Here is a 56,649-nt window from a genome sequence, read left to right as displayed (position 1 = left end):
ACATAACTCTTGATATCATCGAACTATTGCTTACTGCACAGGTATACAACAAATATCCTGAACTGGATGTAAACGACCTCCCTAAGCAAGTACGTAAATTCTACTGGAACAGGGAACAAAGAACGGTTCCAAAACCTATCAGGGTAAAAACTACAGACATAGAAAAATTATTTGACATTGACAGTGTAGATAGCAAGTTGAAAATGCTTCCTTTTGTCGCAATAGATGACATGGATTTCTCTGTCAGGATAACAGCTCTTGAAGTAGGAGCAGACTGGTTCCAGAAAAGAGATGGCTCGATGGATAAAATAGCGCACAACCCGGTACTTGCCTATCATTATGAGAAAAAGCAAGCAGAAGGTGCAGACTACAGCAGCGCAAAATCCAAGGTAAGGCCAAAAGAAGTTGACAGGGAATGGATTGAGTCCCTTATTGAGGAAATCTCTAAAGAAGAGGGTGGGGGAGAGATGCTCAAGCTCGCCCAGATAAGTGCTCCTGAGGATATCAGGCAGACACTCAGAGAATTCATTCTTACGACCGAACAGGAAGAAGAAGTCAAGAAAATAGTCAAGGCTATTCAGTACAGGGATTACCTGAAGCGCATTGGACTCTATGATGTGGGAAAAATATTGATGGTTGGCCCTCCTGGTACCGGGAAAACATCACTTGCGAAGGCCATGTCAGAACATCTTGCCATCCCCTTTGTAGAAGTGAAACTGTCCATGATAACTGACCAGTATCTTGGTGAGACCGCAAAGAACATTGACCGTGTATTCGCTCTCGCAAAAAAGTTGAATCCGTGCATACTTTTCATTGACGAGTTCGATTTCGTAGCAAAGACCCGCTCCTCAGATGAGCATGCTGCACTTAAAAGAGCAGTCAATACTCTGCTCAAGGCTATAGATGACATAAGCCTCACAAATGATGGAGTCCTGCTGTTGGCGGCTACCAATCACCCAAAAATGCTGGATTCAGCTGCGTGGAGACGTTTTGATGATATAATGAAATTCCCTCTCCCTGATACGGATATGCGCAAGAAGATACTTGACATTGTTACAAAAGAGATTGAAGGGGATTTCGACACATCCGAGATCGCCTCCCTTACACATGGCTACAGTGGTTCCGATCTTCGAATGGTCATCCGAGAAGGAGTGCTTACTGCACTTGTAACAGAGAGAACCGAGCTTACACAAAAAGACATGCTCAATGCAATCGCAGCATTCGATGAGAGAACGGTCATCAAAACCAATGAATATGAAGATTGAGCAAATGCAGGACAATTCATGAAGATAACACTTCTTGGAACAGGAGATGCCACCGGCACCCCTGTTATTGGTTGCAATTGTCCTACATGCCAGGATGCACATAACGGCGGTAAAAGCCAGAGAACCAGATTTGCAATCCTTGTAGAATCATCGGAGGGAACGGTACTGATAGACACCGGTCCAGATCTTCGATACCAGCTGCTTAAAACCGGGACAAAACACATTGACGGAGTAATCTGGACACATGGTCATTATGACCATTTTGCAGGTTTTGCCGAATTTCACAGGGTTCAGTACAATGTGGATGTTTACGGACTAACTGAAACACTGGAATATATTCTTGATTATCTGCAGTTCCTCCGGCCTAAAAAGCATGAAAGGAACATGTATGAACCTTTTGAGCTCATTGGCCTGGAATTCACTCTTTTTGAGGTAATACACCCACCCGTTAAGAGATCTATCGGTGTTATGATACGAGATGGCAATACAAAAGTGGTTATCACAGGAGATACACAAAGGGATATTCCTAAAAAGAGTATTGATACTATCATGGAACCTGATCTGTTAATTGCTGATGCTATTGTTCCGCCTACTGTAGAGGTCAAAAAGCACATGAATACGGCAGAAGCTATGGACCTTGCTCAGGAAATTAAAGCCAAAAAAGTCGTATTCACACACCTTAGCCATTTCTTTAAGCCCCATGACGAGGCAGTCAAAGAATATCCACTTGGATATGATGGCATGGTTTTTGAATACCTTTGATTCAATCTTTTCCTTTATTTTTGGGAACGACTACCTGTTTCTCGATATCACTTCGAATTTTTTCCAGTGTTCTCTTTTGAAGCCTATACCTGAAAAAGACAAAAAATGCAATCATACCAAGAATAGCCGCAGCAACGCTGAGACCTGTTGGTGCTGATGTTGTGTAGAATTTAGCTGTGATGAGTTTTGGAACCGGCTCTATTTCTGCCTGTTCTTCCGCAGAATATCTGCCAAGCATGCTCAGGAAACCATTTGTTTCCAGTTCATTGTGCCACACAAGGTTTTCACGATTAGATGCATCAAGATATAAAGCATCTGGAGAGGGCTTGGGCTTGCCTATAAGAGGATTACCAGTGGTATACCCCTCTGGCAAAACAAAACGAACTACAGACGGAGGTGTTGTGATGTATATGAAATCCTGGCCCAGTGGTGTTGACATTGTATAAGCCACAAATCCGGTTATTGGTGCTTCAAATGTAATGAACACATGCTTTTGTCCACGAATAACATCTTCTGAAATTGTATAATTAATCTCAGAAGCTCCTTCCATCAGTGAAAAATCAGTAAACTTTTCCGGTGTTGCATTGGTTTTGTTGGAAAGGTCCCCTAGTACAACAATATTACTTACAACTTCATCGTCTGAAGTGCTCAAATCTTCCAGAGGGATTATATCAATAACAGATTCGTTCTCAACTATTGAAACTACCTTTGCAGACCCGTTCTTTGAAAGATAGAATGTGTGAGTCGGAGTTAAATTTCCTTCATCATAACTATCATTCAGGAAAACCTCAAACTCGTATGCAGATAACTCCGGCTGAGTACCTTCATCTTTTACCGGTACAAGATCATCAATGCAGCCACTTGCAAAGATCACAAGACCGAAAAGGCACAATACCAGGATCAAGTATTTTTTCATTGTTACACCAATTGATGATTTATTTTATGAACCTATCGCTACACATTCTGTTACCATTGAATAAATACATTCATGGCGCTCTGTGATTTGACATATGTCGCGTTTTAACTTAACAGTTATTCAGACTATCAGTTTCTTCTTCATGAGATTTATCGAAAGTATCAGCAGAATTACACTTGCAAACAGGATCCACACAATATCAAACAATAAGGATGAACTCAATATCCCGAATGACAGGGATCTTATGACATTTACCATGTGAGTTAGTGGTAAAAAGGCAACTGCAAAATATTGCACCGGTGCCGGAAGAGCACTTAGAGGGAAGAAAGTTCCACTGAAAAGGAACATTGGGGTTATGAACAAAAGTATCGGATAGCTAAGAGACATTATATTGGGAGTTATCGCAGTAAAACACATGCCAATAGCTGCAAATAGAAGTCCGCAAAGAAATGCGAACGGAATTATGAGAAGTGAGTATTTCAGATCGATAAGACCAAAAAGAGCTATCACAGGTATCATTACAGTTGCGTTTATCGTGCTTCTGGTGGCTCCCCAGAGAAGCTCACCTGCTATCACATCCTCAATCGTCAGGGGTGTTGCAATGATAGCATCGAATGTTTTCTGGTAGTACATCCTGACATATGAACTGTAACTGCACTCGAAAAATGCTGCATACATAACTGAAACAGCTATGAGTGCAGGAGCGATGAATTTGGCATACGGGACACCATCAATACTCTCAATGAATTTACCGAGGCCAAAACCCAGTGCTATCAGATACATTATAGGTTCAAGGAAAGGAGGAAGGAAATTCAGTTTTAAATCTTTCATGAAGACATCTTTGTTCCGCTGCCAGACCTTATATGATCTGGAACTTATACTTGGAATTGCGAAATAATCGGCCATCTTCATTCCCGAAGCCTCCTGCCTGTAAGTTTAAGGAAGACATCTTCAAGTGTCGCCGGCCTTGCGCTTATCTTGGAGAGGGAACATTCCATAAGGAGAAATTCAGATAGCTCCATGGCATTGTCAGGATAAATGTGAACAATATCACCGATAACTTCGTAGCTTGCTTCCTTTTTCTCAAGACATTCCAGAAGTTGAGGGTTGTGTTCTGCCTCAATTATGTCCGAACCTATAAACTCCTCAATTACTCCACGAGGGCTGCCTTCTACCAGTATTTTACCATTGTCCATTACTACCAGCCTGTCGCAAAGTTTTTCCACCTCATCGAGGTAGTGTGATGTGAGAACAATAGTAACTCCCTGTTTTTTGAGCCCGCGGAGCTTGTCCCATATGAGATGCCGAGCCTGTGGATCGAGTCCAACGGTTGGTTCATCAAGTATCAAAAGTCTGGGTTGATTTATTAGTGCTCTTGCCAGGACAAGCCTGCGTTTCATACCGCCTGACAGGCTTTCTGTCATAACATCCCTCTTTTCCTGGAGATGCACAAAATCCAGTAACTCCTCAACCCTTTTTTCTGCTTCTTCACGTGGAATATCAAAGTATCTTGAATAAACCAGCAGGTTCTCATAGACTGTAAAATCCCCGTCGAGATTATTCTCCTGAGGAACGACTCCCATAAATGATTTTATTTCCCTCTGGTGAGTTGCAACATTCATCCCAAGAACCTCGAGCTTACCTGCGGTTACCGGAGAAACACATTGAATCATGCGCATGGTAGTGGTCTTGCCCGCTCCGTTCGGCCCGAGAAAGCCGAACATCTCACCTTCATCAATATTAAAACTTATACTGTTTACAGCTGCAAGGTCTTTGAATGATTTTTGCAGGTCTTTTGCTACAATTATCGGAGCTATTTGTTACCACCTTTAAAAGAGTTGTAATGACTCTGTATTAATTATTTCGATTGGAACCTTTTTGTAAGGTCATATATGTATTCAAACCATTTTTTAACAATAAAGGACATAGGTTTGATAGAATAAGAGGATTGAAAATGACTGAAATGAAGAACCTGATAGCAACAGCAAAAGAGAAGGGATCTTTTTCGACCCTCCTGAAAGCCGCAGAGAAACTCAAGCTCACAAATAAGTACAGCAACGAAGGACCATTCACCATTTTTGCACCGGTGGAAACAGCTTTCGGACCAATACCAGATGAAGTCGTAGATGAATCATTTGATGACCATGGCTACCTGCTTGGCATTATCAACTATCACATCGTGGAAGGAAAATATACTACAGAAGACCTTGCAGGACTTACAGAACTTGAAACCGTAAGTGGAAACAAACTGAAGATCACTGCCACGGATAGCATAAAAGTCGATACTGCGAATATAATCGAGGCTAATATTGAATGCAGTAATGGGATGATCCACGCAATTGACGAAATTCTGGTTCCATAAAACTTTCAGAACCAGCCTTTTTTAAAAAAATAATTCGTAGGACTGTGGAGATTAAAAACCCAGATGACGCTTCTGGAGCGCGAGAAAAGGCATGACACTACGTGTAATACCTCATAAATCAACAGTAGAAAATGGTGGGATCGCGGAGATTTGAACTCCAGTCGCTAGACCCCCAGCCTAACAGGATGGACCAGGCTACCCTACGATCCCGCAGGATTGTATGTACATATACATTACAGTATTTTAGCTTTTCCGAGGCTGTGAGCTCAACCAGATGTCGTAGGCTTCCACTACTTCTTCACCCTCGACAAATACAAGGTTGTTGTTACTTCCATACTCTTTTGCATCATCTTTCTCAAGGGCTCTTCCGGTCTTATCATCAAGCATCTCACAGACTACCATTGCAGGTGTTATGCCTGCTATTTTTGCAAGAGCAATGGATAATTCGGTCTGGCCCATGCGCTCATGGACAAGTCCCTTTGCAGCACGTAAGGTTGCAACATGTCCGGGAGTCCTGAATTCATTTCCAAAATGGATATCTTCATTCCTGAGTGTTTTTTCAACAACCTCATCCAGTTTATTAATGGTCAGTGCCCGGTCATTGTCCGGAATACCGGTGCGTGTGTCCCTGTGATTCACCCAGATGGAGAATGATGAGCGTGAATCATATTTGAGGTCACCACCTTTTTCCACGATCCTGTCCAGGGCAGTACTGCACTGGTTTGCCTCTCTTATGATATCTGCCATGAATGGAAGACCTAATTTCTCGGAAGCATCGGAATCAAGGGCAACGCAAATAAGGCCGCCTGCATCCCTGCGCATCCACCTGACATCATCAGGCTTAACAGCCGCTGCCGGGATTGTGAAGTCAGTCTCAGCCTCCCGTCCTTCCAGGTCAAAAAGCAATATCATCTCGCCATTCTGAAGAGCAGTGATAGCTCTTCTTATATTTTCGCTGTATCCGTTTGAGCCTGAATCCATATTATCACTCATCACTTGCATTTTTGAAGATTCTTCACAACTATCTTTACTTCGTCGCCGTCGCTTATTCCAAGCATTTCTCTCAATTTGACAGGTGCGATTATTTCAAGGAGGTCGGCCGGATAGTGTGTCCTGTCAGGAACTATGACCGCACCTTTTATTCCTTCTATTTCTACCGGGTAGCACCTGACGCCTCCAAAACTTCGTTCCCCGTCATTAAAACCATGTATCACAAGTGGCTGGATATTAATATCCATACTATCGCGCATCTGCACACTCTGGTCTGCAAGCCTCACGTTAAGAGTTCCCGGAAATGGCTTGAAATCAAGCTTGTCCCTGAATTGGGACATATAACCTTCCTTTGCAATGTAGTATTGTCCCTCTCCCAGGCCCGTAATGATATTTCCGTAGAGCTCCAGGTCAGCATGTTCCCTGCAGAATATCTGCTGGTAATCTGCATACTCTTTTTTAAGAATCTCGACTCCTGTATCTGTAAGCTGGACCATCTGCCCGCCTGCAACGAGCTGCCTTCCGATGTAGCCATCTTCTTCGAGCTGCTTCAGGACTCGTGCAGCGGTCTTGGAACTTGCGGATATATGGTACATAAACTCACTGGAAGATATCTTTACAGGTTTTTCGATAGCATCAAGCAATGCAAGTCTTTTCAGGGATGTTATTGTATACATTGATCGACCACACAAATCTCAAATTTGAGCAGAATCTCATTTATGAGATGTGTCTAGATAAAGTTTTTGATTTGAAAAACTTGTACTTTTTGGAAAGAACTCCTACATGAAACTTAATAAGAATGATAACTAATAGAGTTATGAATATGAGTTTTGACAAAATAACAGAGAATCAAATCAACAAGTACAAACAGACAATTGTTCCAATACTTATCAAGAATGACGTTGATAAAGCTGGCATCTTCGGTTCATTTGCCAGGAACGAGGCAAGAGAAGATAGTGATATCGATATTCTTGTTCGTTTTAAAGACAGAAAAAGCCTTTTTGATCTCGCAAGGTTAGAACTGGAACTTGAAAAGAAATCAAACAGGAAAATCGAAGTTGTCACCTATGATTCCATAAGCCCGCTTATCAAAGAACGAATCCTCAAAGAAGAAGTGAAGATACTATGAAAGACCCTGAAGTCTTTTTGATGCACATAGTGGATTCTATCGACAAGATAGAGGACTTCACTAATAGCAGAACTAAAGAAGATTTTCTGGAAGATATTCAACTTCAGGATGCAACTATCAGAAGAATAGAGATTATAGGCGAAGCATCAAAAAACATCCCTGAAGACTTTAAAGTACAGTATCCTGATGTACCGTGGAGTGAAATGGCAAGAACCAGAGACAAGCTTATCCACGGATATTTTGGTGTTGATCTCCAACTCACGTGGGACATAGTCCAGCATGATCTGCCTGAGCTAAAAGAAAAAATGCATCAAATCCTTGAAGAACTTAAATGAAGCAGTTTTTCAATAGGGCACTGTCAAAAAGATTACTTCGATACTGTTTTATTTATTGAAACTGTTTATTTTTATGTGGGCATGCTACCTAATAAACTGAAAGAGAAATGTAATGAATTAGCAGATTTCTTTGACCGACCTGCATGGATAAACAGGACACTGTTCTATCTTTCGATATTCGCTAGCATAGCCTTAGTATTCACATTCATTTTCGGCATATTCGAGTTCATTTTTCCTGATTTCACCTTTCCAAACAACAACATCAACTTCGATAACGAGCGTTATCTCCTCAGCGCCCTAGTCCAGAGTCTCGCAGCCGTCATCGCATTGGTGATCACACTAAGCCTTGTAGCCGTGCAGCTTGCAGCCCAATCCTATTCCGCAAGGGTCATCGATGTTTACAAAAGAAAACCCGATATGTGGATACTTCTGAGCATCTACATTATTACCATCTTCTACGGACTGGGACTGATTAAGATCATCGGGCTTGGTGTTTTGAGTAATTATACGGAGGGCGCCATTTTCACTGCTTATTTTATGGGGTTCTTTGCTTTCATTTGTCTGGTGCCGTATATGTTGAAGACTCTTGATTTGTTGAAGCCTTCGACTGTGATTAAATTGTTGGCGGCGGATATTACAAAGAATAAAATTCTCAAATCTTTGGAAGAGGATGGGAAAATTGAAGAGAATGATCCAATTCAGCCTATTGTTGACATTATAAACTCCTCTTTAGAAAAAAAGGATAACGAAACCGTAAGAAATGGGCTAAAATCAATAAAAGAAAATACGTAACTATTCAGCCTGATAAAAACACTATCAATAGCAATCTTGACAAAAAGTTGAGACCTACATTTTATTAGGATCATTAATTTTGATTGTTGCCATTGATTGCTTTTTTGATTCTTAGGTTGTTAGTGAGCAAACATCTCCGTTTTGATTAAATCAGTATCAATAGGCTAATTGTGGTAGGCTGAATAGTTACCCATTTTCTTGCGAAACTAATCTTTGATGAACAACTAATAAACGTCTCAGCAATCAGATTTTTCATATGGTCAAGATCTTTCACAAAATTACAAGAAATTATTCTTTTGACGCTCTTCCAGATGAATTCTATTGGATTCAAGTCTGGCGAATATGGAGGTAAATAGACCAATTCGATGTCATTTGCCTGTGCAAAATCCAATGTATCTTTTGCTCGATGTGATCTAAAATTGTCGAGAATGATTACAATTCTTTTTCCTATGTTACTGTTTTTTACAGTTGACAGAAATGAACATACATCTTCTTTGGTTGAATGTTCCTTAAAATTTATAACTGAATTACCATTCAATGCATAAAACCCGAAGGAGTTTGCTTTTAGCCTGGTTGTGTTTTTGAAGATAACAGGTTTATTGAAAGACCATAAACGAACTGTATTTGATGTTGTTTGTGGAGATGATTCATCAAGAAAGCCGATAACGCAACCATCATCGATTAATGGTAAGTTTTTTTTAAACGGTCTTCTGCGTCTTCTGGTCTTCGATGATCATGTGTATAGGGTTTGCCATGATGCATGCCAAACTTTTTCAAGATGACTAATATTTGCTTAATGGTGTATTGAACTTTAAACTCATTATATATGAGTTCCTGAACTGCTTTTGTTGACCAGTCATCACGCTCATGTAACATGGTCTTTAGTTTTTCTTTTTGGTCATTAGTGAGTTTTGAAGGGCAACCTCCTGAAAACCTGGGTTTCAAACCTTTATATCCGTCTTGATTCCACCGTTCTTGCCATTGATATGCAACGGGTTTTGATATCCCTACAAGTTTAGCCGCTTCATTAACTGAAGCACCTTCATAACGGTGTTTAACAAAATACAAACGTTGTAGAACTCTTGTATCTTTCTCTAACGACTTAATATGTTTAAGCAATTCCTCTAATGAAAGATGATGCTCTATCAGAATTTGTTCTGGTTTAGCCATGAAAAATAGTTGTATCTCTTAAGTAATAAATGTTTAGTTAATAACTATAATCTACTAAATGCAACTATTATAGTATTAGACACTTTAGAAACGATGGGAGAAAAAGCTATTAACAAAAAGCAAAAAATCATATCGGAAATAATAATACATGCAGTTAATGAAATTCAAAAAGAAGCAAAAATATTAAAAATAGAAGATATAATAAAGAAATCATATCTAACTCACACAAATTTAAAAACTAAATATAGTGAAATATTTAGTGAAGAAGAGAACTAAACCTCAATCTTCATCCACAAAAATCCGTGCCACCAAACCTAAATGATCCTCGTGGAATGGGTCAAGCTCTTTTCTTTGCAGTACCTGGAATTCAATATCAAAGTCGCTTTCAAGTTTTCAAAACTCTTCCTTGAACATCTTTTTTGAAATGGCAACTATGCCCACATCATATTTGGTTTACTAATTGTAATAAACATGTGTTTATTTGGTTTACCAAACCAAATGTATATAAACAACCACCTCCAAACAAAAAGTATGGACAAAGATAAACTAAAAATTCTGTTGAAAGAACAGAACGATCAGATCAAAGATGTGAAAGAACTGGTTAAAAGAGAGTTGTTGGATGAGGTTAAAGGTAAGAAGTCAGATCTTATCGTTATAGTGGCAGGACTTCGTAAAGTTAGGAAATCAACGCTTATGGAAGAGGTTAGGAAGGAGAATCTTCATGAGAGTTATTTTGTGAACTTTGACGATGAGAGGTTATTTGATTTTACAATTGAAGATTTCCAGATGATGCAGGAGATTCTTCTCGAGCTTTATGGTGAAAGAAATACTTACTTTTTTGGTAACTATTCAGCCTGATAAAAACACTATCAATAGCAATCTTGACAAAAAGTTGAGACCTACATTTTATTAGGATCATTAATTTTGATTGTTGCCATTGATTGCTTTTTTGATTCTTAGGTTGTTAGTGAGCAAACATCTCCGTTTTGATTAAATCAGTATCAATAGGCTAATTGTGGTAGGCTGAATAGTTACCTTTTTTGATGAGATACAGAATATACCGGGTTGGGAGAGATTTGTCAGACGGCTGCATGACGGTGGAAAAAAGATATATGTCACAGGTTCAAATGCAAGTATGCTGAGTCGGGAAATGGGAACTCATCTGACTGGCAGGCATCTTAGCTATTCATTGTATCCTTATTCGTTCAAGGAATTTCTCGATTTCAAAAAATATGAGCTGCCTTCGTCAAACGTACTTACAACCGTTGAAAAGAGTACGATCAAGAAACACTTCAATGAGTATATTGAAACTGGAGGAATACCGGAATTTGTGAAAAACCGGGATGAGCTCTATATCAAGACACTGTATGAGAACATAATCTACAGAGATATAGTTGCAAGATACAATCTCAAAGATGAAAAGGCATTGAAAACAACAGCTTACTTTGCAGCATCTAATATCGCAAAGGAGATCAGTTACAACAATATCAAAAAGCTCACTGGACTTTCCAGTGCAACAACAGTAAAGGAATACTTCGAGTACCTCGAGAACAGCTATCTCGCTTTTCTTGTACCAAAATTCTCTGCTTCCCTTAAAAAACAGGTTTACTCCAGCAAAAAAGTCTACTTCGTGGATACTGCCATAGCAAAGATACTGGGATTCAGGACATCCGAAGACTACGGAAGAATCCTTGAGAACATTGTGTTCATGGAACTCAAAAGAAGAAACGAAGAAGTCTACTATCACAGAGATAAAAAAGAATGTGATTTTGTCATAAGGGACGGCTACAACATAAGAGAAGCAATCCAGGTCACGCAGAGCCTTGAAAATCCAGATACCAGAAAAAGAGAGATTGAAGGACTGTTGGAAGCCTTAAAAGCCTACAAATTAAAAGAAGGCCTCATCCTCACCGATGACAGCGAAGATGAGATTAAAATGAATGGCAGAAAAATAATTGTGACGCCCATCTGGAAATGGATGCTGGAATGAAACATATTTAAAATTGCCGTTATTGCTTATGTGTTACAGATTATTGCTGATAATGGAATGTGCCGCCTGCGGCGTATGGCTGCACAGGCACTAAATCCAAAAAACCTTATTTACATACAGCTTACTTCAATCTTCATCCACAAACATCTGAGCCACTAAACCCAAATGGTCCTCATGGAACGGCTCAAGTTCTTTTCTCTGCAGCACCTCAAATTCCACGTCAAAGTCGGTCTCTAATTTGCGAACCTCGTCCTTGAATATCTTTTTGGGACTGGCTACGGTGTCGATACTCCTTGACTTGATGGAAAGCATCAAATGACCATTCTCTTCAAGGAAATATTTCGAGTTGATAGCTGCGATCTCTGCCTGGTTGGGCTGGGCAACATCTTGGAAGATAACATCCACTTTTTCAACAATGTGTGCATATGATTGGGGTTTGTTGGCGTCCGCAAGTATAGGGATGATGTTTGGGCGCTGGTCACAGAGCTGGATAAGATCACGCATGGTACGGGGAGAAAATTCGACTGCGTAGACCAGGCCGTCCCGGAGTATATCCGAAACATGACTCACGGTTGTACCCGAGGCTGCACCAAGATATAATACAGTGGAATCGTATGTAAGAGGAATCTCAAATTTCTTCAATGCCATAGCTCCAAGCTTACTACGGCTTGGGTCCCAGAGACGGTACTCTTCACCCTCCTCTTCTATGAGACGCTCGCCGTAAACACTGATACCCGGCATGAGATTTCTGGTAGCAAGTACCTTCCTGTCGTCGATATCCAATTCATAGATACCGCGATATAACTCTTTAACTGACATCAGCGCTTACCGCCTTTCCTCTTGCATCTATGTGTTTTTTTACCGCCCTTGCCCTTTGACTGGGGCTTTGGTTCCCTCTTTGGCGGATTTGGATTAGTATTCCTGATATGTTCCAGTTTCTTCTCAAGTTCTTCCTTGATGGAAGGATCCTTTTCACCGGTATAAAAGTCAGTCCTCGCAGCCAGGCTTATCTTCGAGGCAAAAGCTCTTGCAAGTTTACCTCTCTGCCACCAGGGTGCGTTTTTGATGATGATGTTATTGAATATGATACCGTGTTTGGGCGACGGCGTGTTTGAACGTAAATGCTTAAACAGTGCCCTGTTAGCACCTATTACCTGCACGGTACTGGAAGGAAAACTTGCAAGTCTCTGCAGGCTTCCTGCAATGCTTATGAGCCTGGCTCCCAGAAGACCCCCGGCAATGTCTGTAAGGTTTGGTGCCAGGGAGCCCATACCTGTTACAATATAACTTTCAATCTGCCTGCGGGTATCATACAGACTGCATAGGTTTGAAGCAAAAGCTCTCAACAGTTCCTCATCTGCAAAAGAGAGTTCTGCTCCCATTGACTTTGATGCCTTTTCAAATAGCGCATGGTCTTCAGGCACATTAGCACGTGAACCAAAGGCCAGCACAAATCTTGCCAGTGGCTCTCCGGTAAGCCCCAGTTCCGGGAAATAGACACCATACCATTCCAGCAGGCGCTCACTGAGCTCATTTACATTCTTATCAATATCATCAAGCGCCTCAACTGCATGCACGATACGTACATCATCGGTATCTGTACTGGATATCTGGCTTTTAGCTGCCCTGATACAGACATCCCTCAGCAGGATGTCATAATCCTCATCCAGTTCTACAAAACCAGACTCCAGAGCAGCCTTACGGAGATCAGGACGCTTAAGCGGAACATCCTGCACATTCTCCTGTGACTCGAAGACAAGTTCAGCCAGCTTTTCCGGATCCTTATCAAACAGCTTACAATCCTCTACCTCACCCTCAGTATCCAGCTGAAGTTTTCCAAACCATGTAGTGAATTCCATATCACACCCTCCTTATATCTGCACCTGAATTGTTTGCCTTTGTTACTATGACCCTGCCACCGATAGTCCTGTCAAGATGATCCTGTACGTCTTCCATAACATAAGCAGCATCCTCCTTATTGTCCACAATTCCATAGACTGCAGGCCCGAAGGAACTCATACCCGCTCCATATGCACCGGATTCCTGCATCAGTGCCATCACATCCCTCACAGCCTGATGCTGCAGCTTCACTTCATGTCTCTTAAAACCCAGACTTTGTATGTGATTAACGGCATGGCCAAATGACTCAATATCATTTTCAATTATTGAAGGCATCATTTTCATAAGAATAATATGAGAAACTTCCTGAACCTCATTCAGAGGTATGGGACATACCTTGCGGAAAATGTCAACCTCTTTTGCATCATGGGCACCCTGGGTATCAGGAAGAGCAAGAACAATATTCCAATCCGGAAAATCATGTCGGAAAATTACCGGTGCCGGATCAGCTCTGCTTGCTGAAGAAGGAGAGAAAGAGCCCTTATCGGAAAATCGGTGCCCTCCATCAACAATAAAACCACCTGATTCAAAGGATGCTACACCAATTCCCGAAGTACCACCACGTCCCACTGCAATGGCGAGATCACGCACACTCATCCCGAGATCATACAACTCATTAACAGCAGCAGCCGCAGATAACGCTGCCTGTGTACCAGAACCAAAACCGACATGTGCCAGCATATCTTCTTCAATCTTAAGATTAATACCCTCACCTTCAGGAAGGACTTGCCTCACAGCATTCTCCATCCTTTCCCCGAGGAACGAATCACCCACCACTTCAATCGTATCGGACTTCTCTGCACTGATCACAACATGGGGTGATGCCAGAGAAATACCTGTGCCACCATCCACTCTGCCAAGACTGGCATTCATATCAATAAGAGTGAGATGGAGCCTTGATGGGGACTTAATAGTAATCATGTCATGAAGTATCAGTGACACATACTATTAAAGATTAACACTTGACTTTTTAGAATACCTGTTAATAAAAAACTGCCATGAAAAACGCAGCACATTCCTATCCAGAACAAAGAACAGGATCACAAGAATAAAACGATACAACCGAATCCTCACAGATCCTTTCATGTCAAAGTCCAGCCTGCTGTCAATAAAATCCGGCTCCAGTTGCATTTTCAGATTATCAGAGTGACAGGCAAAATAACCCTTCAACGCATGGACATAACCACATGCAATTCCTGTATATGCAGGATCAGGAAAACCAAACACCATATTGACCCTTGCATATGGTATCCTGATGGCATGGATTGTTCCCTGCAACAACCTGATTGCAGGTGACCTCAGTTGCCTGAAAGCCTGTAATATCTCTGAAAAAGATATGTCCTTTGATTTTTTGGACTTAGAAGGTTCTTTTTTGCCACCCTTAACTTCCCTCTTGACTGTTTTCTTATCCAACCCTTTACCCTCAGGAACATCAACCCCAGAAATTGAAGAATATTGATCACCTTTTGAACCAAATTCGTTTTCTTTGTCGTCTGTCGGACTGATGCAATAGGAAAACAGTAGCCAGTGCACGGAGACCCTGTGTTCTATATCACTGCCGGAGCCCTGTGCTTCAAAAACAATATCAATAGCAGTAAAGAGAATAAGTAAAAATACAAGTACAACAAGCACGATAAGAAGCAGTATCACCATTAAGACAGATAACATGGCTGCTCCCCGCCAGGACAATAAATAAAAATAGAAAGATCAGTCTTCAGAAGACTCATCTGTCCCTTCGCAGGGTTCTGAATCATCCTGACAGCTCTCATCTTTCTTTGATTTTTTCTTCATAGACCTGACCTTCTCGATCAGTCCCGGAACAGACTCAAGTATCTTGCCAAAATCGGTATGACCGGATAAAGACAGCAGGCGTGTGCCCTCTGGTGAAACTACAATGAATGCTACAGGTTCAATCTTTGCACCTGCACCGCCTCCTCCACCAAATCCTTCTTCCTTATCAGTTCTTTTGCCTTCACCGCCACCACTTCCAAAACCAAAGGAAACTTTGGTGACAGGAATAATAGTCGTATCTCCGAAAGTAGTAGGATCTCCGATAACGGTTTTTGTGTTCACAAGTCTTTCCAGTTCTGCGGATACTTCTTTCATCAGATCTTCAAGTGCCATGTTAAAACCCCTTTAATAATAATGGACTTTCATTAGTAATATCACTTACCAGTTAAAAAAGAATATTCAAAACATAAAGAAGCATGCTCTATAAAATATCGGAACTATGTAAAAACCATAGCCATAGAAATCATTGGGATTCTGTGTTATCCTGGAAAAAATTCATAAGAGAATATTTTACCCTATCCGGTTCGACATCAACAAACTCTTCTCTCTCTTCCGGAGGAAAAGCTTCGAATACTGAAAATTTGCCAAACTTATCGGGTGCATCTGTAAGAAAGCGACCATCAAGCAAAATCCTTACACCATAGTCCATAGGAGAGCGTACAACCCTTCCCATTGCCTGCCGTATCTTTCGGACTGTCGGCACCTGCACGGCATACTCCCAGCCGGCACCATATCCAAAAGTATGGTCGTAGGCAGACTCAACCGCATTCATCCGGTCATTGAGAGCCGGGTATCCGACACCTACGATGATAACAGTCCTGCCTCTTCCGTCACGGTAATCGATTCCCTCACTAAGAGTACCCCATAGATAGGATATCAGCACCGCTTTACCGCCTTCTTCACCTATGCGGAAGAAATCCTCCCTTACTTCCTGGGAAGACACGCCCACCTCATCAAGGAAAACAGGGATATTGAAATTCGCATCTAGTTTACCATAATAACGCTTTGCTTCGAAATAACTCTGGAAGAAGATGATAACATTTCCCTGGGTGTTCTCCACAGCATCAAACAAGACCTCTTCTACAGCCTGTAATGTCTGGGGATCATCTCTGGTCTTTGCAAACAAAGGCGGAACTGAAACTGATAGTGTCAGACGTTTGTCTTCGGGGAATGATGTTGCATAAGCAATCTCGCAAGTAGGTCTGCCAATTCCCAGAGTTGATTTTATCATATCAAAAGGCCTCAAGGTTGCCGACATGAGTATGGCCGAGAAAACAGAATCGAAAAGTGGCTCAGTGACGTTTTTCGGGATGCATGTAAACAGCTCCAGACGGCCGTATATCTCATTGTCCATGTCCCGTCTTACGTTCAGGATAGGATAATAATTCGGGTTGTTCGAGAGCACAAGGTAAGAAGAAAGAAAATCTGCAGCATACCGAATATGGGAACGCTTCAGTATCTTGCTCAGGCCCTTCTTGTACTGTTCACGATAATTGTCATCAAGCATCGAACCAAAAGCACTTGCCTCGGAGAGTGTCGTTTGTATTCCTTCTTCATCCCCGAATCCGGCTTCCTTTGCAAGTCTCAGGAACTTACCGGCAATCATATCATTACGTTCATAAGGATCACTTATGCGCATGTCGTACCAGTTCTTTCCAACCCTTTCACGTTCACCGAACTTAAAACGGGAATTATATGTATCCTGCATCAGGTTCAGGAGTATCTTGAAGAGATTATGCGAACCGCCATCAGGCATCTGATCCAGATTGGCTTCTATCTCGGAGATTGCTTTTTCGATAGTATGTTCTGTAATTGTAAGCGAAGAGTGTGACCTTGCCGCAGATTCTATATTGTGGGCCTCGTCGAAAATAGTAATGACATCCTGAGGTTCCTTTTCCAGCCAGTTCAGAACTGTCGAAAAGATGTCACTATTAAGTACATGGTGATAATTGCATATGACAAAGTCAGCATGTTTAAGTTCACGTTTAAGCAGCTCGTAGCCGCACATACCCTTCTGGAAAGCATAGTCATTGACTTCTTCAGGTGTGCGCACATCCGCAAAGAGCCACTGTCTGAAAGACTCACTGTCGCTACGCAGGACCTCATATAGATAACTGCAGGAACGATTCCTGACATCCTTGATTTTCTCTTCCGCAACATCCAGTTCCTTTGCTAGAGCATCACGCAAAGCAATCAGTGCGGGATCACGGGAACGTTTGTAATTTTCATTTGCAGACTTCATTTCCTGCTTTTTCAGAGCAATTTCGCGTTCAAGCTCAAGCATCTCAAAAGTGTTTTCTCTTTTCAGGGAACATTCGTCATAGTCAACCCCATTAGGACACATGGTAGTTTTACCCTTGACAACAGCAACTTTTACATCATTGGATTGCTTGATCTCACGAGCTTCATTAATAAACTGCACCATCTGCTGGTGCACATTTGTAGCAATGATAACGGTTTTCTGAAGCTGCTTTCCCACATGCAAGGAGGGAGCAAGTGCACTGAGAGTCTTACCCGTGCCACATGCACCCTCAAAAAGGATGATATCCTGATTCATCAGTGCAGCATGTATCTTATCCATGGCATCCTGCTGATTGGGATAGCAGGCAGTCTTAGGGAAGTACCTCATGTAACCGCTTTTAGCACTCATTGCACTACCCCTATGAGCTCACATTACTTAAACGGTTTTGATACTATGGAGCATCAATCTACCGGAGTGACCACACATTCAAATTCCGAGATAATACACTGGGACTCCTTGTCGAATATCTTGATAGTGACCATGCTGTCCTCCTTCAACCCATAATGATTTGCAGTATTTGGCACCCCATTTATGTCCACTGATACTGTAGAAAATATGCTACCGTTGATAGCATCATCACCATTCAGAATCAATTTCTCACCTGCAGACCAAGCACCATCTGAAATATCCGGATTCCTTGAAGCATATACGGATTTCTTTCCTTCAAACAGAAGAGAAGCATAATTTATGGAAACTTCACCATAATGCCGTGTCCCATGTGGGACAACACCCTCATAACTACTCCCCTCACCGGATATTATGATCTTAGTGGAACCAATCTGCAAAGGATCACCAACCATATGTTCCAGATATAGGAAGTTCTCTTTGTATTGTACATAAGTAGGATAATTTCGAACACCACCTTCCACATATTCCACCTCAATTAAAGCCATAGGAGCTTTGCTTAAGGACAATGCAGCATCCCCGCCATACACTGAAGAGACTGTGATGCCTGCCAATAGTATTGTCAGAAAAAGCATCAGTATAACTCCTATCACAGGCGACACACCTTCCGTATGCCATCTGAAAATCAAAATTTGTTTTTCCATGGGCGTAATTTTGATACTGACTATATAAATTAATCTTAATTGCCCTAATATATTCATCACCAGTATAATACAACACAAATTAAAAATACCAGCGTCCATAGGCATATTAAAGAACCAATGAATGAAGTAATAAGAGCACGAGCTCCTCGATTTAAGGTTGATAACGATAGCTTTTTATCCCACTTGTGTTATGATAGGGTGTAGAAGCCTACTATTATATAGTATGTATCTATAAAAACGAATACGCATTGTTATGCAATGCAAAGGAGCGTAAAACAAATGGTAGCAATTATTACTGTCAGCGAATGTGTCGGTTGTGGAGCATGCATAGATGAGTGTCCAGCAGACGCAATCGTCTTGAACGGCGACAACATTGCAGTCGTAGATGCAGACGAGTGTCTGGACTGTGGTGCATGTGTCGATGTGTGCCCAACAGACGCAATAGCTATGGAATAAGCGATTAGCTTATTCCGAAATATCCTATTTTTTATTCTTTTTTTATTCCAGAGGGAGACTCATGCCAGAAGTAATCAAAGCAGGTATTTTGGGGGCAACAGGTGCTGTCGGTCAGAGATTCATCCAGGCACTTGAAAACCACCCTTGGTTCGAAATAACAGCACTTGCAGCATCAGAAAGAAGCGCAGGCAAGACATACGAAAAAGCAGCAAACTGGAGACTTGAAAGCAAACTTCCGGACTCTGTCAAGGACATGAAAGTTGTGCCGGTAGACGCAAAGAAAGTTGATGCTGATGTTGTATTCTCAGCACTGCCATCCGACTACGCAGAAACAGTTGAGGCTGAGTTTGCAAAGGAAGGATTCGCTGTTGCAAGTAATGCATCTGCATACAGGATGGAAAAAGATGTTCCTCTTGTGATTCCGGAAGTCAATGCAGACCACCTTGGACTCATTGATGTACAGCAGGATAAACGCGGATGGGATGGTTACATTGTAACAAACCCAAACTGTTCTACAATTGTCATGGTCCCAACACTCAAACCACTTATGCAGTTCGGGCTTGAATCCGTCACAGTTGCCACCATGCAGGCAATATCCGGTGCAGGGTATGATGGAATCGCTTCAATGGCAATACTTGATAACGTTGTTCCATACATTGGCGGTGAAGAAGAGAAAGTGGAAACCGAACCACTTAAACTCCTCGGAGAATTTGACGGTGCAGAAATAATAGATGCGGACATCAAGGTAAGTGCCTCCTGTAACAGAGTACCTGTAATGGATGGACACACCGAGAACATATGGGCAAAGATGACACAGAACCCAACTCCAGAGCAGGTAAAGGAAGCATTCACCAATTTCAATCCCGGACTTGGAGACCTTCCAACTGAACCTAATCCAGTCATTACCGTAAGAGATGAACCGGACAGGCCACAGCCACGCCTTGACAGAAATATGGGCAATGGAATGGGAATCTCAGTAGGCCGCATAAGAGAAGGCATACGCTACACCGTTATGGGACATAACACCATTCGTGGAGCAGCCGGAGCCAGCGTGCTCAATGCCGAATTACTTCACAAATTGGGAAAACTGTAAACAGGCGATATAATGCTAACTGGCAGTACGATAAGAACGATATTCATGGCAATACTGTTACTCAGTTGTACTGTCACAAGCACATATGCATCAATGTTCGAACTGGAAATTGTGCCCCTTACCATAATAAAGGAAGACCCCACAGCCTATGATAGTACGATGGCTTATCGCAAGATAAGCGTCATAGGAAATATTTCAGAATTGACTAAGCAATCTGCAACCCTTACTGATGAATCGGATTCATTGAGGATCGACATATCGAAAATTGAACTTTTTGATGGGTTCAATGTGAGTGATCAAACCATGGTCACCGGGGAATTCAGATATGAACCGATAAGAGAAAGCACTTTAATACCCACATATGTACTCCATTATCCAATTGAGGATATGGGACTTGTTAATATTAGTAGCATTTCCATTGAACCAGCTGCCCATAATGGACGATACATGACCGTTGTTGGGAATGTATCAAGTCGTGAAATGAGTATGGGGAGATATATCGTCAACATTGTGGACAAAGAAGATAACGCCTTAAAAATTTATTATTATGGATCTACTGACCTCGGAATAGGAGACGACATTAAAGTCTTCGGACTTTACAACGGCAATGCGCTTCATAGTGAAAGTATGACCCTGAACAAGTCACCATTGTCAATATCAACACTTGTCCCCGGCTTTTCTTCAATTATGGGAGCTATTGCAATCTTATCCATAGCGTTACTTTTAAAATCAAAACAGAACGACTAGAGAGATTATTATGTTGGTCGTTTTATCAGTAGGCGGATCTATTCTAGCAAAGGAACTGAAGCCGGAAAGTTTTCTGGCTTATGCAGATGCACTTAAAGAAATTTCAAAAGAGCATGATTTAGTCGTTGTCACCGGTGGGGGGGTTGCTGCACGGGATTATATCAATGTAGCACGTAGCACAGGTTCAAATGAAGTAGAATGTGATTACATTGGAATCGACATAACGCGGCTGAACGCAAAACTATTGATATCTGCGCTTGGTGATGCCGCATATCCAAGAACACCACATGACTATATACAGGCTGAAGATGCATTGTCTTCCGGTAAGATAGTTGTAATGGGAGGAGTTATCCCCGGCCAGACAACAGATGCTGTTTCAGCAATACTTGCCGAATACCTGAAAGCGGACCTGCTTGTAATTGCTACTGCTGTAGACGGCGTATATACTGCAGATCCGAGACAGCATCCTGATGCGGTGAAGTATGAGACCATGACACCTAAGGAGCTTGTCAAGACTGTGATGGTCACGGAAATGAAAGCCGGCTCCAAATCACCGGTAGATCCTCTGGCTGCAAAAATAATCGAACGTTGCAACCTTGAGACAATTGTCATGGATGGCAGTGATGCCCAAAATGTCCTGAATGTGATCATGCAGGAAAGTGAGAATAACGAAGATAAAAAAGAAGTTTATCTTGGAACCAGAATAATTGGTTAAATTTTATTGAAAATACAATTTGTGGCTTTTTACATATAAGCCACAAGATATTCTGACGATTCTTTGGGTGTTTCCTGACAGGAAGCAACCTCTTTTAGTTTCTGATTGGACGTTTTGAGAGATTCAAGGGTCTGCTCGAACTTTTGCATTTGCTCTTTTGCTTTTTGAACCTTCGCATTTTCAACTGCAAGTTTTTCCATCAGGGCATTACGCTGATCATCAGGAATTTCAGCGTTATTAATCTGTGTTTGATAATTTAAAGAGATTTTTATATATTTACGAAACATCTCGTTCATGACATCAAGGTCATTTTCCAGTTCTGCAATTGTTTTTGCCATACGAGGTCACACTCCTTTAGTGAAAGGTCAATTATTAAAGCATTTTAGAATACAGGCCCATTTAAGCCATAACTTCATACTTAAGGGTGAGATTTCAAATATATAAGAATATCTATTCCAAACAATATAATCACCATCATTATGATGATATACACGCAAAAAAGAATAAAAAAGAAATTGTAACTATTCAGCCTGGCACGATTTGCCTATTGGTACTGATTTCATCGAAATAGAGATGTCTGCTCACTAACAATCTAACAATCAAAAAAGCAATCAATAGCAACAATCAAAATAAATGATCCTAATGAAATTTACGTTTCAACTTTTTGTCAAGATTGTTATTGATAGCGTTTTTATCAGGCTGAATAGTTACAAGAAATTAACAAATAGTATTGTTTCTCATATCACACAGCTGAAAAGTCGTTACTTTAGGATTGGCTGCAAGTGTTGCCATGAGTTCTTCTTTGCATGAACTGGGAATGTCAACAAATCCCCTGTCCTGTTCAATAAAATCGACTATTGGAACATTATCCGGAATCTCTACGACATCATAGCCGTTTATCCTGAACATTGTTTCGAGAACATCTATCTTTTCATCCCTGTGGCCTTCATTGATAAGTTCTATTACCGTACTATCATTTGCTTTTTTGCAGTGCTCACAGTCCTCAAGAACGGACAGACCTGCTTTCATAGCACTGGATGCTGCAAAAATATGAAGGAGACATGCATTTCCCTCTTCAACCATGTCCCCGATCGCTTTCATGCCTTCTATAAATCCCTTCTCAATAAACTCATTGATATCCACACCCATTTCCAGAGCATCCCTGGAGACATCCTCTGCGCCCTTCTCATCAAAATCCAGAACCGAATTCCTTGCTTTCTCTATGAGTTGCTTTATAGTTTTTTCCTGAGACACTTGATCATCCCTCTGATTTGGATAAAATAATATCAAATTGCAGCAGTTACGTGCAATTGAGTAGTATTTGTGACAATTTTACCATTGTTCATAAAGTCATCGACAGCACGGGAGAGAACATTCATTTATCCATATGATTAAATAATAATGTACCAAATAAATTGAAAAATAATAATTAGAGGAATAAAATGAGAGAATCCCCTAAAATATTTGTACAATATATTCAAAATGAAACTAATATCATATATAAATGCAAAATCAAGAAAAATATAAGAAAATGCATCCTAAATGGATGCACAAGAAGTAATTATTTGCCCAGTACTATCCTGGCAATGTCGTCACCGACATCGGATGTACCTGCTGAGCCACCCATATCATAGGTCTGGACTTTAGCTTCGAGAATATTTGTCTCGATTGCAGATACAATGGAATCTGCTGCTTCCTTTTCTCCAATCTGTTCAATAAGCATGGCACCTGCCCAGATAGTTGCTATCGGGTTGACCTTATTCTGTCCCTTGTATTTAGGAGCTGAACCGTGTATAGGCTCAAACATGCTGGTACCTTCAGGATTGATGTTTCCTCCGGGAGCCAGTCCAAGTCCACCCTGAACCATTGCACCAAGGTCTGTAATGATGTCACCGAACATGTTAGGTGTTACAACCACATCGAACCACTCAGGATTCTTCACAAACCACATGGTAATTGCATCAACGAAGTTGAAGTCCGTCTTTACATCAGGATGTTTCCCTGCGACAGCATTAAACTCCTCTCTCCAGAATCCGTAGATATCCGAAAGGACGTTTGCCTTGTCAACTGATGAAACATGCTTGTTCCTCTTTTCAGCAAGGTCGAAGGAGTATTCAAGCACCCTTTGTGTACCTTCCTTTGAGATCATACCTATCTGGTATCCGATTTCCTCACTGTCAGTCTCGATGTCAAGACCGAACTTTGCATTGTAGAGTGTCCTGTTGACCTCAAGCAGATCTTTGCTTGCGCCTGACTTTGCACGTCCGCCTATGCCGATATAGAAGTCCTCAGTGTTCTCCCTGACAACAACAAAATCAATGTCTTCAGGGGTCTTGTCCTTGAGAGGACACCATACGCCATCCAGAAGCTTGATCGGACGCAGGTTGACGTACTGGTCAAAGTAGAATCTCGCAGAAAGCAGGATACCTTTCTCAAGTACACCCGGTGCGATCCTGTCATCTCCTATAGAACCAAGATAAATAGCAGAATACTGTGAAAGCTCCTTCAGTGAATCTTCCGAAATAAGCTCACCTGTTTCAAGATAGTGGTCAGCACCGTGTGGGAACTCTACCCATTCAACGTCAAAACCGAACTTCTCACCTGCAGCATCGATGACCTTACGACCTTCTGCAATGATCTCAGGTCCGATACCGTCTCCGGGTATTACGGGTATTTTATACTGGGTCATGTTATTCTCCTGTAATAATCATTTTTTATCGGATCATAAGAAAGATTTCAGATGATCCTGCGTATATACTCTATCAAACCGCCTGAATCCATGATACCCCTCACAAAATCGGGAAGGGGTGTTGCCTGGTATTTTTCATCCTTTGTCAGGTTTGTAATAACACCTGTTGCGAAATCAACATCAAGCTCATCACCGTCGGAGATCTTATCGGTCTCCGGGCACTCAAGAAGTGCCACACCGATGTTGATAGAATTCCTGAAAAAGATACGTGCAAATGACTTAGCAATCACACAGCTTATCTTTGTACCTTTCAATGCGATTGGGGCATGTTCCCTTGAAGAACCGCAACCGAAATTGTTACCTGCGACGATGATGTCGCCTTCATTTACCTCTTTTGCGAACTCCGGCCTGACACCTTCAAAGGTGTGTGCTGCAAGTTCTTCAGGCGTATTGAGAATAAGATATCTGCCAGGTATAACAGCATCCGTGTCGACGTCATCTCCGAATTTCCATACTCTTCCTTTCATATTAACACCGGATATTGATTATTTGATTATAAGCTAAGTTGAAACCATACCATAGATACAATCATCCTAAATAATACTACTGGAAATAGAGAGTTGCATACATATTACTAAAAGTTAACAATAAATGGTGCAAGAGCATTCCATAACGAAAAATCATTAGTAGTAACAAACCCAAGTTTAAGCAGATGGTCAGCAAAAAGGATCAAGTCATTCTTTCTATCCTTCAAAAAGGTGCTAGAACTCCGGTTTCCGAGATTGCGAAGCAAGTTGGTCTCAGTGAAAATGGTGTCAGGTACAGGCTGGAAAAGCTGGAAGATGAAGGTTACATAAAGAACTACGTTGTCCTACTCAACCCTAAGAAGTTCGGGAAAAAGACATTTGCCATATTCAATCTTGAAATGGAACCAAAAAAGATGAGAGCGAGCATAAAAAAACTGCATGCAATCGAAGAGTTCATCAAGGTTTACCAGACCACAGGACAGTATTCTATTAAGGCATTCGGGCTTTTTGATGATGAAGACGAACTCACAGACTTCATCAGCGACAAGCTCCTTTCAGAAATACCCGTGCAGAACTACAGTGTTGAAATAGTTACGAAAAATATCAAAGATAGCATCTACTACGTGTGATCAAAGCTTTTTGTACCATATATTCATACTTTCTATACCCCCGGAAATATTGGTGTTGTTTACAAGAGTTCCGGCATAGATATAGGAATGACGTGAAAAAACCGCATTCATACCATATGACCTGGCCCTTGCAATGGTATATGCAGTTTTGATTCCGGTATCACGCATATTCGTTTCCATCTCACCCAACAGATATAGGGAATAACCTTTGCCACGACATTCCGGAACTGTTGCAAAATCGGTCATCTCTACATTCCTGTTCTCAATATCCATCTCACATGACGACACCGCAACAAGTTTGCCGTGTTTCCTTATTCCGAAATAAACAAAATCTTCAGACATTGTCTTAAGCAAATAAGTGGCATCACTTATGGGAAAAGGATAACTTGGGAAGACCTGTCTGTACAAATCGGCCATCTCCGTCGTGTCCGTTTCACTGCAAACAATGAATTGTTCATCATCTGAAAGTTTCACATCTTTGGAAACATTGAACTTTGAGATAGCAGCCTTCAGAACGGAAGTATTCTCCTGAGTATTCAGTTCCTCCATACGCGCCTGAGAAAGATACTTTGCCATAAAACTTGCATCTTCATCTCCATTGAAGAAACCAGGTATATGGGCTTCTTCGACGTGACCTCTGCTCAGGAAGTATTCCTTTGCAGATACAGGTATCTTTGAAAATATCTTAGAATAATTATTTTCCTGCGCAATTTCTTCAATGACGGATGGCAAATGCTCAAAGTCATCTGTCACAAGCTTCATTAGATACACACGGTCATTGAATGAACCATGTTGTATCAGGGAACCTGCGAGCTTTACGACCTGATCACTCAAAGTCCCTTCTCTCCAGTCTTGCAGTATCTCCCGGAACCAGACTGAGGGTTTCGTCATAATCCGACAGGAGTTTTGCAATTCCAACCGACTTTGACTCCGGCGCATCATCAAGTTTAAGCTGCAGTTTGCAACCCTCGCACTTGCGGTCACAGTACACAGCTTCATATGAATCCGGTTCCGCATATGAAGTGATCACACCCTCATAGTTTCTCAGGATAACTTTGTTAGTGGACCAGGAAATAAGATAATTTGGCATGACTGGGATCTTTCCACCGCCACCGGGAGCATCTATTACATAAGTTGGAACCGCAAAGCCACTGGTATGGCCTACAAGGTTTTCCATGATCTCAATTCCCTTTCCAACGGAAGTCCTGAAATGGGTCAGACCTTCCGACAGGTCACACTGATACAGGTAGTAAGGGCGAACCCTGTTTGCCACGAGTTTGTGGAAGAGCCTCTTAAGTATCCTATAACAGTCATTCACTCCCGAGAGCAAAACGGTCTGGTTCCCAAGGGGTATACCGGCATCTGCAAGTTTTCTCAAGGCCTGCTTTGAAGAGAAAGTTACCTCACGTGGATGATTGAAATGGGTATTTACCCAGACCGGATGATGCTTCTTCAATACATCAACAAGCTGGTCGGTTACACGGTATGGCAGCACCACTGGCATCCTTGTGCCAATTCTTATGACTTCCACATGTGGTATTGAGCGAAGTTCCGTAAGTATCCAGTCCAGGTAATCATCCGAAAGCATGAACGGATCCCCACCTGACAAAAGTACGTCCCTGACCTCGGAGTGAGTGGCGATATAATCAAGGCCTTTTTGAACTTCATCCCTATCAGGAACTGAATCCGTATCCCCGACTTTTCTTTTCCTAGTACAGTGCCTGCAGTACATGGAACAGACATTGCTTACATGAAGAAGCACCCTGTCAGGGTATCTGTGCGTTATTCCCGGCACGGGGCTGTCGTGATCTTCACTTAACGGATCTTTCATGTCATCGCAGGAAAGGATTAATTCCTTAGGTGAAGGAAAGGATTGCATGAAGATAGGATCATTCCTGAAATCTTCTACTTCAATAAGCGAAAGGTAGTAAGGAGTTATGGATAACGGGAATGTATCCAGCGTCTTCTCAAGCGCTTCTCTTTCATCTGCTTCAAATTTGATGTTGAGAAGTGTTTCAAAAGTATCTATATCCCTGACACAATGTCTGATCTGCCATTTCCAGTCTTTCCATTTTGTCAAAGGTTCTTCAGAATCAATTCTATCTACAATATTTTGTTGCCTGCGTTGGTATGATTTCATCGAATCACTTATCAGTATAAGATTTAAGTTTACAGAAGATAATGAAAAACAGAATACCACAGAATAAATAATTCCGGTTTTTGGAACAATTACTGTTCACCACAAACAATTTCCTGCGGTCGATCTTCTATATTAACATATAACTGCTTAGTTCTGCATAAAGAACCTTTTATATTAATATATAACTTCTCTGACTATTCCACTAATATACAGGCATATTTATGCAGAAACGGAAAAGATAGAATCAGGAAATAATTGCCGGATCATCCCCGCCATGCCAGCTAAGACGTGGTCTCATCCTGATTATGTGAGCTGCTTCTGTGTTATCATCCACAACAAATGCTGCTCCTTTCTCAGAGCCCATTTTCATAATAGAATCACCAAAGTTTTCCTTCATGTAGGTTGGCCTGACAGACTCAAGAACACTGATATCATCCTGAGATGTAAGACGATGACATATAACAATATCTGACTGTGAAAGCACATCAGGATGGATGGAAGAAGGTCGCTGGGTTGCGAGCACCAATGACAGACCGGGTTGACGTCCCTGCTTCAGCCACTCATTCAACAGGACGTCTGAAGCAAGAGTACTCCCCTGGGATGGTAAGAACTGCTGGGCCTCATCAATGAACAACCATACCATGGGAATGCCTTTTTCAACATTTTTATCCCCCATCATCATTCGCTCATAGGAACGCCTGGCTTCAAGCCTGAGATGATAGATATTCCGGGCGATGGAACTGACCAGCGCAGACCTTACAACCTCACTTCTTATCGTACTTACATCAATAACAGACGTAGAGCCACCCCTGACCATTTCCTCAATTCCCTCACCCTTTTCAGCGAATATACCCCATGATATAGCAGTTCTGAAATGGTTTTCCACAGCACCTTTAGTCACTATATCAGAACGTTCATCCTCCATTACCAGATCGATGATATCATCAAAGGAAAATGTCAGATTCTTTTTTAGATCATCAATAATTCTGATGGTCAGAACACCAGGTGCAGAAACAGTCTCTATGCCAAACAATTTACACCACTCGTGACCGTCCATTTGTGATATTGGCAAGGACAGCGGTTTAACTACAATATACCGTTCTTCATAGCTTCTCAAACTTTCTGCAGGTACGAAAATATCAATGTCAAAACCCTTTGTTTCCAGATCCCACTCATGAACGGTGGATTTTTGTATCTCATTGCTCTTTCTAAGTGTCCAGAAAATTCCCATTGCATCAATGACAACAGAAGAAACATTACTTTTGATCCCATCAGGAAGCATCATCAGTTCTTCCATAAGAACTGCCATGGTGTACGATTTACCATACCCCCTTTTCCCTGCAATGAATACAGCATGAGGGTGGTTTACATCCATGGAAACATGGGAACCTGAAGACCTGTCACGTGCAAGATACCTCCCAAGATAAAGGAGAACATCTTCACCATTTCCACCAAGGATGTATTGCTGTTTTGAAACACCTGCATTTAAAGAGTTTTTCATGTAAAAGAAAGAAATATACCCACAGTATATAGTATTTTTTATTTGCATCCAAATTGTAAAATGTACTATTTTAAAAGATTAAAATGAACTGCAGCAGACACTTAAAAATAAAAAGATGGAACAAAACAAATTAACAAAATATATATAGGTCTATACATATGTAGGTGAACGAGGAATCTCCGTCATCACATCATTCCCCTCTGATGCATTAATTCTTAAATGTATCATTCCCCAAACTTCACCCAAACCATCATTATGTGAGATTCCTCTTTTCTTTTGATACAATAACTAAGTAGCAAAAAGCTTTTTTAATTGGCAGAAACCAGTTGATCAGACTAAAAAGTAACGAATTCAAATATTTAAAAATAAGGTAACTATTCAGCCTGATAAAAACACTATCAATAGCAATCTTGACAAAAAGTTGAGACCTACATTTTATTAGGATCATTAATTTTGATTGTTGCCATTGATTGCTTTTTTGATTCTTAGGTTGTTAGTGAGCAAACATCTCCGTTTTGATTAAATCAGTATCAATAGGCTAATTGTGGTAGGCTGAATAGTTACAAAATAAGAAAGCAAAAAAGATCGAGTAATCCATGAAAACTGCATTTACTGCATATTCATGGACTTATCTTGTATTATGATAGGATCTTATCAAGCTGTTTGGAATCTATGGCAGCCCTGATCTCCTGAGCTATCCGCTTGCCAGTGGACAGATTCTGCTCTACAAGATCAGAATAAGGTGAACCTGTAAGATAGAGATTGGTACCTGCAACAATTCTCGCAGATATCTCAAAGACTTTTATTTCCAGATTATCGGTTACCACAGTCTCAAGACAGAAAGGACCGATCATTCCTCCGAATAACTCCAGAGACTGCTCGACTACTTTCTCTCCTAGCTCGAAGATCAATGGCAAAAGAGATTCCCTAGCTACCAATGGTACGTTTCCGGTAACAACATATGTGGGATGTATGCCCGCTTCTTCCAGTTCCCTTGGGGAACCAAGCCTGAAAATCTCATCGGCATTGGACTCCACCCTGCGATCCATGCTGAGCATCTCGAGAATACCCTCGCTGAGCTTGTAACCTTCTTCCCTCAAAGGTGAATAGAAGAAATGCAGGTAATACCTGGTACCGGTTATGAACTCCTGAATTGTATATTTCTCATCGAGATTCACATGTTCTTTGAACTCTTCATATGTCTTGGCGACAAAGAAACCTTTTCCACCCTTTGCGCCATGATACTTTACCATCACAGGCCCGTCAATGTCCTCTGGTTCTATCTTTTTTGGCATATGGATGCCAGCACCCTCAAGCCAGACTCTCTCCTTTTCCCTGTCAGATTCCCATTCCAGCACTGCCCTGTTACCAAATGTAGGAACAGGAAGCTCAACGAATTCTTCATAACCCAGATATTCAACGAATGAACCGTGGGGAACTATTATCGCATTTTTTGCGACCAGTTCGCTGGCTATCCCGGGAATGTCCTGATAACTGTCTACTACGATAAACTCATCAGGCTTTGCTTTGGGAAAAGCATCATAGAATTTTGGTGGCTTTTTCACGCATATACCTATTGTTTTCAGGCCTTCCTTCCTTGCCCCGTCAAAGATCTGAAGGCTTGAATGGGAGCATACAGTAGCAATACAAAGATTGTCAAGGTCGTAGTTCCCGATTATTTCCATGATACGTTCTTTTGAAATCATAAATATGGCCCCGAAATTTAGCACATATTGTCCTCACCACTCTTTAACTTTTCGAGTTGTACCCCATATACTGAAGACTTCAAACAGATTTGAAGCTTAAGGAAACAATATAATCACCTTTTTATATACTACCCTTATGCAAGAAAACGAAGAAAACACAGGATCTGATAAAGTGCTCATTGTACCCCTTGGAGAAGGATCTAAAAAGATCACCCAGGTACTTTCCAATGAGAAAGCAATGAAAATGCTTGATATACTTGCAGATAAACCCATGTCTGCAAGCGACGTGGCCGAAACATTAGAACTTCCGCTTACAACTGTCAAGTACAACCTTGACGGACTCATAGAAGCAGACCTCATCAAGGTCAAACAGACAAAGTGGAGCCGCAAGGGAAGAGAAGTAAAGATATACGAACCGGTACAAAAATTGATAGTCGTCGCCCCAGGTAATATGAAAAGCGACAGATCATCCATTTTAAGCATGCTGAAAAAATACCTGGGACTTGTTGCAGGTGCTGTTTTTGCAGCCACCGGACTTGAGGCCATAACAAGAAACTTAAGTATGGGTGCCGGACCCTCAATGTCGCAGGAAGCTGCTACTGCCCGAATGTTTGATGAAGAACCAATGGCAGGTATGAGCAAGGATATTGCTACTGAAGAAGCCATGGTGGATACTTTTGCAGAAAGTGGAAAAGCAATGGAGCAGGACATACCAGAAATGGAAGCTGGAGGTTTCACCGAAGCCGAACTACCTGCAGATGATGTTGCCATGGATGTTGATTTTGACGAGCAGATGGTTTCATCAGATGTCCCTGATTACGATGTGCCCACCGAATCATTAAGTTCAGATAGTTTGCCTATTGATGGTGCGAGCCCCGAGATGCTTGCATCATCTGCACCAAATGGAACCGATGCAGGAACTGATCTTTTGAGAGAAGGCGTGAACACAGCTGCTGGGAACCAGACACCTGCACTCCCTACTTCAACTGGGATCACTGATAACATGACAGCACTTGCCGAACCTGCATCCGGAATATTTCAGCATGAATTCCTGTCGCATGTCAGCGTATGGTTCCTGTTCGGATGCCTTTTTGTCATTGCCCTTTTGTTCATAAGAGAAGTATATTATAGAAAAAAAGAGATATGATTCCTAGTGAATGGGCATGAGAGTAGCACTTAAGATTGCATATGTCGGAACAGGATATCACGGATCGCAGGTACAGCCGGATGTTGGGACCATCGAAGGTGAACTCTTCAAGGCACTTACTGAACTCGAGATAATCGAAGACCTGAAAACTGCCAGGTTTTCAAGTTCCGGCAGAACAGATACCGGAGTACATGCGAGAGAGCAGGTCATAGCCTTTGATACGGATAAACCGAACCTTGCCATTCCAAGGGTGATCAATTCCAAACTCCCTACTGCCATATGGGCCTGGGCACATGCCGAGGTTCCGGATGACTATGACCCGAGAAGATGGGCCACATGCAGAAGATATCGCTATGTTATGAGCGGGGAACAATACGACATTTCCAGGATAAGATCTGCCTCAAGAATTCTTGTAGGAAAACACGATTTTGCTAATTTCTGTACCAAGGAAGGAGACAAGAGCACAATCAGGACTATCGAAAAAATTGATGTAAGGGTTAGTGGAACATTAACAAAAATCGATATTCAGGCAAACAGTTTCCTCTGGAATATGGTACGCAAGATAGTGACCGCGCTCACAATGGTTGGGAGTGGCGTAAGAGACGAGGAATGGCTTAATCAAATGCTTGACCCTGAATCTTACGAAGAAGGACTGGAACCTGCATCTGCATATGGATTGACCCTTATGAAAGTAGAATACATGCAACCTATAGACTGGTGTGAGGATGGTTACGCCATAAGAAGGGCAAGTGAGAACGTACACGATTATATGGTACGCCACCGCGTCATGGCAGAAGTGATGGATAATCTGATTCCCATGGAATAAACTTTTCTTTACTTTTTTATCATAACTAATGCATTTTACGACAAATATCAAGGACATGGTCATAGACTATGAGCTCATACACAGAGATGTAAAAAATCCAAGACTTGAGTTCAGGGACCACCATTTGTACCTGATAGTACCGCATGCCCACAAGAATCACGAGATGATCATCCACAGGCACCGGAGATGGATATATAACAAGTATTCCCGGATGGAGAAACTAAGAGATGTATGCTCGAATGTGGAGTTAGTTAAAGGCAGGTCTGTCGAGGAACTGAAAGAACTTGTGAACTCCTTTGTCATCAAGATCGAAGTGGAGCTTGGAGTAAAACCACAAAGGATAAGATTCAGAAAAATGAGAACAAAGTGGGGAAGTTGCAGCTCAAAAGGAAACCTGAACTTTAACAGTCATATGAGACACCTGCCAGACAGAATCGTTGAGTATATAGTATTCCACGAAATGGTACATCTCATCGAACTCAACCACAGTCCTCGTTTCTGGAATTATATTAAAGAACGTTTTTCAGATCATAAGGAATACGAGACAATGCTTGCAGCATACTGGTCACTTATACAGAAACAATGCATTGATCAGTCCTTATAGAGAACAGTGAAGGTCCTTGTCAGGCTCTTGTGAACTTTCTGCGTGAATACATCAAGAACTGCAAAACCTGCATTCTCTGCAAATTCTACTACTTTTATCTCAGACACCACTACTGCGAGTTTCCCATGCCTGAGTACCCTGTACATTTCAGCGAAGGAGTCCGAATACAGGTGATACAGGGACTCAGCCCTTATGGCAGCAGAGCGACCATATGGAGGATCGGTCACAATTGCATCGACACATGAGTCTTTGAGTGGAACCCGACAGGCATCGCCCACCAGCAGAGAATAATCGGTTTCATACTCATCAAGGTTCAGCCTGGCACCGTGGGATATCTTATGACGGACTTCGATACCGATGACATGGGCACCCACCAGCCCGGCTTCCACAAGAATACCGGCTGTACCGCTGAAAGGATCAAAAAGAGATTCATCAGACCTTACCTGTGAAATGTTCACTAACGCCCTTGCAATCCTGGGCATAAGCACACCTGGATAGAAGAATGGTTTCTTATGTGGCGCACGGTGTTCATACGCACCCCGGTCAACAGAAACCATAATCGTACCAAGGACTGCGCGGTCAGTCATTACAATACGAAATGTTACATCAGGGTTTTTGAGATTTGCCCTGAATCCTTTGCGGAAAATACTGCCCCCAAGCATGCCTTCAATATGTTCTCTGTTGACATCACCATGGTGCTTGATTCTTTTTGCGCGAACAACGTATGTCTGACCTTCGGACAAAAACCCGGCAAGATCGGAGTCCTCACACATTGCTATAATTGAATCATCGTCCAAATCGCAGATTCCCACCACTTTCAGTATGTGATGGGACATAGCAAGCCGGTCTGCGATAAAGAGAAGTTTCTCATCGACAGACTCACCTTCAATATCAAGAACAAGGCACTGGTCAAAAGAAGCATGTTCACTGTACTCAAGACCTACCATTGAAAGACATGCAAATACTTCTTTACATGGCAGGACAGCGTGCTCCCCGGATAACTCAAAAGCATACAGCATAATAACTGCAATAGAGAATAGAAGTACTATTTAAAGCGTTTCAATGGACGATTAGAACAAAGCATTAAAAATAAAGAAAAAAAAACCGCGTAGACCATCAGAACATCAATTCCAATGCTTCTTTCCCTGTCATCCCTACTTTGATACCAAGATTGATGGCTTTCTGGGTAGCACCAACAACTGGTGCCTGAAGCACATCATCAAAAGTGCTGACACCTTTTACCTTAACTGCAACATCACCAAGGGTTCCTGCTGTATCCATATCAAGATAACCGCACATAACAAAACCCCTGTCCGCCCTAATCACAAGCAATGAAGCATTCTGCATCTGGAAATTAAGACCCAGAGCCGAGCCGTTATCAAGTTCTATATTTTCGACCAGCATAACTAATCACTAATTTCGTAGTGAGTTTAAGAGATATTAAATTTGTCGGACTTTAGTTTTTTGAACAGGTTATCTGTAAGCCCCGGGAATATCTTATCAAGCAACGATGGTGAATCAGTACCGGAAACATTAGCAGGATTTATTTTTGTCACATTTTCCTTTTTTTCCTGAACAGGCGGTTCTTCAATTAAGAACTCAATAACAAGTTCCCCGGTAAATCCAAACTGACCGGAAATAGTGGTGCCTTGTGAACTTTCTTCCACGGATTTATTGTCAATACCTTCCACGGAAACTAATTTTATTTCAGAAGGAAGATGTACAGTTACATCCGTTTCAGGCTGACCCTGGAACCACATACTTGTATCAGATTCTGTAAGTGGTGTTTTGAAATCATAAAAAACCTGATACTTGTTCATTATGTCTTTTTCATCGCCTACCAGTCCGATAAGCTCAGCAGACATATCAGCTTCCACATCCAAAAGAGTTACATTCTTTGAAGAATTATCTATTTTCACATCCATATTATTTTCTATGGTCTTGAGAAATGATTTGCTGGTCTTTACATCGGTTTTCAGTAATTCCCATGAACTAACGAATCCATCATTATCCCCGAATTCCATATCAATGAAGGTCTTGAATACTACAGACCTGTCACCGGAATATGTTTCAGTGTACCCCCAAACCATACCATCTGTCCCTATATCGATGGTGTTATCCCATTCATAGGCAGCACTTGCTGGAAGGGATAACATTGAGAATAAGACAATGAGCAATAACAGGTTCCTAATCCTCAATCTTATCCCACCCTTTTTTATTTGGTTGTAACTTCGCATCCGTCATCTGTGACTATGAGAGTGTGCTCTGTCTGTGCAACCATCCCTCCAGCCACTTCCTTGAGTACCGGATATGAATGGACGATTCCTGCCTTTTCAAGCTGCATCAGGGCAAAGTCCAGTTGCGGGGTTTTGAGCCATCTTTTTGCGAACGGAAGCGTCTTGTATGGTTCAAGTTCCTTAAGAAGAGCCCTTGCTGCTGGCAAACGCACAGGTTTTTTGTGTACTACCTGATATATCTCAGTAAGTGAACCATCAACGACCTTTCCGGCACCATCGGTGGCAAATGGCTCTATGGCGATGAAGTCACCTGTGTGAAGTTTAACACCTTTGCTTACCCTCCTATTAGGCATGCTGGGAGATGCGTGGGGAATATATTGTGCAAGCCCATGCCCCGTAAGATTTCCCACTGGCTTGAAGTCGTGGGCAAGAATAGCATCCTCTATGGCAGCAGCAATATTTGCTGTATCAGCACCATTTTTGACAATATCAATGGCAGCTTTAAGACCGTCTTCAGAAGCTTTTACAAGGTCGCCATATTTGCCTGAAAGATCGATGGTAATGGCAGAATCTGCGATATAACCATCCACATGAACCCCAATATCGAGTTTAATCACATCTTCGCCAAAGACGGTTTCGTCCCCTGCAAGGGGAGTTGCATGTGCTGCCTCATCATTGCGGGAAATGTTACAGGGAAATGCTGAGCCATCTGCTCCGAGCTCTATTGGCCTGCTCTCCACGAAATCAGCTATTTCCAACAGGCTGACACCCACCTTTATGCGGTCTTTTGCCTCACTTCTTACCTGTGACAGTATCTTTCCTGCTTTGACGTATTTGCCGATTATCTCTTCGATATCCTTAACTTTGTCAGCCATTTAAATTCTCCTTTATAATTTGCTTCCTGGATTAATATACAAATTTCTTTTCCATTTCTGTGAGGTTCTCAAAACCATCTGCTGTTACCAGGATCAGATCCTCCAGGCGTATGCCACCAACATCAGGATAGTACAGTCCCGGTTCTATTGTGATGATGTTACCTTCCTCGAGCTCAACATCGCTGTTCCCTACAAATGGGAATTCATGTATCTCAAGTCCTACGCCATGCCCGGTTGAATGGATGAAACCAACATTTGAGCCTTCCCTGATGGTGTCGTAGCCCTTCTCTTTGAATACATCGCAAACTTTGTTATGGATATCACTGCATTTGACACCTGGCTTGACCATTTCTATCCCGGCAGTCTGTGCTTCGCGGACAGCTTCATACATGTCCGCCAGCTTTTCTGAAGGCTCCCCTTTAAGCACTGTCCGGGTCATGTCAGCATAGTATCTTTCCTTTTTGCTGTGCGGGAAGATATCCATGACAATAGGTTCATTAGCCTTTAGAGGACCTGCACCTTCCCAATGAGGATTTGCAGAACCAGTACCACCGGCAACTATGGTGCTCTCTGCCTCACATCCATGTTCAAGAAGTGTTAAATCTATTTCTTTGCGTAACATTTCAGATGTCAGGGCAAAGCCACGGTAATTGAGTACACCTTCAACGTCTTCTGATTTTTTGACCATCTCAGCTGCCGCTTTCATTGCTTTATTGCATGCATCCTGAACTTTTTTTACCATCTCGATCTCTGAAGGGTCTTTTCGTGAGCGCAACTCGGCAAATGGACTTTTGATAGCTTCTATGGAAAAACCCTCTTCCTTGAGGGTCTGAGCAATATGGTATGGAAAATCTCTTGGAACTGCTACTCGTCTTGCGCCCTCTTTTTGCAGAATATCTGCAAGGCAGTCACAATAAGCAAGAGATGGATCTTTTCTTTCCTTTACCTTTGACCTGTAATCACAACCCTGCAGTGTACGAATATCAGACACTCTTGACTCGATCTCTGCTCTACCTTTTTCCATATCAGAAATAAGAATTGTTTCAGCGCCTTCTTTTGTGTGGAAATAAGCAAACTCGTCTGAAGCAAAGAAGCGGGTTGCATAATAGATGTCTGCATTGTTCGAATTCCCCACCATCAGATATACATCCGACTTGTGGCTTTCCAGTGATGTGGAAATATCAATGAGAACTTGTGTTAAGGCCATGATATTATCTAGTAGTTACTAGTACAAAATTGTTATCAAATGTAGAGCCTGAAAAAGGCAACCGGAAATCCATGATAATCAAAATGAACAACATTCAGAATATTTTCATGAACACATGGTACAGATAATTACTACACAGAACAAACTTTTGTGCACATAAACATGCGATACTTTCACATCCACATTATATATAGCCCCATAAGTAGCAAGTATTATGGATAGCGTAAACCAGTACGGTTCACAATTCACAAATATATCTGACTTCCTAAAGGATGTCAAATATATAATATTGTTCTACGTACTTGGTGATTTCCTGACAACTGTCCAGGCCCTTAACTATGGATTTGAAGAAAATAATTTTCTGGCAGCAGTATTCCAGAGCTATGGAGTAGAATCCCTTCTTGTTCTGAAGGTCTTTTTCCTTGCAATAGTCTACTGGAACTACAGAATTCTGAAAGAGTCAGATTCCAGGTGGACCGACCTGCTGTGGGTATTGTCCAGAAAAAGTATCTCAATTGTTGGCTTGTTCCTGGTGATGAACAACCTAATGGTCATTTTCATGGAATGCAGCGTGCTGCAGGTTATCCATACAATGACTTTTTAACTCCCTCAAAAACGAAAAAACAATTATAGTTGTTCACTTAATATTCATAACTTATTTTTCAGAAACTTATCAATCCATTTTCTTGCGAAACTAATCTTTGATGAACAACTAATAAACGTCTCAGCAATCAGATTTTTCATATGGTCAAGATCTTTCACAAAATTACAAGAAATTATTCTTTTGACGCTCTTCCAGATGAATTCTATTGGATTCAAGTCTGGCGAATATGGAGGTAAATAGACCAATTCGATGTCATTTGCCTGTGCAAAATCCAATGTATCTTTTGCTCGATGTGATCTAAAATTGTCGAGAATGATTACAATTCTTTTTCCTATGTTACTGTTTTTTACAGTTGACAGAAATGAACATACATCTTCTTTGGTTGAATGTTCCTTAAAATTTATAACTGAATTACCATTCAATGCATAAAACCCGAAGGAGTTTGCTTTTAGCCTGGTTGTGTTTTTGAAGATAACAGGTTTATTGAAAGACCATAAACGAACTGTATTTGATGTTGTTTGTGGAGATGATTCATCAAGAAAGCCGATAACGCAACCATCATCGATTAATGGTAAGTTTTTTTTAAACGGTCTTCTGCGTCTTCTGGTCTTCGATGATCATGTGTATAGGGTTTGCCATGATGCATGCCAAACTTTTTCAAGATGACTAATATTTGCTTAATGGTGTATTGAACTTTAAACTCATTATATATGAGTTCCTGAACTGCTTTTGTTGACCAGTCATCACGCTCATGTAACATGGTCTTTAGTTTTTCTTTTTGGTCATTAGTGAGTTTTGAAGGGCAACCTCCTGAAAACCTGGGTTTCAAACCTTTATATCCGTCTTGATTCCACCGTTCTTGCCATTGATATGCAACGGGTTTTGATATCCCTACAAGTTTAGCCGCTTCATTAACTGAAGCACCTTCATAACGGTGTTTAACAAAATACAAACGTTGTAGAACTCTTGTATCTTTCTCTAACGACTTAATATGTTTAAGCAATTCCTCTAATGAAAGATGATGCTCTATCAGAATTTGTTCTGGTTTAGCCATGAAAAATAGTTGTATCTCTTAAGTAATAAATGTTTAGTTAATAACTATAATTCCACCATTTTTTTTCAACTAGACTGTTTTGGAAAAACTTGCAGTTAAAAATATCATTCTTGCAAGCAGTACAACTAAAGTAATCATCCCCCTGAAGAAATCACCTGACGATAGCCGATAATAGAAAAACACTCGCCATCAGTGTTAGATATACGGATACCAGAAGTATTATCCTCAGCATCATAGAATCACCTTGCTTACTGAACATGACACTCTTCAACAGAGACAATGTATTATAAATAATTGTTTAATTAATTCTGAATGTATCAAAGTATACTAAAACAAAGGTCGTTTAACCTCACAAATTCTGATTTTGAAGAAAGGAAAAAGTGTCAATAACTTATTAGTTCCACCAATAATAAAAAGAAGGCCATCATTAAAAGATATGCGAGAGCAACAAATACTAAATTTATTGTACTGCATCTGCAATACTCATTCATATGTACTTATTAAAAAGATAACAAGCATCGTTACATATCAATAAAAAAAACATTTTTCCTAATTAATAGTACCCAAGTGTTAAATAGAAATATGGAAATGAAGAGGAGGCATTAGAAACATGCAACAAAAATCAGGAGATAAAAATATGATATGGGCCTTTTCAGCACTCAAAGAGGAAGAAGTAAAATCCATCAAAGAACTGGAAGATAAAATGAATGTGACTTTACTGTCATTTTCAGGAATTGATATTAGTAATGCAGAACTTAGTAAGAGTGACCTGGAAGAAATCCAAACGCTTGAAGAGAAGCTGGGTCGTTCTTTGGTAGCAGTTAAAGTAAAGTCAGAATGACTTTTTATTTTTCCTTTTATTTTTTACGGCTGATCTGTAAAAACAGCTTTTAAGCATACATATAGTGTTACTCCTAAGATCCAACAGGTATTTCCTTGCAATATCGAATAAGAGTCACCAAAAAATAAACAAATAGCAGCAGCTAGAAAAAGTAATTAGTCTCAAACACTGGAAAAAACCGAAAATAGAGCCACAATCGAAAGCAGCATGAGGTAGACAAGTGCAACTATCATCACTTTAAAAAGATTAGAGTTAGCCGAATCATCTATATTGTATCAATTAAAGTACATATTATCTTTGCATAAAAACTAATCAAGTTTCATTATTTATTCATAGAGTTGAATAGAAGATTACTAATAAAAACCAAAAATGCAAATTACTTGTTTATAAATAAAAAAAGAAATTAACCTTAATTTACACAATAAAATTATCGCAAAAGCAATGAACAATTCCTGGTTATTCATACATATACGAACTTCTGCCTCATGTTGCACGATTCTTATTTTGCTACTTCTTTTTCTTCAACCGTATCAAGCTCCAAGATGGATTTAAGGTCTGTTACACAATTAAGACATACCAGATTTCTACCAATTCTGTGAAGATGTCCAGTTTCTATCGCATCACGCCCGATAGAATTACCACAGAAAAAACAGTCATAGAACATGATGTCAAATCAATGTCTAAATATATAAAAGTTACTTAGTAAATAATAATGTTACACTTTTGAAATGATGCCCATTGCTCACTCCGCAAAAAGCAAGTACAAGCATCAGAACATACAACATGATTAAAGTTACCCGGAAGTACGACAAAATATCTAAAGTCGATGATGCAGACTTAAACCCGGTCCTGCGTCGTGATATTCTCTATATGAATAAAATAAATAGCGGAAGGAATGACCACAAAATACAGATAAAAATCTATCAGAAAACATTCGGACTCTGCAGGATAGAATTCACAGTATTCTCAAAAGATGCAGATTCAATCTTTGAATTCAGGCGAGAAGATGAACAGATAACAGAAGACTTAATTCTATTCGTTCATCACGGCCTGAAAGAAAACGGCGTTTTAGCAGATCGCTATGATAAATCGCTTGACGATGTTATCAAATTCGTTTCAAAAGCATTCAAAGAACCTGAAGATCTGATATACTCCCTCCGCCAATGCGACATCTTCGAAGCCGGCCAGGCTAACAAATCTGTAAGGCAAAGACTGGTATTAGAAGGAGAGAACTCACAACCCTTGATATCAACGATGTGTCAATGATAAATAACTCAGTCCTGCTTAAACCAACCGGAAAGAGATCCAACCGCCTAATCTATTTTGATGATGAATGCAAAGCCTTCCTGGAAGAATACCTGAAAACCCGGACAGATGACAACCCGGCTCTTTTCCTCTCATCTGCAGGCTCAAGAATAACACGAAGCACAGTCTATAGGATAGTAACAAATTATGCTGGTAAGTTTGGCATACACGATCCTAAAGGTCATGTTCACGAAAAATTCACGCCTCATTGCTGCCGTTTATGGTACACCCCAAGTTTGACAGTTTCCACTCTTTCCTGAAGAGAATGTCTTCTCTTTCAACCCAAATGTTTCCATTTTTAGTCAGGAAAACCTATTTGACAGTCCAAACAATTTCAGGCAAACTACTACGATTTCACCCATTTTTTCCTTAGAATCAGTGAATTTATGCCATCAAAGTTGGCGTAAATGTACTTTTTTGACCTATTTCCCTTGAAATCCACAGTCACTGTCAAATTCAATAAGCTATTTTTTATGAATTTTGTGGACTTATGCTTGAGTTCATTGAACTCATATCGCATCAGCGATATGAAAAGTTGTGCAATGAATCCAATAATCACCGCACCATAAATGCTAGCATCTGTCCATACTCGTAATGGTTTAATCTCAATCTCATTCTTCAGCGAATGAATAATTTTTTCGATGCTGTCCTTTTTTCGATATTTTTGAAGAGCTTGATTTAGTGTCAAATTCTCACTCGACCTTAAGCAGAAAAATCCTTCTCTACCTGTAACTAGCTTTTCTTCCAGCAGTTCGATAGCACCCTGTTCATTAATTTGCATCAATTTTGTCTGTAGGGAATAACTAACATCAACAAGGGCATTGTTAATTCTGAACCTTTTAGGAAGTTTCTTGTTCTTATCAATGGATTCTTGTATGGCCTTTGCTTCCTGCAACTGCCTCATAACCTTTCTAGCTTTAGAATCAAGTTGCTCCTTTTGGAGCTTCTTAGAAAAATACATGTAATTGAAACTGTTTGGTTTAATGTTCTTCAAGCCATATATTCCGGCTTCCTCATCAACTGCCTCAATAGATGAATCCCAGAATGCAGCTATCTTCTTATCGTCGCTTGTATTGAGTTTCCTTGCAGTCAGGTAATGCATCTCATCTGCCCTTATCATAGTAGTGTTCCCTATGCTATGAGCTCCTTTATCGAAAATAACAAGAGATTCCTGCTTCAATCTTCCATGGACCTGTTGATACGTTTTCCTGAAGTGTTTCTGATCATTCAAATTACCCTGTTCCACTGTTATGCCAATTGGTATATTGATCGGGTCTGCAAGTTCACTAATTCCCAATGTGATCTGTTTCTTATCAGGTCTATGGTCACGACTGTAACCATATTTACCTAATGGCGATTTATCGCCATGCAGGACAATACTGGTCCAGTCCATGTTGATATTGGTATGTTCGAAATCATACCTAGCAAATAGTCTGTCCTGAATATCGGAAATAATCGTTTCACGATTATTTCCCAAGGTTTCAAGAAGCCTGTACAGTGTTCTCTCACTGAATTCAGGCAGGTTAAAAATGTCAAGCACTTCATCACGATTTATCCAATCATGAGCTTTGCTTATGCTGAAATTATCTGTAAGCTTGTAGCTTACAAGAGCTTTCAGCAAATTATTGAGGTTGATACCATGCTTTTTATGTTTGCTGAAAACAGTAGGAAGGTCAAGGATATCGTAGAGTTGGTTTACAGCTAGGATTGTTCCTATGGGAAAGTATATATTCTTGTTAGGAATAATGTCGTATGTTCTTAGTTGTGATTGCATTTTTTGTCGAATACAACATTACTAAGAACACTTTATTACTTTTGACTGTCAAACTTGGGGTACACCATTCACCTAAGAAGATCAAGAATGTCAAAAGATTTTATCAAGGAACTTCGAGGAGACACCAGAGACAAAGCAATAGACATCTACGACCAGATAAGAGCAGATGAACTAAAAGTTGCCTACATGAAGCATATACCATAATTGAGAGTTAATCCAAAGAATATTAATTCACTGAATACCTGGAAAAAACCAATCGAGTAAAACGAATGCAAGCATAGTAAAAAGATAAACAGATACAAATAAGACGATTTGTTGTATCTTCAAGTTGCCTTTTGTTATAAGGAGTTCCACAAACATAGTGTATCAAATACATGTATAAAACATTATGGAAATTTTTCTTCTTGAATACTGCTATTCATACACCCATTAATCCTGCAGCTAATACAATTGCAAGTATCATTACAAGGTAAACAGACAACATTAAAACTATTTTAGTTATGTTTGAGTTGCCGCAATTATTCATATGTACCACATGTAAAAGTAACAACACACTGTATAAATAAGTATTCCAAATACAATATTTATTAAAACTGTTAAATTTAAAGCCGTGTATATAAATAGATGAAAGAAAAAACTTTTGGATTAGTTTAAAAAATGAAAAGAAACCCGGAAAAACCGGGAATTAGGTCAAAACGCCCGAACCGGGATTCGAACCCGGGTCGGAGCCTCGACAGGGCTCCATGATAGGCCTCTACACTATTCGGACATTTTCGAGTTTTCGCTTGTGAGCACCCCTACAAGGGCGTGCTTGTATATAAGGCTTTTCTTGATTTAAAAAGTCCCGCCTCCCAGACTCGAACCGGGGACATCGCGGTGCCTGCGCGGAATTTGTGAACGTGTCACATGAACCATACTACAGCCGCGCACTCTACCAACTGAGTTAAAGCGGGACAGGCAAATCATGCACTAGCACGGCAGTGCTGTGCGATGTAACACTCCAATACGCACAATGATACTTATCTCTTTCGCCGCAAAATACACATGACACAGATAAACATATAAATCAAAGGGAAAAAAGACGTATTCAGTAGAAAAAAAGAAAAAAATTTCATCCTAAATTCAGGATGAACTTCTACTATGAAAATCAGAAAGTATCCAGTTCTCCCTTGATTACCATGTCAGTTATCTTGGTAACATTGGAGAGCCATTCATCGATTACGGATTCCGTTTCTGCCTTTACAGATACGAAATTGGCACCATCCTCGGGAATTATCTGAGCACTGGCAACAAGTGGCTGGTCGATGGGCATTCCGATCTGTGATAAAAGCCTTATGTGCACATCCTGTACCTCTGGCACAGCCTTCACAATATCCCTTGCCATCTGGGTGGAAAGCAGATTATAGATCTTGCCAATATGGTTGATTGGATTCTTACCGCTGGTAGCTTCCATGCTCATAGGCCTGCTTGGAGTAATTAGACCGTTACTGCGGTTTCCACGACCTACCGAGCCGTCATCTCCCATCTCTGCAGAGGTACCTGTAACAGTCAGGAAAACAGAGTTGCAATCACAATTATCTGCTGCATTGATACGGGTTATGACATTCCTTTCAGTATGTTTCAACGCAAGGTCTGTGACATAATCTGCCATCTCTTCCTTGACGTTCATGTAATGGGACATATCATCGACGTGCCTGCCTACCATTCCACAACAAATCGTGAGTGTAATATCATCTCCATCCCTCAGACCCATGACCTTGATATCAGTTCCGATTCCGGGAATCTTTTTCTTCAGGTCGGTAATGAGCTTTCTTTCGGATTCATAGACAATCTGCTCAAGCTCTGAGAAAGGTGCATGGCCCACACCAAATGAAGTGTCATTTGCCACAGGAACTTTGTCCCTGTTGAAAACATCCCTGAGATCAGATGAACCTGTGCCAAGTTTACAGTCGATGATCATGTCACTTTCAAGGTCAAGATCAACTATATTAGTTCGAAGATATTCTCTTGCAGCCTTAAGTGCAACCGACTCAGCGGGAATTTCCACACCATCGAATTCCTTGGTAGCCCTACCTACAAGAAGAGTGTATATAGGCTGGGTAACCTCTCCGCCTCCGAACTGTGGATTGGACCTTCCTGCAACAATCTGTGTTTCATCAGTATTGTGATGAAGCACCACACCGCATTTCTTTATGTATTCCCCACATAATGCACGGCTCACTGCCTCTGCAAGACCATCCGAAATACTGTCGGGATGACCAATACCCTTCCTCTCTACAAGTTCAATCTGTTGTTTTTCGATAGGCGTTTCTACAAGATGTTCGACTTTGATATTTCGCATCATATTAATCCTCTAGAATATCAATTAATAAACAAGTAAAAGATAAGAATAGATAATTAAAGTTAACTATGTATCCTTCGCTATACCTAGCACCCATGCACTATATAATAATACCCATTCAAGATTATAACCTCCAGTAATTACGATGCTTTTATTAAATTCACAAAAGGAATATTTAATCAGCGTGAAATCTATATGTTATAAATGTCTTTGAAAGGATATTCAATTTATATAGTTCACCTATTCAGAAGGATCACATATGATACGTATTGCCATACCCAACAAAGGACGTTTACATGACCCTACCGTCAGCCTGCTCAGGGAAGCAGGACTACCGGTACTAGAAGGTGGCACCAGGAAACTGTTCGCAAAGACCACCGATCCTGAGATCACATACCTTTTCGCACGGGCTGCCGATATCCCCGAATATGTCCAGGACGGCGCTGCAGATGTCGGTGTCACCGGACTCGACCTCATCCACGAAACAAAATCGGATGTAGAAGTACTTCTGGATCTTAACTTCGGAAGAGCAGGACTTGTGCTTGCTGTTCCCGAAGAAGCAACGATCTCTTCTGCAAATGAACTTAACGGCATGCGTGTTGCAACCGAGTTTCCCAACATCACTGAAGATTACTTCAAAAATCAGGGAATTGACATCGAAATCATAAAGGTAAGCGGTGCCTGTGAGATGACGCCACATGTCGGTATTGCCGATGCAATAGTGGACATCTCAAGCTCAGGTACAACCCTCGTAACCAATCATCTCAAGATGATAGATAAGGTATTTTCCTCTTCTGTCCAGCTTATTGCAAACAAGGAAAGCATGCAAAAAAATGGTAAGATCGAACAAATCAGAACAGCACTGGAAAGTGTCCTGCGTGCCAAAGGAAAACGTTACCTGATGATGAATGTACCTACGGCGTCACTGGAAACTGTCAAGAAAGTCCTTCCCGGAATGGCTGGTCCAACGATAATGAAAGTCGAGTCAGATGACTCAGTACTTGCAGTGCATGCAGTTGTTGATGCCGCCACCATCTTTGCTACAGTGGATGAGCTTAAAAATGCCGGTGCCAGGGACGTACTGGTCGTACCCATAGAAAGGATGATGCCCTGAGGTACCATCATGTCCTTTGAGATAATCCCCGCCGTGGATATGAGAAACGGCAAATGTGTGCAACTAGTACAAGGTGTCCCGGGAAGTGAAATGGTTTCACTTGATGACCCCGTAGCTGTTGCAAAGGACTGGATTTCCCAGGGCGCCAGGACACTCCATTTGATTGACCTTGACGGTGCCATCGAAGGAGAACGCCAAAACGCTCCTATTATAGAGAAGATAGTGAAAGAATGCAAGCCTATGGGAGTTGAAATCCAGGTCGGAGGAGGCATCCGGTCTTTTGAAGATGCTGCCGGCCTGCTTGAACTTGGAGTAGATCGCGTGATCCTCAGTACCGCAGCTATCAATAACCCTGACCTTGTAAAAGAACTTGCTGATGCTTTTGATAACAAGCATGTGAACGTTGCTCTTGACTCAAAGAACGGGAAAGTATCCATAGAAGGCTGGAAGAAGCAATCCGAACACACTGCTGTGGAAATGGGAACAAAATTCGAAAATTTGGGAGCAGGAAGTCTCCTGTTTACAAATATCGATACCGAAGGCCTTATGCAGGGAGTCAACACCCGTCCAACTGAAGAACTTGTGAAATCTGTCAAAATTCCCGTCATTGCATCCGGTGGAGTCACAAGCCTTGATGACCTCATTTCAATCAGGAAGACCGGGGCTGTTGCAGTTGTCGTAGGAAGTGCACTCTACACAGGAAAGTTCACGCTAACAGAAGCAATAAATATCATCAATGAAGAATAATAAAACAGTATATCAAAGGTGCATCCATGAGATCAGCAGAAGTTTCACGTAAGACCAGCGAAACCGACATCCGCATTGAACTGAACATTGACGGTACGGGAATATCGGACATCGATACTGGCATAGGGTTTTTTGACCACATGCTCACGGCATTCTCAAAGCATGGCAACTTCGATCTTACCGTCAAGGCCACAGGTGACCTGATTGTGGATGACCACCACCTTATAGAAGATACTGGCATCGTTCTGGGGCAAGCCCTTTCAAAGGCACTTGCAGATAAGGCAGGGATAGCCAGGTTCGGAGAAGCCCGCATTCCCATGGATGAGGCGCTTGCAAGCGTAGCACTGGACCTTGGAGGACGCAGCTACCTCGTACTGGACGCAAAGTTCATGTCCGCAAAAGTAGGGGAGTTCAGCACCCAGATGACCAGGCATTTTTTTGAATCCATAATTCAGAATGCAAAAATCAATATGCACGCAGATGTCTACGGTGATAACGACCACCACAAGATAGAAGCACTCTTCAAGGCATTCGCATACGCCCTGAGAAGAGCAGTGATTATTGAAGGACAGGGAATCAAAAGCACCAAAGGAACCCTTTAAATCACGATCAGTGGAACTTTTCCTTCAGCTTTTCATAAAATAGTTGTTCTCCACCTGATGTTTTCTTTGACAACCGCTCTACTATGAGCTCAGGCGTACTTTTGGCAACATAGTTGTAACGCGGACTTCGGTCAACTATAAGATTAAGATCAGCATCAAGACCACTTGCCTCAATACCATCAACCCTTATCTTACATTCAGTATTCTCAAGTATAAGTTCGGATAGATGGGAAACGAACACTGACATACTCTGCTGGTTCTCAGTGAGTACTTCAAGTATACCGGAAATTATCTTTGCCGAAGCCCCGGGCTCAGTTATCGACTCAAGCTCATCAGCCAGTACCATCTTAGCAGAATCATCAGCTACCACAGAAAATTCTGTCAGTGTGGTCTCAAAAGCTCCTGCATCCAGTGTACCCTTGGATTTGGCAAAATAGTACATCGACTCAGTGAGAGATAGTTCCATATGCTGCGCAGGAACAGGAAATCCCATCTGCGCAAGGATGCTGCTCTGCGCAAGGAGTTCCAGAAGGGAGGTTTTTCCTCCTGAATTAACGCCACTTAAAAGTACGACCCTGCTGGCCTCACTTTTAGGACTGAAACTGTTCTCACCCACTGAATAGTCAATTGGTATCACATCACCGTGTCTGGAAAGCAAAAACAGGTTCCTTCCACCCTTAAATCCAAGCCCCGGACCATCAACTATTTCCGGCATTTCAAGCTCATGTGCCATGGCAAAGCAACCTATGGCAAAACCAACATCAAAATCCAGAACTTCGCGAACCATTTCCCGGACAATTGTTTTGTAGGAAGACAATATGCGCGAAACTTCGCGTTTATGGTCGAATTTTCTTTTCAGGACCTTTTTATTCAAGTGCTGTTTCAAAGCATTCAGATTATCAACATCTGCTTCCACAGGATGCATGATCTCTTCCGGAAAAAAAGAATCGACCATTAATCTTTCCTTTTTTTCAAGCTGAAGTTCATTGCATATTCTGTCCGCACCGTCCTTAACGATGGAGTAATAACTTTTGTGCAGCTTCTTTCCAAGTATCTCTTTCAGCTCAATGGAACCATTCATCACTTTCAGCATATCCTGTCCGCTAAGAGTCATCTGGCTATTCTCCAGACAGGAATTCAGACCATCGTTTACAATACGCACAGTTTCTGTTACAGTAGAACTAAGCTTGTCTGTTGCATCGGAAATTCGGTCTACTTCTTCATCAATCCCATGAACAATATCACCATTCTCGTCTATAAGAGCCAATGTAGAGGCAAGCAACTCAAGCTTATCATCATCCATGCTGTCAAAGAAACTAATTCCCCTGGAACGGAGCAGCCTTATCACTTTAATAGAAGATTCTATTGACTTGAGATTCCGGGAAAATGCCACTATTTCTTTTTCAGGTATAACCTTGAAATCATCTATTTCCTGCAGGTCAGAATAGAATTCAGGGTCCACATCTTCCGGAAGATCAAATGACAGGTAATCATCGCCCACGGCAATAACCTGGGAGAAGCCCCTTGAAATATCAATGAATTCTGAAAGGGAACGTGCAAAATTCACATCAAGCAATCCTGCAAACCGTTTTTTCGCATACTCGTAACTATCCTGGTCAGATGTTATGATAACTCTGTCACGGATCTTTGGGCACGGGTGTTTAAAATTAAGCTGTGTGGCTTTTGACAACAGGTCAACAATAGTCCCATCTCCCTCAAGAAGATTGGCAGTTTCCATGTAATATGAAACTGATTCACGTACCCGCATTATCTTTTGAATCTTGGTAGAAGGATACGGGAAAAAAACATGTAGTTTGTCCCTGGAATATTGAGTATGAGCAAACTCCTTGACTAGGTCAAGCAATTTTTCATAGACATCCATTGCCTCTTTGGTTCTTAAAAAATCAGAAACATTAACTCCTTCAACCCTGGAAGCTACATCCTGGATAAGGGAGATGGCATAGCGTTGACCAATACCCTCTACCTCGGAAATGCTGGCAATATCACCGGCAAGTATAGCATCAAGGGCCTGATTTTCACTACCGAAATGCTCTACAAAACGTTTAGACATTTTATCCCCTATGCGGGGAATATCCTGTAAGGTCCTGACATCAGCTAACATTATACCTCCAATTCGGATGCAAAAGAATCCAGGGTGCAGTTTGCAATACCTTTTTCAACCTTGTACCTGTCCCTTTCCGACATCTTGCTCATGGACGCAGAAGCTTTTGGCTGCACTTGCTTGGCATGGTTTTTGTTTCTCCGGTTGTGGATCATCTGAGAATCATAGTACATATCCCACAGATCATCAACCTCATCACGTTCATTAGTAAACTCAAGGCTACCTGCCAATGAAGAAGGCACCTTTGTGAAATGTTCAAGGCCTACATGAGCACCGTTCCCTATCCAGGCAATATCTCCCTCTATTACTGAAACAGGAAGATCCGGGTTTTTCCTTGAAAGCCAGCGACAGAACATATCTCCTATCTGATGTGGGGATTCTATTTTGACAGACAACACTCCATTAACAAAAGCAGGTCGTGCAAACATGCACAAACGATGATATGAACGACTTACATCTCGCATGTAATTGTAATATTTTTTACCCGTGCTGCTCTTACCTGAATAAAGAAGTTCGACATTTCCCTCGCAAAAACACAGAAAATGCACCAGTTCGATTGGTCGTGAGCTTCGATGTCTCAGTACCATTGCTATGTATCCTTCAACATCCGGATCACGCTGGAACATTCTTGAGCCCCGTTTTCCAAATATATTACGTACAAGCTTTGTTGTATCTGACATACATCTGAAGCCGAGAGTTTTCACTTCATCGATGCCTGTGAACTCCATCTTTTGTTTCAGTTCATCTCTGTCCTTTGCAGAAATGAGATCACAATCCGGATTACTTGAGATTTCTTCACAGGCGAGCAAGACACCTTCTACATTTTCCCTGAATGCTACGATCATGCACCTACCCCCGTAAATGAGAATAAGTTTGTCTGTTTTTTTCCGTTTATTTCAATGAAGGGACGTGCACGACCAAGAACGACACCCATGCGTGCAAGTTCTTTTTCTGATGCTATGGGCCTTGACTGAATAATCCTGCTTGCGCCCACTGGACCAATTCCCGGCACTGTGAGCAACTCTTCCCTGCTTGCAGAGTTAATGTTCACCGGGAACATATCAGGACGGCATGATGCAAGCAGCATTTTGGGATCAGTGTCCAAAAGGAAACCATTGTCATCGTAAACCGCGTCAAAATCAAAAGCCTTTAAACCATAATCCTTTAAGAGATAGGATGTCTGGTAGAGCCTGATCTCTCTCCACTTAGGAGAAGAAGGAATGTTTTCAAGGGGAGTAGACGGCACAGGATCAAAGCTCATAAAATACGGGCGTCTCAGTTCATATTTATCCATGAACTTATCCACGGTCCGGACTATATCACGGTCAGGTTCTGACAATGCTCCCACAACGAATTGGGTGTCATTAGCACCTACTATCCTGCCACCGTATCCAATTTCCTTCCTTTTCTTGTTTATGAGGTCCCGTGTCCACTTGAGCCTCTGAAGAACATCACTCTTGTAATCGAAATTAGGACATATCTCCGAGTAATTCACAGAACTGGTCGTCTCTGCATTCACGCCGAACTTATTTGCATAATCGGCTATTTCCTCAAGCAGGTACAAGGGAGTTCCTGGCATCACCCGCATATGGATATACCCTGTGAAACCCTGGCTGCGCAAAAGCTTTGCAACCTCAAGTTGTTTCTCAGCAGTTCTCTCAGCATCCCCTATAACTCCCGAAGACAGGAACAGGCCTTCTATTGCATTTTTCCTGTAGAAGGACCAGGTGATCTTCGTAATCTCCTCGGGAGTGAGAGAAGCTTTTGTTGAATGCCTTCCACACCTGTTGGGACAATATGTACATTCACCCGAACACGTATTTGTGAGAAGAGTTTTATAAAGCTGTATACAACGCCCATCGGGCCCGAAGGCATGACATACGGCACTCTGGTTACAACTATCATATTTTGTCCCCTCGGAAAGGATTTTCATCCGTTCCATCAGAGTCATATGATGCTCATTAACAGGATTTCTGGGAATCATTAATAGACAATATGGCAGATGCGGATATAAGCAACCTGTAAGCATGGTGAAAGTATTCATCAGAACAGATAGAGACATACGAAAAGAAAAAAGGACAAAACAATGGATTTCAAAAAAAAAAAAATAAGAGTAACTATTCAGCCTGGCACGATTTGCCTATTGGTACTGATTTCATCGAAATAGAGATGTCTGCTCACTAACAATCTAACAATCAAAAAAGCAATCAATAGCAACAATCAAAATAAATGATCCTAATGAAATTTACGTTTCAACTTTTTGTCAAGATTGTTATTGATAGCGTTTTTATCAGGCTGAATAGTTACAAATAAGGGAACAAAAAATAATGAATTTGATGGTTCCTGACTACTAAAGAAATATCATTCCTTTTTGAATTTGACATTCACCTTTAAGATGCTTATTGGTTCCAGCTTCTTCCACATGACTGTTCCTTCTCTGTCGAATTTATACTCATTGACATTCTGTTCAGAGAATTCACCATCTACCTCGTATATAAAGAAACCTTCTTCACCATTTGTGGAAACAATGTTGTCTTGCCCGTGAACATTCTTCACTTCCACTACTGCAGCCTTCTTAAGTGCTTGCAGAAGTGTTGCACCCTTTTCCACTTCAACCGTTCTGGAAGGTGCAAATATATCCAGAGCATGGAAAATATTCTTATTGTTCAATTGCAGTACATGTGTTTTACCGTAAATCTTGCGCTGTATGAGGTCAGCAGCTTCAAGTATATTTGCATGTTTTGCAGCAACCGGAACAGAAATACTAAGCATCCTTGCAAGTTCAGATATATGCATTTCACCTTCAGTAAGCTGTTGTAGCATTCTTAGTCTGGTTTCACTTCCAAGTGCACTAAAAAGTTTCAAACGATCCATCTTTTCTGGATTCTCGGAATCATTGTTATCGAGAGTACTCATAATTAAGAGTAAACATAGAGTTCAATATAAGCTTTTCTACACAAACAGTCCATTTAACAGCCTATTTTATAAAGATAACTTATAAAATATATATGTATATGTATAACAACTGCACAATAATACAAATGCAAGAATTATCCATGCAATGCTCGTTTCTGCGTAGCTATTTTCATATCAAGAGATTGCAAATCAGTTGAAACAAATTCGTGGGTCAGGAAATCAGGAGATACGAATTCAACTATCTGAGAACATTTCTCACTGGTGAAAGGCATATGGTGATCAATCTGTTCAAGTATTCCCATAACCGATAAAAGGCGCTCATGAAAATGCATTTTATCAAACCCCGCAGGGACATCCTTTCCCATGGAGTTACGCATGAACTCACCTGATAAACTGCAGTGGAAATGCATGCCTTCAATTCGTTTGATGAAATCCTCAGAATGAGTGGAAAGCAGATCCAATACAACATCGATTGAGCATTCCTCATCTTCACACTTCATAGTAGCATTCATAAGGTGGCCGGTATCCAGCACGAAAGCCCAATTCTCAAAATCAAGAAGGTCTGTAAAATATTCAACATTTTTGGAGTCAAGGAATGTAAGACCTGGCCACCAGAGATTCTCAAAGAATATCCTGACCGGTGGTTCACCATTCTGATAAATTGAGACAGCATCATTCAGAAATTCAGCAGTTGTTGCAAGCACGTCTTGGTCAGTACAATTAAAACAACGTGTAAAGACCTGTTCCAGTTCTGCATAAGAAACATGGAACACTGCATACGAAGCATCCAGACGTGCAGCATTCTCAAGTGATCCCCTGAAATTATCAATAACTTCCTCGCGGCTGCTACCGCCAAAAACGTAAGCCATCTCAAAATCCTCCATTTCCTGTAAAAAAGCAGAAGGATCAGCCCAGGCTCTATGTCGCCCCATCCAATAAGGAAGATGTACACCCACTATAAGATCCTCGGGCACATCTGGAAGCGGAGACGAATCCACAAAGAGTTCCAGCCCATCCAGGCCATGTCTTACAAGGAAATTCCGTATCATACCCCAGTTAGAATTGAACATTTTCATGTCATGATCACAAAGAGAAAAATTCATCATTTCTTTCATTTATGCACCCCAAAGGAATCATTTTCTGGAATTACAAATATCTTTAGGATCACAATTTTTCGCCAACCAGCCAGTAACACGGATCCAATTGTCAATTATTGTATCTTTTTCGTCAGTCAGTTCATCAAAAGGAATGGAAACATCTATATCAAGCATTTCAGGCAGCCCCTTCATAATAGAAACAGCTACCTTCCTGCCGGCAGTTTCAGGAACGAGACCCCATGAGATCTCATCTACAATATGCAATATTGAGCCTGTTGCCCCTACAAGTACGGGATTCTTTGACATCTCACGCAATTTTTTGAAAAAAGCCGCTTTTCGATTATCTCCATTCATGTGTGATGCAACTTTCCAGTAGTTATTCTCTTCTATTCCAAAACGTTCAAGTCTCACGAGTATATCTCTCTGGGAGAGTGGGGTCAGATCCGACTGCATCTCAAGTGCTTTAAGCGTGCATTCGATCACAACTTTCCCTATAAGCTCACCAAGCTTGGAATGCTGACCTGCATCTGTCAACAAAAGAGGACTTGTAGAGTCTGCAACAATAGCTATCATATCAGTACCTGAACCCGTTGCAATTCCCTGGGAATGTCGGCTGGGCGCAACAAGCTGCTGCAGTGCCGCAGTCTTTGCTTCGGTAGCTGTGACAACAGCTCTTGTCATCGAGTAAGCCGGCAGGTTAGCACCTATCACGAGTATTGTATTGATAGTACCCTGAATGAACTGGTATGTCCCATCTTCCTGATAATATGAAGCAGGATCACCTACCCGACCTCCATTGACCTCAATACCACCGGTAACTATTGCAGTTACCTCAACACCCCTGAAGGATTTGGTCACGATAGAAACATTATCCATATTAGCAGCTGTCAACAACCCTGAAGATGTATCAGGATCAGCACCCAAGCTTTTTGCAATAATAGCCAGGTAAGCAGGAATGCTGCCACCCTCAAGTTCCTTTGGCGAATGTTTTCCTCTCGGAACATGGTGATTGAAAATCGCCTGCAGATCTTCCCTGTATCCACCATTGACCCAGGAAGTCGTCAGGGTGCTCCTGCCATCAGGCAAACTTAGCAAAATCGAATCCTTGAACCTGTATACTTTCTCTTTGCCTGTGGTCTCAAAAAGAAGTACACCCTTTTCTTCTGTATGTTTGTCGACTGGTTCAGACTGATCGTCCTTAGCTGTTACTTTCCTTGATCTTGCTACCATGGGAACCCCATATCATTTATTGCCTGATCCTGATACAATATCCATTAAAAAAGGACAGATACCACAAGAACATTAATGAATATACCCCGGTGGATTTTAAATATCTTTTGAAAAGCAACTACTTCAAAGATTAACGGACTATTTTTCATAGACCAACGCAAAAGCACTGAGATCACGGAAGTTTATAAGACCATCATCATTGAAATCTGCCCATTTACTGGATTCTATAGCCGTAGCGTTGTAAACCAGAGCAAATGCGCTGAGATCGCGAAAATTTATCAAACCATCGCTGTTAGCATCCCCTTTCATCAGAACATTTTCTTCTGTGACAATCCAGGTCCACTGGGCTATTACATCCTGATTCTCACGTGAGGCAATGGCTTTTACATCATAACTTCCCGCAACCTGCGGAATCAGTTCGCAATCTGAAGACAGCACATTATGTTCTACTTTTACATCTTCACCATCAAAGAGCCATGAAATATCACACTCGATATTAGTATCAATTGAAAATGTCATTGGAGATAAAACAGATTCAACAATATCACCTGAAGGAGTAAAAGCAGTGATATGAAGGGTTTCTGCAACTGAGTCACTCCAACCAAAATCCTGAGTGTACATGGCAACGTTGCTGTAACCGGAGTACTCACCAACCCAGATACCAATTCCAATCTCGTTGAAATTAGAGTTAAGAGGATTTCGATAAACTACCATCAATACCCATACAATTTAATAAAATTTAAATAATAGCAAAGCAAATTTACTATTATGGATTCTTTTACTGATTTTGCCTTAAATGAAGAATATAAGCGTCTCCAATCTGTCGGAGATAAGCTTGCTGAAATTGAATATTTAGTAGATTGGAAGCCTTTTCGCCCTATTCTGGAGTCAATGTACATAAACAGAACAGCTTCAGGCGGACGGCCTGAAGCTGATGTTATTGTAATGTTCAAGATGCTTGTTCTGCAACAATGGCATGGTCTTTCTGATGCTGAGCTTGAAAAGCAGTGTATTGACAGGATATCCTTTAGGAAATTCCTGGGATTTCCTG

At 41.2% G+C, this 56,649-nt stretch carries 60 protein-coding genes, 3 tRNA genes and 2 pseudogenes (2 of these 65 cut by a window edge); 25 read left to right on the top strand and 40 right to left on the bottom strand.

The genetic code is table 11. From position 1 onward, the window contains the following. Together V7O67_RS02945 and V7O67_RS02940 are read left to right on the top strand one after the other, a co-directional pair. A protein-coding gene (locus tag V7O67_RS02945; protein WP_406670798.1) for an ATP-binding protein crosses the window boundary here: on the top strand, nt 1-1,265 show its 3' portion. It extends 7 nt beyond the left edge of the window; the window shows 1,265 of its 1,272 coding nt (coding positions 8-1,272); the start codon falls outside the window, past its left edge; it ends in the stop codon at nt 1,263-1,265. 18 nt (nt 1,266-1,283) lie between these two features. Continuing rightward, entirely contained in the window at nt 1,284-2,027 is a 744-nt protein-coding gene (locus V7O67_RS02940; RefSeq protein WP_342306304.1) for an MBL fold metallo-hydrolase, read from the top strand. A 1-nt stretch (nt 2,028) separates the two neighbouring features. Here the strand turns inward: V7O67_RS02940 and V7O67_RS02935 are convergent, their stop codons facing one another. From V7O67_RS02935 to V7O67_RS02925, 3 genes are all read right to left on the bottom strand, one after another. Next, nucleotides 2,029-2,943, bottom strand: a complete 915-nt coding sequence (locus tag V7O67_RS02935; RefSeq protein ID WP_342306306.1) for a hypothetical protein — start codon at nt 2,941-2,943, stop codon at nt 2,029-2,031. A gap of 120 nt (nt 2,944-3,063) precedes the next feature. Further along, nucleotides 3,064-3,855 (bottom strand): ABC transporter permease, encoded by a 792-nt coding sequence (locus V7O67_RS02930; RefSeq protein ID WP_342306307.1) that lies wholly within the window; start codon nt 3,853-3,855, stop codon nt 3,064-3,066. Then, entirely contained in the window at nt 3,852-4,694 is an 843-nt protein-coding gene (locus V7O67_RS02925) for an ABC transporter ATP-binding protein (RefSeq protein ID WP_406671416.1), read from the bottom strand. Before V7O67_RS02925 ends, V7O67_RS02930 begins: the two co-directional genes overlap by 4 nt. Before the next feature lie 203 nt (nt 4,695-4,897). Between V7O67_RS02925 and V7O67_RS02920 the strand changes: the two genes are divergently transcribed. Continuing rightward, nucleotides 4,898-5,305: a fasciclin domain-containing protein gene (locus V7O67_RS02920; RefSeq protein ID WP_342306308.1), complete on the top strand. Its 408-nt coding sequence runs from the start codon at nt 4,898-4,900 to the stop codon at nt 5,303-5,305. A 132-nt stretch (nt 5,306-5,437) separates the two neighbouring features. Here V7O67_RS02920 and V7O67_RS02915 read toward each other — a convergent pair. From V7O67_RS02915 to V7O67_RS02905, 3 genes are all read right to left on the bottom strand, one after another. Beyond that, nucleotides 5,438-5,515 (bottom strand) — tRNA-Pro (locus V7O67_RS02915). A gap of 33 nt (nt 5,516-5,548) precedes the next feature. Further along, nucleotides 5,549-6,298: a 3,4-dihydroxy-2-butanone-4-phosphate synthase gene (gene ribB / locus V7O67_RS02910; protein WP_406656228.1), complete on the bottom strand. Its 750-nt coding sequence runs from the start codon at nt 6,296-6,298 to the stop codon at nt 5,549-5,551. Beyond that, nucleotides 6,298-6,972: a winged helix-turn-helix domain-containing protein/riboflavin kinase gene (locus tag V7O67_RS02905; RefSeq protein WP_406656229.1), complete on the bottom strand. Its 675-nt coding sequence runs from the start codon at nt 6,970-6,972 to the stop codon at nt 6,298-6,300. The genes ribB and V7O67_RS02905 overlap by 1 nt, the downstream gene beginning before the upstream one ends. Before the next feature lie 146 nt (nt 6,973-7,118). Here V7O67_RS02905 and V7O67_RS02900 point away from each other — a divergent pair, with 146 nt between their 5' ends. From V7O67_RS02900 to V7O67_RS02890, 3 genes are all read left to right on the top strand, one after another. Next, nucleotides 7,119-7,424: a nucleotidyltransferase family protein gene (locus tag V7O67_RS02900; protein ID WP_342306311.1), complete on the top strand. Its 306-nt coding sequence runs from the start codon at nt 7,119-7,121 to the stop codon at nt 7,422-7,424. Beyond that, nucleotides 7,421-7,759, top strand: coding sequence for a DUF86 domain-containing protein (locus tag V7O67_RS02895; protein WP_342306312.1), 339 nt, complete (start codon nt 7,421-7,423; stop codon nt 7,757-7,759). Before V7O67_RS02900 ends, V7O67_RS02895 begins: the two co-directional genes overlap by 4 nt. 81 nt (nt 7,760-7,840) lie before the next feature. Next, nucleotides 7,841-8,551 (top strand): DUF2254 family protein, encoded by a 711-nt coding sequence (locus V7O67_RS02890; protein WP_406670796.1) that lies wholly within the window; start codon nt 7,841-7,843, stop codon nt 8,549-8,551. 145 nt (nt 8,552-8,696) lie between these two features. Here the strand turns inward: V7O67_RS02890 and V7O67_RS02885 are convergent. Further along, a pseudogene (locus V7O67_RS02885) lies at nt 8,697-9,721 on the bottom strand (IS630 family transposase). Nucleotides 9,722-9,814: 93 nt separating this feature from the next. Between V7O67_RS02885 and V7O67_RS02880 the strand changes: the two are divergent. The 3 genes from V7O67_RS02880 to V7O67_RS02870 all read left to right on the top strand — a co-directional run bounded on the left by V7O67_RS02880 (nt 9,815) and on the right by V7O67_RS02870 (nt 11,711). After that, a complete protein-coding gene (locus tag V7O67_RS02880; RefSeq protein WP_342306314.1) occupies nt 9,815-9,997 on the top strand; it encodes a hypothetical protein in 183 nt (60 codons plus the stop codon). 255 nt (nt 9,998-10,252) lie between these two features. Beyond that, on the top strand, nt 10,253-10,579 hold the full coding sequence (locus tag V7O67_RS02875; RefSeq protein WP_406670794.1) for an AAA family ATPase: 327 nt from the start codon (nt 10,253-10,255) through the stop codon (nt 10,577-10,579). Between the two features lie 169 nt (nt 10,580-10,748). After that, entirely contained in the window at nt 10,749-11,711 is a 963-nt protein-coding gene (locus V7O67_RS02870) for an ATP-binding protein (protein ID WP_342306422.1), read from the top strand. A gap of 126 nt (nt 11,712-11,837) precedes the next feature. On the opposite strand, the gene V7O67_RS02865 is transcribed toward V7O67_RS02870, so the two are convergent. The 7 genes from V7O67_RS02865 to V7O67_RS02835 all read right to left on the bottom strand — a co-directional run bounded on the left by V7O67_RS02865 (nt 11,838) and on the right by V7O67_RS02835 (nt 18,752). After that, nucleotides 11,838-12,533 (bottom strand): fibrillarin-like rRNA/tRNA 2'-O-methyltransferase, encoded by a 696-nt coding sequence (locus tag V7O67_RS02865; protein WP_406671415.1) that lies wholly within the window; start codon nt 12,531-12,533, stop codon nt 11,838-11,840. Beyond that, a complete protein-coding gene (locus V7O67_RS02860) occupies nt 12,530-13,570 on the bottom strand; it encodes an NOP5/NOP56 family protein (protein WP_406670792.1) in 1,041 nt (346 codons plus the stop codon). Before V7O67_RS02860 ends, V7O67_RS02865 begins: the two co-directional genes overlap by 4 nt. Before the next feature lies 1 nt (nt 13,571). Further along, a complete protein-coding gene (locus V7O67_RS02855; RefSeq protein ID WP_406670790.1) occupies nt 13,572-14,531 on the bottom strand; it encodes a beta-ribofuranosylaminobenzene 5'-phosphate synthase in 960 nt (319 codons plus the stop codon). Between the two features lie 27 nt (nt 14,532-14,558). Next, nucleotides 14,559-15,278, bottom strand: coding sequence for a DUF2953 domain-containing protein (locus tag V7O67_RS02850; RefSeq protein WP_342306318.1), 720 nt, complete (start codon nt 15,276-15,278; stop codon nt 14,559-14,561). Nucleotides 15,279-15,317: 39 nt separating this feature from the next. Continuing rightward, a complete protein-coding gene (locus V7O67_RS02845; RefSeq protein WP_406670788.1) occupies nt 15,318-15,734 on the bottom strand; it encodes a GerW family sporulation protein in 417 nt (138 codons plus the stop codon). Nucleotides 15,735-15,864: 130 nt separating this feature from the next. Beyond that, nucleotides 15,865-18,051 (bottom strand): ATP-dependent DNA helicase, encoded by a 2,187-nt coding sequence (locus V7O67_RS02840; protein ID WP_406670787.1) that lies wholly within the window; start codon nt 18,049-18,051, stop codon nt 15,865-15,867. A gap of 53 nt (nt 18,052-18,104) precedes the next feature. Next, entirely contained in the window at nt 18,105-18,752 is a 648-nt protein-coding gene (locus tag V7O67_RS02835; RefSeq protein ID WP_406670785.1) for a type IV pilin N-terminal domain-containing protein, read from the bottom strand. A 279-nt stretch (nt 18,753-19,031) separates the two neighbouring features. Here V7O67_RS02835 and V7O67_RS02830 point away from each other — a divergent pair, with 279 nt between their 5' ends. From V7O67_RS02830 to pyrH, 4 genes are all read left to right on the top strand, one after another. Further along, nucleotides 19,032-19,208 carry a DUF362 domain-containing protein gene (locus tag V7O67_RS02830; RefSeq protein ID WP_406656186.1) on the top strand — a complete coding sequence of 59 codons (177 nt, stop codon included), beginning with the start codon at nt 19,032-19,034 and terminating at the stop codon, nt 19,206-19,208. A gap of 61 nt (nt 19,209-19,269) precedes the next feature. After that, nucleotides 19,270-20,301: an aspartate-semialdehyde dehydrogenase gene (gene asd, locus V7O67_RS02825; RefSeq protein ID WP_342306323.1), complete on the top strand. Its 1,032-nt coding sequence runs from the start codon at nt 19,270-19,272 to the stop codon at nt 20,299-20,301. 12 nt (nt 20,302-20,313) lie between these two features. Next, nucleotides 20,314-21,048, top strand: a complete 735-nt coding sequence (locus V7O67_RS02820) for a hypothetical protein (RefSeq protein WP_342306324.1) — start codon at nt 20,314-20,316, stop codon at nt 21,046-21,048. Between the two features lie 10 nt (nt 21,049-21,058). Continuing rightward, the gene (gene pyrH / locus V7O67_RS02815) at nt 21,059-21,763 is read left to right on the top strand and encodes a UMP kinase (protein ID WP_406670783.1); all 705 of its coding nucleotides are present in this window, start codon (nt 21,059-21,061) and stop codon (nt 21,761-21,763) included. A 29-nt stretch (nt 21,764-21,792) separates the two neighbouring features. On the opposite strand, the gene V7O67_RS02810 is transcribed toward pyrH, so the two are convergent. The 4 genes from V7O67_RS02810 to V7O67_RS02795 form a co-directional block, all read right to left on the bottom strand. Then, complete coding sequence (locus V7O67_RS02810; protein ID WP_342306326.1) at nt 21,793-22,101, bottom strand: hypothetical protein; 309 nt, start codon at nt 22,099-22,101, stop codon at nt 21,793-21,795. Between the two features lie 379 nt (nt 22,102-22,480). Continuing rightward, nucleotides 22,481-23,017, bottom strand: a complete 537-nt coding sequence (locus V7O67_RS02805; protein WP_342306327.1) for a B12-binding domain-containing protein — start codon at nt 23,015-23,017, stop codon at nt 22,481-22,483. Nucleotides 23,018-23,324: 307 nt separating this feature from the next. Continuing rightward, nucleotides 23,325-24,452 (bottom strand): isocitrate/isopropylmalate dehydrogenase family protein, encoded by a 1,128-nt coding sequence (locus V7O67_RS02800; RefSeq protein ID WP_406656182.1) that lies wholly within the window; start codon nt 24,450-24,452, stop codon nt 23,325-23,327. Between the two features lie 47 nt (nt 24,453-24,499). Next, nucleotides 24,500-24,979: a 3-isopropylmalate dehydratase small subunit gene (locus V7O67_RS02795; protein ID WP_406656181.1), complete on the bottom strand. Its 480-nt coding sequence runs from the start codon at nt 24,977-24,979 to the stop codon at nt 24,500-24,502. A 185-nt stretch (nt 24,980-25,164) separates the two neighbouring features. Between V7O67_RS02795 and V7O67_RS02790 the strand changes: the two genes are divergently transcribed. Then, complete coding sequence (locus tag V7O67_RS02790) at nt 25,165-25,608, top strand: Lrp/AsnC family transcriptional regulator (protein ID WP_406670780.1); 444 nt, start codon at nt 25,165-25,167, stop codon at nt 25,606-25,608. Here the strand turns inward: V7O67_RS02790 and ablB are convergent, their stop codons facing one another. The 4 genes from ablB to V7O67_RS02770 form a co-directional block, all read right to left on the bottom strand. After that, nucleotides 25,609-26,442 (bottom strand): putative beta-lysine N-acetyltransferase, encoded by an 834-nt coding sequence (gene ablB, locus V7O67_RS02785; RefSeq protein WP_406670778.1) that lies wholly within the window; start codon nt 26,440-26,442, stop codon nt 25,609-25,611. Next, the gene (gene ablA, locus V7O67_RS02780; RefSeq protein WP_406670776.1) at nt 26,435-27,748 is read right to left on the bottom strand and encodes a lysine 2,3-aminomutase; all 1,314 of its coding nucleotides are present in this window, start codon (nt 27,746-27,748) and stop codon (nt 26,435-26,437) included. The genes ablB and ablA overlap by 8 nt, the downstream gene beginning before the upstream one ends. A gap of 244 nt (nt 27,749-27,992) precedes the next feature. Continuing rightward, complete coding sequence (locus V7O67_RS02775) at nt 27,993-29,249, bottom strand: ATP-binding protein (protein ID WP_342306336.1); 1,257 nt, start codon at nt 29,247-29,249, stop codon at nt 27,993-27,995. A gap of 638 nt (nt 29,250-29,887) precedes the next feature. After that, a complete protein-coding gene (locus V7O67_RS02770) occupies nt 29,888-30,955 on the bottom strand; it encodes a formate--phosphoribosylaminoimidazolecarboxamide ligase (RefSeq protein WP_406670774.1) in 1,068 nt (355 codons plus the stop codon). Nucleotides 30,956-31,091: 136 nt separating this feature from the next. Between V7O67_RS02770 and V7O67_RS02765 the strand changes: the two genes are divergently transcribed. From V7O67_RS02765 to V7O67_RS02755, 3 genes are read left to right on the top strand one after another with little or no spacing between them, the layout of a single operon-like run. Beyond that, complete coding sequence (locus V7O67_RS02765) at nt 31,092-32,102, top strand: ArsR/SmtB family transcription factor (RefSeq protein WP_406670772.1); 1,011 nt, start codon at nt 31,092-31,094, stop codon at nt 32,100-32,102. Nucleotides 32,103-32,118: 16 nt separating this feature from the next. Beyond that, nucleotides 32,119-32,928: a tRNA pseudouridine(38-40) synthase TruA gene (gene truA / locus V7O67_RS02760; protein ID WP_406670770.1), complete on the top strand. Its 810-nt coding sequence runs from the start codon at nt 32,119-32,121 to the stop codon at nt 32,926-32,928. Between the two features lie 28 nt (nt 32,929-32,956). Further along, on the top strand, nt 32,957-33,532 hold the full coding sequence (locus V7O67_RS02755; RefSeq protein WP_342306340.1) for a M48 family metallopeptidase: 576 nt from the start codon (nt 32,957-32,959) through the stop codon (nt 33,530-33,532). Here the strand turns inward: V7O67_RS02755 and V7O67_RS02750 are convergent. The 5 genes from V7O67_RS02750 to V7O67_RS02730 form a co-directional block, all read right to left on the bottom strand. Continuing rightward, complete coding sequence (locus V7O67_RS02750; protein ID WP_342306341.1) at nt 33,520-34,551, bottom strand: TRM11 family methyltransferase; 1,032 nt, start codon at nt 34,549-34,551, stop codon at nt 33,520-33,522. The two genes, V7O67_RS02755 and V7O67_RS02750, sit on opposite strands and share 13 nt — an antisense overlap. Nucleotides 34,552-34,648: 97 nt before the next feature. Next, entirely contained in the window at nt 34,649-34,936 is a 288-nt protein-coding gene (locus tag V7O67_RS02745) for a DUF1805 domain-containing protein (RefSeq protein WP_342306343.1), read from the bottom strand. A gap of 26 nt (nt 34,937-34,962) precedes the next feature. Continuing rightward, a complete protein-coding gene (locus V7O67_RS02740) occupies nt 34,963-35,730 on the bottom strand; it encodes a hypothetical protein (RefSeq protein WP_342306344.1) in 768 nt (255 codons plus the stop codon). 17 nt (nt 35,731-35,747) lie between these two features. After that, nucleotides 35,748-36,644, bottom strand: a complete 897-nt coding sequence (gene map / locus V7O67_RS02735) for a type II methionyl aminopeptidase (RefSeq protein ID WP_342306345.1) — start codon at nt 36,642-36,644, stop codon at nt 35,748-35,750. Between the two features lie 31 nt (nt 36,645-36,675). Beyond that, the gene (locus tag V7O67_RS02730; protein ID WP_342306346.1) at nt 36,676-37,851 is read right to left on the bottom strand and encodes a Xaa-Pro peptidase family protein; all 1,176 of its coding nucleotides are present in this window, start codon (nt 37,849-37,851) and stop codon (nt 36,676-36,678) included. A gap of 214 nt (nt 37,852-38,065) precedes the next feature. Here V7O67_RS02730 and V7O67_RS02725 point away from each other — a divergent pair, with 214 nt between their 5' ends. After that, nucleotides 38,066-38,455, top strand: a complete 390-nt coding sequence (locus tag V7O67_RS02725; protein ID WP_342306347.1) for a hypothetical protein — start codon at nt 38,066-38,068, stop codon at nt 38,453-38,455. 44 nt (nt 38,456-38,499) lie between these two features. Here the strand turns inward: V7O67_RS02725 and V7O67_RS02720 are convergent. Next, a pseudogene (locus V7O67_RS02720) lies at nt 38,500-39,509 on the bottom strand (IS630 family transposase). A gap of 610 nt (nt 39,510-40,119) precedes the next feature. Here V7O67_RS02720 and V7O67_RS02715 point away from each other — a divergent pair. Continuing rightward, entirely contained in the window at nt 40,120-40,350 is a 231-nt protein-coding gene (locus V7O67_RS02715; RefSeq protein WP_342306348.1) for a hypothetical protein, read from the top strand. Between the two features lie 499 nt (nt 40,351-40,849). On the opposite strand, the gene V7O67_RS02710 is transcribed toward V7O67_RS02715, so the two are convergent. Next, nucleotides 40,850-41,014: a hypothetical protein gene (locus tag V7O67_RS02710; protein ID WP_406670767.1), complete on the bottom strand. Its 165-nt coding sequence runs from the start codon at nt 41,012-41,014 to the stop codon at nt 40,850-40,852. 119 nt (nt 41,015-41,133) lie between these two features. On the opposite strand from V7O67_RS02710, the gene V7O67_RS02705 reads away from it, so the two are divergent. Together V7O67_RS02705 and V7O67_RS02700 are read left to right on the top strand one after the other, a co-directional pair. Further along, nucleotides 41,134-41,616 (top strand): hypothetical protein, encoded by a 483-nt coding sequence (locus V7O67_RS02705; RefSeq protein ID WP_406670765.1) that lies wholly within the window; start codon nt 41,134-41,136, stop codon nt 41,614-41,616. Continuing rightward, nucleotides 41,613-41,915 carry a hypothetical protein gene (locus V7O67_RS02700; RefSeq protein WP_406670763.1) on the top strand — a complete coding sequence of 101 codons (303 nt, stop codon included), beginning with the start codon at nt 41,613-41,615 and terminating at the stop codon, nt 41,913-41,915. The genes V7O67_RS02705 and V7O67_RS02700 overlap by 4 nt, the downstream gene beginning before the upstream one ends. 86 nt (nt 41,916-42,001) lie before the next feature. Here V7O67_RS02700 and V7O67_RS02695 read toward each other — a convergent pair whose 3' ends face one another. From V7O67_RS02695 to V7O67_RS02680, 4 genes are all read right to left on the bottom strand, one after another. After that, the gene (locus tag V7O67_RS02695) at nt 42,002-43,429 is read right to left on the bottom strand and encodes a transposase (RefSeq protein ID WP_342306350.1); all 1,428 of its coding nucleotides are present in this window, start codon (nt 43,427-43,429) and stop codon (nt 42,002-42,004) included. Between the two features lie 696 nt (nt 43,430-44,125). Continuing rightward, nucleotides 44,126-44,198, bottom strand: a tRNA-Asp gene (locus tag V7O67_RS02690). Between the two features lie 73 nt (nt 44,199-44,271). Further along, nucleotides 44,272-44,382, bottom strand: a tRNA-Tyr gene (locus V7O67_RS02685). 194 nt (nt 44,383-44,576) lie between these two features. Further along, nucleotides 44,577-45,773 (bottom strand): methionine adenosyltransferase, encoded by a 1,197-nt coding sequence (locus V7O67_RS02680; RefSeq protein ID WP_406670761.1) that lies wholly within the window; start codon nt 45,771-45,773, stop codon nt 44,577-44,579. 256 nt (nt 45,774-46,029) lie between these two features. Here V7O67_RS02680 and hisG point away from each other — a divergent pair, with 256 nt between their 5' ends. From hisG to hisB, 3 genes are read left to right on the top strand one after another with little or no spacing between them, the layout of a single operon-like run. Further along, complete coding sequence (hisG, locus tag V7O67_RS02675; RefSeq protein ID WP_406670760.1) at nt 46,030-46,884, top strand: ATP phosphoribosyltransferase; 855 nt, start codon at nt 46,030-46,032, stop codon at nt 46,882-46,884. 9 nt (nt 46,885-46,893) lie between these two features. Continuing rightward, nucleotides 46,894-47,631 carry a 1-(5-phosphoribosyl)-5-[(5-phosphoribosylamino)methylideneamino]imidazole-4-carboxamide isomerase gene (gene hisA, locus V7O67_RS02670; RefSeq protein ID WP_406656152.1) on the top strand — a complete coding sequence of 246 codons (738 nt, stop codon included), beginning with the start codon at nt 46,894-46,896 and terminating at the stop codon, nt 47,629-47,631. 26 nt (nt 47,632-47,657) lie between these two features. After that, nucleotides 47,658-48,233 carry an imidazoleglycerol-phosphate dehydratase HisB gene (hisB, locus tag V7O67_RS02665; protein ID WP_406656151.1) on the top strand — a complete coding sequence of 192 codons (576 nt, stop codon included), beginning with the start codon at nt 47,658-47,660 and terminating at the stop codon, nt 48,231-48,233. Nucleotides 48,234-48,240: 7 nt separating this feature from the next. On the opposite strand, the gene V7O67_RS02660 is transcribed toward hisB, so the two are convergent. The 7 genes from V7O67_RS02660 to V7O67_RS02630 form a co-directional block, all read right to left on the bottom strand. Continuing rightward, entirely contained in the window at nt 48,241-50,355 is a 2,115-nt protein-coding gene (locus tag V7O67_RS02660; protein WP_406670758.1) for a MutS-related protein, read from the bottom strand. Next, complete coding sequence (locus tag V7O67_RS02655; protein WP_342306357.1) at nt 50,355-51,200, bottom strand: DUF4130 domain-containing protein; 846 nt, start codon at nt 51,198-51,200, stop codon at nt 50,355-50,357. Before V7O67_RS02655 ends, V7O67_RS02660 begins: the two co-directional genes overlap by 1 nt. Beyond that, nucleotides 51,197-52,339, bottom strand: coding sequence for a radical SAM protein (locus V7O67_RS02650; protein WP_406670756.1), 1,143 nt, complete (start codon nt 52,337-52,339; stop codon nt 51,197-51,199). The genes V7O67_RS02655 and V7O67_RS02650 overlap by 4 nt, the downstream gene beginning before the upstream one ends. A 377-nt stretch (nt 52,340-52,716) precedes the next feature. After that, the gene (locus V7O67_RS02645; RefSeq protein ID WP_406670754.1) at nt 52,717-53,271 is read right to left on the bottom strand and encodes an ArsR family transcriptional regulator; all 555 of its coding nucleotides are present in this window, start codon (nt 53,269-53,271) and stop codon (nt 52,717-52,719) included. Between the two features lie 134 nt (nt 53,272-53,405). Then, nucleotides 53,406-54,386: a TIM barrel protein gene (locus V7O67_RS02640; protein WP_342306360.1), complete on the bottom strand. Its 981-nt coding sequence runs from the start codon at nt 54,384-54,386 to the stop codon at nt 53,406-53,408. An 18-nt stretch (nt 54,387-54,404) separates the two neighbouring features. Next, on the bottom strand, nt 54,405-55,598 hold the full coding sequence (locus V7O67_RS02635) for an adenosylcobinamide amidohydrolase (RefSeq protein WP_406670752.1): 1,194 nt from the start codon (nt 55,596-55,598) through the stop codon (nt 54,405-54,407). Between the two features lie 138 nt (nt 55,599-55,736). Then, nucleotides 55,737-56,312, bottom strand: coding sequence for a hypothetical protein (locus V7O67_RS02630; protein ID WP_342306362.1), 576 nt, complete (start codon nt 56,310-56,312; stop codon nt 55,737-55,739). A gap of 54 nt (nt 56,313-56,366) precedes the next feature. Here V7O67_RS02630 and V7O67_RS02625 point away from each other — a divergent pair, with 54 nt between their 5' ends. Then, on the top strand, nt 56,367-56,649 hold the 5' portion of the coding sequence (locus V7O67_RS02625) for an IS5 family transposase (RefSeq protein WP_342305031.1). It continues 662 nt past the right edge of the window; 283 of the gene's 945 nt are visible here — the first part of the coding sequence; the start codon lies at nt 56,367-56,369; its stop codon lies off the right edge, out of view.

The sequence above is a fragment of the Methanolobus sp. ZRKC4 genome, from assembly GCF_045291305.1.
Classification (GTDB): domain Archaea; phylum Halobacteriota; class Methanosarcinia; order Methanosarcinales; family Methanosarcinaceae; genus Methanolobus.
This window is presented reverse-complemented; position numbering and strand designations above follow the sequence as displayed.

Bases quoted from the DNA above. Each gene is read 5' to 3' on its own strand.
- V7O67_RS02715 (WP_342306348.1), top strand. From the start codon at position 40,120: ATGCAACAAAAATCAGGAGATAAAAATATGATATGGGCCTTTTCAGCA.
- V7O67_RS02635 (WP_406670752.1), bottom strand. From the start codon at position 55,598: ATGGTAGCAAGATCAAGGAAAGTAACAGCTAAGGACGATCAGTCTGAA.
- V7O67_RS02830 (WP_406656186.1), top strand. From the start codon at position 19,032: ATGGTAGCAATTATTACTGTCAGCGAATGTGTCGGTTGTGGAGCATGC.
- V7O67_RS02900 (WP_342306311.1), top strand. From the start codon at position 7,119: ATGAGTTTTGACAAAATAACAGAGAATCAAATCAACAAGTACAAACAG.
- truA (WP_406670770.1), top strand. From the start codon at position 32,119: ATGAGAGTAGCACTTAAGATTGCATATGTCGGAACAGGATATCACGGA.
- V7O67_RS02705 (WP_406670765.1), top strand. From the start codon at position 41,134: ATGATTAAAGTTACCCGGAAGTACGACAAAATATCTAAAGTCGATGAT.
- V7O67_RS02700 (WP_406670763.1), top strand. From the start codon at position 41,613: ATGATAAATAACTCAGTCCTGCTTAAACCAACCGGAAAGAGATCCAAC.
- ribB (WP_406656228.1), bottom strand. From the start codon at position 6,298: ATGAGTGATAATATGGATTCAGGCTCAAACGGATACAGCGAAAATATA.
- V7O67_RS02745 (WP_342306343.1), bottom strand. From the start codon at position 34,936: ATGCTGGTCGAAAATATAGAACTTGATAACGGCTCGGCTCTGGGTCTT.
- V7O67_RS02630 (WP_342306362.1), bottom strand. From the start codon at position 56,312: ATGGTAGTTTATCGAAATCCTCTTAACTCTAATTTCAACGAGATTGGA.
- V7O67_RS02855 (WP_406670790.1), bottom strand. From the start codon at position 14,531: ATGATTACTATTAAGTCCCCATCAAGGCTCCATCTCACTCTTATTGAT.
- V7O67_RS02875 (WP_406670794.1), top strand. From the start codon at position 10,253: ATGGACAAAGATAAACTAAAAATTCTGTTGAAAGAACAGAACGATCAG.
- pyrH (WP_406670783.1), top strand. From the start codon at position 21,059: ATGTTGGTCGTTTTATCAGTAGGCGGATCTATTCTAGCAAAGGAACTG.
- V7O67_RS02860 (WP_406670792.1), bottom strand. From the start codon at position 13,570: ATGGAATTCACTACATGGTTTGGAAAACTTCAGCTGGATACTGAGGGT.
- ablA (WP_406670776.1), bottom strand. From the start codon at position 27,748: ATGAAATCATACCAACGCAGGCAACAAAATATTGTAGATAGAATTGAT.
- V7O67_RS02845 (WP_406670788.1), bottom strand. From the start codon at position 15,734: ATGGCACTTGAAGATCTGATGAAAGAAGTATCCGCAGAACTGGAAAGA.
- hisA (WP_406656152.1), top strand. From the start codon at position 46,894: ATGTCCTTTGAGATAATCCCCGCCGTGGATATGAGAAACGGCAAATGT.
- V7O67_RS02660 (WP_406670758.1), bottom strand. From the start codon at position 50,355: ATGTTAGCTGATGTCAGGACCTTACAGGATATTCCCCGCATAGGGGAT.
- V7O67_RS02920 (WP_342306308.1), top strand. From the start codon at position 4,898: ATGACTGAAATGAAGAACCTGATAGCAACAGCAAAAGAGAAGGGATCT.
- V7O67_RS02905 (WP_406656229.1), bottom strand. From the start codon at position 6,972: ATGTATACAATAACATCCCTGAAAAGACTTGCATTGCTTGATGCTATC.
- V7O67_RS02680 (WP_406670761.1), bottom strand. From the start codon at position 45,773: ATGATGCGAAATATCAAAGTCGAACATCTTGTAGAAACGCCTATCGAA.
- map (WP_342306345.1), bottom strand. From the start codon at position 36,644: ATGGCTGACAAAGTTAAGGATATCGAAGAGATAATCGGCAAATACGTC.
- V7O67_RS02835 (WP_406670785.1), bottom strand. From the start codon at position 18,752: ATGGAAAAACAAATTTTGATTTTCAGATGGCATACGGAAGGTGTGTCG.
- V7O67_RS02850 (WP_342306318.1), bottom strand. From the start codon at position 15,278: ATGTTATCTGTCTTAATGGTGATACTGCTTCTTATCGTGCTTGTTGTA.
- V7O67_RS02770 (WP_406670774.1), bottom strand. From the start codon at position 30,955: ATGATTTCAAAAGAACGTATCATGGAAATAATCGGGAACTACGACCTT.
- V7O67_RS02935 (WP_342306306.1), bottom strand. From the start codon at position 2,943: ATGAAAAAATACTTGATCCTGGTATTGTGCCTTTTCGGTCTTGTGATC.
- V7O67_RS02840 (WP_406670787.1), bottom strand. From the start codon at position 18,051: ATGAGTGCTAAAAGCGGTTACATGAGGTACTTCCCTAAGACTGCCTGC.
- V7O67_RS02810 (WP_342306326.1), bottom strand. From the start codon at position 22,101: ATGGCAAAAACAATTGCAGAACTGGAAAATGACCTTGATGTCATGAAC.
- V7O67_RS02940 (WP_342306304.1), top strand. From the start codon at position 1,284: ATGAAGATAACACTTCTTGGAACAGGAGATGCCACCGGCACCCCTGTT.
- V7O67_RS02790 (WP_406670780.1), top strand. From the start codon at position 25,165: ATGGTCAGCAAAAAGGATCAAGTCATTCTTTCTATCCTTCAAAAAGGT.
- V7O67_RS02710 (WP_406670767.1), bottom strand. From the start codon at position 41,014: ATGTTCTATGACTGTTTTTTCTGTGGTAATTCTATCGGGCGTGATGCG.
- V7O67_RS02645 (WP_406670754.1), bottom strand. From the start codon at position 53,271: ATGAGTACTCTCGATAACAATGATTCCGAGAATCCAGAAAAGATGGAT.
- V7O67_RS02820 (WP_342306324.1), top strand. From the start codon at position 20,314: ATGCTAACTGGCAGTACGATAAGAACGATATTCATGGCAATACTGTTA.
- V7O67_RS02880 (WP_342306314.1), top strand. From the start codon at position 9,815: ATGGGAGAAAAAGCTATTAACAAAAAGCAAAAAATCATATCGGAAATA.
- hisG (WP_406670760.1), top strand. From the start codon at position 46,030: ATGATACGTATTGCCATACCCAACAAAGGACGTTTACATGACCCTACC.
- V7O67_RS02930 (WP_342306307.1), bottom strand. From the start codon at position 3,855: ATGAAGATGGCCGATTATTTCGCAATTCCAAGTATAAGTTCCAGATCA.
- V7O67_RS02800 (WP_406656182.1), bottom strand. From the start codon at position 24,452: ATGACCCAGTATAAAATACCCGTAATACCCGGAGACGGTATCGGACCT.
- asd (WP_342306323.1), top strand. From the start codon at position 19,270: ATGCCAGAAGTAATCAAAGCAGGTATTTTGGGGGCAACAGGTGCTGTC.
- V7O67_RS02755 (WP_342306340.1), top strand. From the start codon at position 32,957: ATGCATTTTACGACAAATATCAAGGACATGGTCATAGACTATGAGCTC.
- V7O67_RS02765 (WP_406670772.1), top strand. From the start codon at position 31,092: ATGCAAGAAAACGAAGAAAACACAGGATCTGATAAAGTGCTCATTGTA.
- V7O67_RS02750 (WP_342306341.1), bottom strand. From the start codon at position 34,551: ATGCTGTATGCTTTTGAGTTATCCGGGGAGCACGCTGTCCTGCCATGT.
- V7O67_RS02895 (WP_342306312.1), top strand. From the start codon at position 7,421: ATGAAAGACCCTGAAGTCTTTTTGATGCACATAGTGGATTCTATCGAC.
- V7O67_RS02640 (WP_342306360.1), bottom strand. From the start codon at position 54,386: ATGAAAGAAATGATGAATTTTTCTCTTTGTGATCATGACATGAAAATG.
- V7O67_RS02695 (WP_342306350.1), bottom strand. From the start codon at position 43,429: ATGCAATCACAACTAAGAACATACGACATTATTCCTAACAAGAATATA.
- V7O67_RS02730 (WP_342306346.1), bottom strand. From the start codon at position 37,851: ATGGCCTTAACACAAGTTCTCATTGATATTTCCACATCACTGGAAAGC.
- V7O67_RS02795 (WP_406656181.1), bottom strand. From the start codon at position 24,979: ATGAAAGGAAGAGTATGGAAATTCGGAGATGACGTCGACACGGATGCT.
- V7O67_RS02655 (WP_342306357.1), bottom strand. From the start codon at position 51,200: ATGATCGTAGCATTCAGGGAAAATGTAGAAGGTGTCTTGCTCGCCTGT.
- V7O67_RS02725 (WP_342306347.1), top strand. From the start codon at position 38,066: ATGGATAGCGTAAACCAGTACGGTTCACAATTCACAAATATATCTGAC.
- hisB (WP_406656151.1), top strand. From the start codon at position 47,658: ATGAGATCAGCAGAAGTTTCACGTAAGACCAGCGAAACCGACATCCGC.
- V7O67_RS02775 (WP_342306336.1), bottom strand. From the start codon at position 29,249: ATGAAAAACTCTTTAAATGCAGGTGTTTCAAAACAGCAATACATCCTT.
- V7O67_RS02890 (WP_406670796.1), top strand. From the start codon at position 7,841: ATGCTACCTAATAAACTGAAAGAGAAATGTAATGAATTAGCAGATTTC.
- V7O67_RS02650 (WP_406670756.1), bottom strand. From the start codon at position 52,339: ATGATTCCCAGAAATCCTGTTAATGAGCATCATATGACTCTGATGGAA.